The following is a 56,356-nucleotide window of genomic DNA, read 5'->3' on the forward strand; positions in this document are numbered from 1 at the left end:
CCGATGACTGCGGGTTGGGCATCTACGCCTCGAGCAGAAACAACCGCCTGACCTTCCACGCGTGTCACAACACAGGTTCCTTGTGTCTGAGCAACGACAGGGCAGGCCAAGCCGATCCAGAAACAGGCAAGAAGGGCAGCAAGCAAGTTTTTGTGAATCATTGCGGCCTCGCAGAAGAAGGTACGCCCAAGAGTGAAGAGTATGATAGGAGAGGTCAACCAATGGCACCCTCATGTTTCTGGTGCATCGGTGAGAGGTTGCGCAGGGTGAATACCGTTCAGCACAGATAATGCGGTAGGCTTCGGTTTCGAGCACACGCATGTTGACCCGCGCCTGTTGGCCATTCCACGCGATATCCCCAAAGAGCACATACCCAACCCGGAGCGCTTCTCAAATCCCCGTCGACAAAGCCTCGATCGAGGTCCTGACTTTCGACAATATGTAGAGGGGCTCCAGGGGAATGGACGCCCCCGCTCTTTGATCTGACAGATCTTGAGGGTGAAAGTCGTCCGAACCATTCAGTTGGCATTTTTGGCCGTGGCTGCCTGCTGTGGTATGATTTCGGAGCGAGCCAAAGGATTTGGACATGTTCGAAGATTTGAACCCCATAATTATCTTCCGTATGTCCGAACGATTGTTGCTGACCGGAATCGTCATTGTTGTCGCCTTGGTGATACTTGTCGGGTTCTGGAAAACCGTACAGAAAGTGACGATCAAGGATGGCGGCCCATTGGGCATTGCAGGCTCAATGGCCTTGTCGACACCGGTATTCGCACTTGCAACGATCATCTTGTACGCATGGGTCAGCCTCTCTCACCCGATTTCCTATACCGCCGCTTCACCCATGTCGGGGCTTGCGGCCGGTAAGGTCGCAGGCGTTCCAGAAAACCTGTCTGGTCAATTTGTCGGGTCGGTCAGCACACAGACCAGCGCGGTGGGCGCGACCGAAGTCAGCAGCTACGCGCGCCAGCGCATCCGCCACCAGATTTGGACGCTGAATTGCATCGCAGACACAACCACCGTACGGGCACCGGCCCAAAGTGATCTGACGGCAATCAAACTCCGCCTCATGCAAGAGGTGTGGCACAGTGACTGGGGCAACAGGGTTCAATTTGAAAACTGGGCACGCAACCCTTCTGAAGGTGTCACCCCTCCCGCACAGGCACTTGAGTTCTTCAACGGGAGACATACGGGGTGTTGAAATCAGCCGTTGCCCTTTGTTTCTTTTTCGCCTCGGTCGCCACTGCCGAGGTTGTTTATAGCCCAGCAGATTTGCAGCGTGTACGTGACCGGGCGATCCCGACAATCCAGAACGTTATGCGGCAGGATATCGTGCCCCGATTGCCCGATCAGTTTCTTGATCGCGCCAGAAACGTTCAGCTGATTTTTCCCGAACGCGGTCCGGGCCCCATGTCATTTTACGCAGCGCCGAACAGGCAGGAAATCTATATCCCTTTGACGTCGCTGCGATTTTTTGACGATATCTCGACCCTTCACGCATGGTTTGAATCCCGCAATTGCCCGCAGGAATATATCCAGACTTACCTGGCCGCACTCCTTCGGGCTGGTGAGGACCTACCCGCGCCCCTCATTGCGTTTGGTCTGGATCGTGAAAAACTGTTTGCCGACAACTACACATATGACCTCAGCGGCAAAATCTACTCGTCAGGTGTGCAGTTCATTCTGGCACACGAGCTTGGGCACGTATTGCTTGAACACCAACCTGGAACGGGCGGTGCCGAGAGCCGCCGTCAGGAAGCCGAAGCGGATGAGTTTGCGCTGAACCACTTCGCGAGACTGGGCGGCAATCCGATGGGCATTTTCTGGTACTATCAGGCCGCCTGGTGGCACGATCCGGCAAGCGAAAAAGGTCGACGTGAGAACACCCATCCCATTTCGGCCGCCCGCATCCGGGCGATGGCCAATCGATTGATTGAGAACCCGCGCGATTTTGCTCATGGAGAGGCTGATCCCGAGCGTGAAGCCAGTCTTGTCCGGCAACTGGGAATGATGACCGCCGCTTTTGCCGACCTGATTGATGACGACAGTTTTCTGACCTGGATTGCGCCGGCGATGTTCAACGACTTTCCGCTGTCTGACCTGAAACAAGCCTGCCCAACCTAAGTCTTGCAGCCCCAACAAGTCTCCTTGCGCCTTGAATACGGTGCAACGGGTACATGGGAGTCTGCGGGGCCGATATCGGCCGCCGCATGATGGAGCTTTGCGAGTGCGCGTTCCAAATGTGGAGGACGCACTTAGTTATTGGCTGCCGGTTGGCAGCTATGTCGATGGGCGAGAGATATCCGAGCAGCACGATCACCCGGTACCCTATCAAGCGCGGACCTGAACACGTGCGTATTGGTGTGGGCGCAAATCGCCCAACCGTACGAGACGCACTCTCCAGGGCAGCTCGCAGCGCCCTTTATGTCAATGTGTCAGAACCTGTTCGAGGAAGTTCCTTGTCCGCTCACTCTTCGGACTATCAAAGAAACTTTCAGGATCATCTTCTTCGATGATCTCACCGGCATCCATGAAAATGATGCGATCAGCAACTTTCCGGGCAAACCCCATTTCGTGTGTGACGCAAATCATCGTCATGCCTTCGTCAGCCAGACGAACCATGACGTCCAGAACTTCGCCAATCATTTCGGGATCCAGGGCCGAAGTTGGCTCATCGAACAGCAAAATGTCGGGTTTCATGCACAGCGCACGGGCGATGGCGACCCGCTGCTGCTGGCCACCAGACAACTGACCCGGATATTTCGGAGCCTGATTGGCGATCTGGACCTTTTCCAGATACATCATCGCTGTGTCTTCCGCTTCTGATTGCGAGATCTTGCGCGCCAGCATCGGGGCAAGGGTGCAATTCTCCAAAATCGTCATATGCGGGAACAGGTTGAAGTGCTGAAACACCATGCCGACATCCTGCCGCAGCTTGTCGATATTGGGGTCTTCGGCGCTGATCGCGTGACCGTTGATCTCGATCAAACCGGACTGGTGTTCTTCAAGCTGGTTGATCGTGCGGATCATCGTCGACTTGCCAGACCCCGAGGGTCCGCAGACAACGATTTTCTCACCCTTGCTTACGGTCAGATTAACGTTTTTGAGGGCGTGGAACGTCCCGTAGTACTTTTCCACCTTGCTTAGTCTGACGGCCGGTGTCTCGGACATGGGCGATCTCCCGTTCAGGTTTTTATGGCTGCTGTTACGATGATCTCGACTTTCAATACATCCCGGGCCAGCCGGGCTTCGCCGCAGGCGCGGGCGGGCGCATGGCCCTCGGGCACCCAGGCATCCCAGACGGCGTTCATTTCGGCAAAATCCGCCATGTCGCGCAGCCAGACGATGGCCTGCAGGATATGTTCGCGATCCGAGCCCGCCTCCGCCAGCAATGCATCAACGCGGGACAGGCAGTCCCGGGTTTGCTCGGCGACCGTATCCCCCGCTCCGACCTGACCGCACAGATAGGCCACGCCATTGTGCTTGACGATTTTCGACATCCGCGTGCCGGTATGAATGCGTTCGATCATGACAGTAGCCCCCTGCCCTTCAAAGCGTCGGCAATCTCTTCCAGAATGGCGGGATCGTCGATTGCGGCCGGCATCTTGAACTCGGCGCGGTCCGCAATCTTCTGCATCGTGCCGCGCAACACCTTGCCAGAGCGTGTCTTGGGAAGACGCTTGACCGGGATCGCCGTTTTGAACGCGGCAACCGCACCAATCTGTTCCCGCATCAGCAAGACCAGTTCTCTTTCCAGCTCGCTCGCATCACGGTCCGCGCCGTCATTGGTCACATAGAAGCCAAGCGGCATCTGACCTTTCAGCGCATCGGCGGCACCAACCACCGCACATTCGGCAATGTCCGGGTGCGCCCCGATCACCTCTTCCATCGCGCCGGTCGACAGACGGTGGCCTGCAACGTTGATGATGTCATCCGTGCGGGCCATGATGAAGACATAACCGTCTTCATCAATGATCCCCGCATCCGAGGTGGCGTAGTAACCGGGGAACTCTTCCATATACGAGGATAGGAACCGTTCCGGCGCGCGCCAAAGTGTCGGAAAGCCCGATGGCGGAAGCGGCAGCTTGCAGACGATATTGCCCAGCGTGCCGGGCGCAACCGCATGGCCTTCATCGTCCAGAACCTGAATGTCATAACCCGGCATCGGCTTGCCGGGTGAGCCGTATTTGACCGGGAACTGCCCCAGACCCACCGGGTTGCCGGACATGGCCCAGCCTGTTTCCGTCTGCCACCAGTGGTCGATCACTGGGCGATGCAGTTTCTCTTCGGCCCACTGGATCGTCGCCGGGTCCGAGCGCTCACCAGCCAGAAACAGCGTGCGGAATTTGGACAGGTCGTACTGGCCGATCAACTGGCCCTTCGGGTCCTCTTTCTTGATCGCGCGTAAGGCCGTTGGCGCGGTGAACAGCGCCGCAACCTCGTGATCCTGAATGACCCGCCAAAAGGCCCCTGCGTCTGGCGTGCCCACCGGCTTGCCTTCATAAACAACCGTGGCGCATCCGTGCAGCAGCGGACCGTAGCAGATATAGGAATGTCCAACGACCCAGCCAACGTCTGAGGCGGCCCAGAACACCTCGCCGGGGTTGATCCCATAGTGGTGTTCCATCGTCCATTTCAGGGCCACCATATGGCCGCCATTGTCGCGCACCACGCCTTTTGGCTGGCCGGTCGTACCCGACGTATAAAGGATATAAAGCGGATCGGTCGCTTCAAGCGGCACACATTCCGTCATTACCCCGGCATCTTTCGCAGCACCGACCAGTGCGGCATAGTCCAGATCGCGGCCCGGGGTCAGATGCGCCAGTTCCATCTCGCGCTGCAGGATCAGGCAATGCTCGGGCTTGGTGGTTGCCTCTTCAATCGCCGCATCCAGCAGCGGTTTGTAGTGCACGATCCGCCCCGGCTCGATCCCGCAGGAGGCCGAGATGATCATCTTGGGTTCCGCATCATTGATCCGCGTGGCCAGTTCATGGGGCGCAAAACCGCCGAAGACCACCGAATGGATTGCCCCAAGGCGGGCACAGGCCAACATCGCAAACACCGCCTGCGGCACCATCGGCATGTAGATGACAACGCGGTCGTCCTTGCCCACGCCATGATCACGCATGACCGAGGCCAGCGCGCCGACCTCAGCCTGCAATTCGGCAAAGGTAAAGGTCTGAACCGTGTTGGTTACCGGGCTGTCATAGACCAGCGCCTTGCGCGCGCCGTGACCTGCCTCCACATGGCGGTCGACGCAGTTCCAGCAGGTGTTGCAGGTGGCCCCGGCAAACCAGCGCCCATAGACGCCCGTGTCGGGGTCAAAGACCTTTTGGGCAGGCGTGAACCAGTCGATCTGCTCGGCGGCCCTGCCCCAGAACGCCTCCGGATTGGCCTGCCAGCTTGCATAAGCGTCTGCGTAGCTCATGACATCACATAGTTGAGGCCGAGACGGCCACCATCGACGTAAATTGTCTCACCGGTGACATAGCTGGCCTTCTTCGAGCACAGAAACGCCACGACGTCCCCAATTTCGCGCGCTGTACCGGGACGACCCAGCGGGGTGCGCGACATGGCCATTTTAAGAGCCTCGGGATTGGCATTCACGCCCGCCATCATTTCGGTATCGATTGAACCGGGACCCACCGCATTGACGCGGATGTTCTTCGGGGCCAGCGCCAGTGCAGCAACCTTGGTCAACTGCATGATGCCACCCTTGGAGGCGCAATAGGCCGGGATCGCGGGGATCGCGACCTGCGCGTTGATCGACGACATGTTCACAATCGCGCCTTCGATCCCGTTAGCCACCATTGTCGCGGCAACCCGCTGAGTGGCCACAAAAACGCCGCGCAGGTTGATGTCCATCACCCGATCAAATGTGGCCAGGTCATATTCCAGGAAATCACCGGGCATCGCGACGCCCGCATTGTTCACCAGCGCCGAAACCGGGCCATGTTCGGCTTCGATAGTGTCGAACATGGCGCTGATGGCGTCGGCATCCCCCATGTCGCACACCATGCCAACGCCACCCATAGCGGCGGCGGCGCCTTTAACGCTGTCCTGAATATCGACCAGAATGACCTTGTAGCCATCCTCTTTCAGCGCCTCGGCGCAGGCCAGTCCGATACCCTGTGCGGCACCGGTTACAACTGCAATCGGAGTGTCAGCCATCTGCGTTTATCCTTCGAATCCATAATCTTGCTTTGCCTGTTCGGCGGTGATGAACCCAGAGGCCACATCACCGGCCACCGCGTCACGATCCCTCTGTTCCGGCGCGCCGTAACCGCCGCCGCCGGGCAGGCTGAGTTTCAGCCGCTGGCCATTCTTGACCAGTTGCCTACCCTTAGAGCGAAGCTTGGTGCCATCCGCCAGTTCTACCGCGCCCGCAGCACCAGCCAGCCCGCCATTGCGTCCGCGGGCCGGATTTTTCACCCGGTCGAACATGGCGTTAAAGTAGAAATCATATCCCGCGCGCGGTTCGATCTCGATGGTCTGGCCGAGACCGCCGCGCAGGGCACCGGCCCCGCCCGAGCCTTCGCGCAGGTCCTTGCGCCAGACGGTGATCGGGCCTACATGTTCGGTCGCTTCAACACTCATGGTCGACACGCCCGAGGGGAAGGCCGTGGCGCTCAGCCCGTCAAAGGTTGGGCGCGCACCGGTGCCGCCAGAGTTGAACATTAGTATCTCGTGGTTCGGCAAACCGCTGTCTGGATCCGAGGCACGTGTGGAGATCTGAATGTTCCACAACGCGCTTGCGCCCTCCGCCGGAACCGTGTCTGGCAACGCTTTGTGCAGCGCACCCAGCACCACATCGGGCACCAGATGCCCCACGACATGGCGCACCGAGACCGGTGCAGGGCGTCTCGCGGCCAGAATACAGCCCTCGGGTGCGGTGATCCGAAACGGCTCCAGTGACCCCGTGTTGTTGGGTACTTCAGGCGCAATCGCGCATTTCAGCGCGTAGCAGGCATAGGCGCGGGTATAGACCTCGGGGCAGTTCACACCGAACCGGCTCATACCCGATGTGCCCGCGAAATCCGCCAGCAGTTGATCGCCATCGACGCTGAGGGTCACTTCCATTTGGATCGGCGCGTCATAGCCATCGACCTGCATCGTCTCGTGATAAGTGCCCGAGGGCACTTTGGCGATGGCCTCCAGCGTCGCCTTGCGGCTGGTCTCGATCACGAAATCCGACAGGGATTGCAGATCGTCGATATCGAACTCATCCATCATCGCCTGCAGGCGGCGATCGCCCGCCTCGTTACAAGCGGCCAGCGAGTACATATCGCCCACGGTCTGGTCCGGGGTGCGCACATTGGCGCGGATCATCTCGATCAGCAGGGGCTGCACCTGACCGCGTTCGGCGAACTTGGTGATCGGGATCAGCAGACCCTCTTCGAACACTTCGTTACCGTCTGGACCAAAGCCGCGCCCGCCGATGTCGACCACATGCGCGGTGCAGGCGAAATAGCCGATATGCGACCCCTTGCGGAACACAGGGGTCACCACGGTGATGTCATGCAGGTGGCCGGTGCCCAGCCACGGATCGTTGGTGATGAAGACATCACCCTCAAACGTGTTCTGAGGCCCGATTTGGGTGGCAAAATGCGTGACGCTTTCTGCCATTGCGTTGACGTGGCCCGGTGTGCCGGTCACCGCCTGCGCGATCATCCGCCCCTCACGGTCGAACAGACCCGCCGACAGGTCGCCTGCCTCACGGACTGAGGTGGAAAAGGCTGTGCGGATCAGCGTTGTGGCCTGTTCTTCTACAACCGCTATCAGGCGGTTCCACATGATCTGGTGATCGATGTCTGACGCGCCCATGGTTTAAGCCTCCTTCGCCAGCAATAGCAAACTTCCATCGCCCTGTCCCACCGCGCGGTAGCCCGAGGTGACAACGGTGGAGGTTTCGGATTCAACGATGATCGCGGGGCCTTCGACGGCCTTGCCCGGTGTCATGTTCGACCGTTCAATCTCGCGCGCTTCAACCGATTTGCGCAGGGCAGCGTCGAAGAATTCCCGCGTCCGCGCCACATCAGCATCCGAACCACTGTTATGGCCTGCAACCGGGTCAGCATCGGGAAGCACCGTCGAGACGGTCAGAAGCCAGTTGGTAATCTCCACCGCCAGCCCGTCGATGATACGGCCAAAGAGCGTGCGATAGGCATCTTCGAAGGCCTTGAGGATCAGCGACACGTCGCTGTCTTCAAACTGTTTGTGCGGCAGCACCACCGGGATTTCCCAGCCCTGCCCGGAATAGCGCATCTGCGCGGTCAGGCGGATTTCCGTATCGGCCCCTTTTGCCCCCTCGTCCACAAAGGCGCGCGCCTCAGCTTCCATCTCGATCAGGGCCGCGTTCACGGCACCGGCGTCGAAATCGTCCAGACGCTGGAACAGCCCGCGTGTCGCCTCAAAGCTGAAGGGCGCCTTCAGGAAGCCGATGGCCGAACCCACACCAGCGCCCGGCGGGATGATCAGCGCCTTGATCCCCAGCTTTTCACATTGACGGCAGGCATGCAGCGGCGCTCCGCCGCCGAAAGCGATCATGGTGAAATGTTCAATGTCGCGCCCGTTTTCGACCGTGTGAACCCGCGCGGCGTTGGCCATGTTTTCATCCACCAGTTCGGTGATACCAAAGGCGGCATCCCCGGCAGAGAGGTTCAGTTTCGCGGCGGCCTTCTCGGATTCTGCCATGTGCAGCGGGATCGCACCCCCGGCAAAGTTATCCGGGTCCAGACGGCCCAACAGCAGGTTGGCATCGGTCACCGTTGGCTCGGTCCCACCGCGCCCGTAACAGGCCGGTCCGGGTTCCGACGCCGCCGAGCGCGGCCCCACCTGCAGCCGACCCATACTGTCGACCGAGGCAATCGAACCGCCACCGGCCCCGATCTCGACCATTTCCACAACGGGTGTTGAAACAGTCATGCCTGAGCCTTTCTTGAAGCGATAGGTCCGGGCAACTTCGAACGTGTTGGCCGTTTTCGGCGCGCCGTCCTCGATCAGGCAAATCTTGGCCGTGGTCCCGCCCATATCAAAGCTGAGCACCTTATCCAGCCCATACGCCCGCGCAAAATCAGCCGCAAAGATCGCGCCACCCGCAGGGCCGGATTCCAGCAGGCGCACCGGCTGTTCCGCTGCGGTTTCGACCGAAATCAACCCGCCGCCCGAATGCAGCATGAAGACCGGCGCCGTTACGCCGGTGTCGCGCAAACGGGCCACCAGACGACCCAAATAATCGGCGACCTGGGGCTGTACGTAAGCGTTGGCGATCACCGTATTGAACCGGGGCAGTTCGCGCATCTGAGGCGAGATCACCGAAGACAATGAAATCGACAGCTCCGGCAGCGCCTTGCGCAGCGCCTCACCCATAGCGACCTCATGCGCGTCATTGGCATAGGCGTGCATCAGACCGATAGCGACCGCTTCGAACCCGCCCGCTTTGATCGTGTCGACCATCGCATTGACTTCGGACAGGTCCAGCGCCAGCAGAACCTCTCCGTCGGGGCCCATACGTTCGTTCAGGGTGAAGCGGTCCTGACGGGGCACCAGGGGTTTGGGCAGGTTGAGGTTCAGGTCATATTGCTCGAACCGGTTTTCCGAGCGCATCTCGATCACGTCCCGAAACCCTTCGGTGGTGATAAAGGCGGTTTTTGCACCCCGCCGTTCGATCAGCGAGTTGGTTACCAAGGTGGTGCCGTGAATGACCTGTCCGATCTCACCCAGCGCGATATCGGCCTGATCCGCGGCCTTCGCGATCCCGTCCAAAATCGCCTGTTCGGGCTGGCCGTAGTTGGTCAGTACTTTGCAGGTGGACAGACCGCCCGGATGCTGCAGCGCGACATCCGTAAAGGTTCCACCAATGTCGACGCCGACGCGAAAATCAATCTTGCTCATGGGTCTCTAAAGGCTCTTGATGACTTGGTTGGCCGTGAAGGCCGTCTGATACAGGCGGGACATGATCGGGGCCGAGGGAACGGTTGACAATTCGGTCATCGGCAGGGGCAGATCCGCGGGGTCCATGCCCGAAATCAGGTCGGCCATGCACTGTCCGAAGATCGTGCCCGTCGTAATCCCGCGACCGTTATAGCCGATGGGGGTCAACAGGTTGGGGGCCAGTTGGTAGATGCGCGGCAGGTGGTCCGGCGTCATGGCGATCTGGCCGTGCCACGCCTCTTCGAACTCGACCGGGCCCAGTTCGGGATAGAGGCGCGCAAGCTGTTTCTTGGCCCAGCGACGCGACAATCCGCGACCGACCGAGCCGACAACCGTGCCCATCGAGCCGATCACGATCCGGTCATAGGCGTCACGACGAATGCTGAACATGATCTGACCGGTATCCCATATGCCCTGACGGCCCGGCAGAATGTGGGACATATCCGCGGCCAGCGGTTTGGTCGCCAGCTGGAAATAATGGATCATCGTAAAGACGCGTTTCAGATCGGGCCACAAATCATCGCTATAGGCATTTGTGCCCAGGACGACATATTTGGCCCGAACGGTGCCCTGATCGGTTTCGACCAGCCACATCTCGCCATCCCGGCGCAGCTTGGTCGCGCGGACACCGGTGCTGATCCCGGCACCAGCGCCCTTTGCGGCGCGCGCCAGGCCGCGGCAATAGCCCATCGGATTGATCGTGCCCGCCCGGTGATCCAACAAACCGCCATAAAACGCGCGCGTACCGGTCTTCTCAACCATGTCCTCGGCCGACAACAAATCAACCGGCTCGCCCAGCCGCTCCCATTCCGCGTGACGCGCCTGCAGATCCTTGAAGCCCGATGGCGCATGGGCTGCATGAATGGTTCCGGTCTTGGTAACCTCGCAGCGGATCTGATGCTTTTCGATCAGATCGAAGACTTGCGCGGGGCCTTCACCAAAGCGCTTTACGAAGCGCGGCCCGTAAGTGTCCCCCAGCTCTTTCCGCACAGCCGCAGGAGGGTGCCAGACGCCGGCATTTACGAGACCCACATTCCGGCCCGAGCCACCATACCCGATGTGCTTGGCTTCAAGCACCTGAGCACTAACGCCACGTTCAGCACAGTAGAGCGCTGTCGAAAGCCCGGTGAAGCCACCGCCCACGATGGCGACATCCGTCTCGACATCGCCCGCCATCGGGTTTTGAATGTCCGGTTCTTTGGCTGAGATGTCCCAAAGAGAAATCGGGCTGCCTGTTCTCATAGGATGGTCTATTCCTCACAAGTGTGAACGCGCGCGAAGGCTCGCACGATTCATCTATGAGCAGGTTGCAATGAACTTGTCACTGTGTCAATATATGAAAAACATGTTATATATATCGGAACAATGTCATGCCAACTCTCAAAAAAACCGCTGCACAGATGGTGCAGGAGTCTCGCGACCGCATCGAAGAGATCGAAACCGCTGATCTCATCGCGATGCTCGACGACCCGGATGTCGTGATCGTTGACATTCGCGACGTCAGAGAACGTCAGCGGACGGGTTTCATTCCGGGCAGCTTTCATGCCCCGCGCGGCATGATCGAGTTCTGGGTCGACCCCGGCAGCCCCTACCACAAGGATGTCTTTGCGCAGGAAGGCAAGAAATACGTCTTTCACTGCGCGTCCGGATGGCGCTCGGCGATAACCGTTGCCACATTGCAGGATATGGGCTTTGACGCCGCGCATCTCAAAGATGGATTCGGGTCCTGGGAAAAGTCGGGCGGTCCGGTTGAAAAGATCGCCACAAAAGACTGATACAGGCGCTGGGTAATGCTCACCTCACAGTCGGCGCAGCTTCTGTGACACACCTGCGGCGGCGTGCCGAACAAGTGTTCCCAATTGGTCTTCGCCACCATCGACGAGGTTGATATCGGGCAAAGAGATACCCAGCGCTGCAACCGCCTCGCCATCCGGCAACAGGATCGATGCGCCGAAACTCAGGATGCGATCGCGAAACTCACCGCGGTCAAACGCGTAGCCCTGCTTAAGCGTTTCGGCCACATCCTGCTGCAGCTCGTTGAACGTGGTGAGCGTGTTGTCCGTGTAGCGTGCCAGCTTGCCGGTCAGTTTGTCTCGCATCTGTTCAAAGTTGCTGGCCATGATCGCCTTGCCTGTGCCAACGCAATGGATCGGTGCACTCCCACCAACCGGGTTCCATGACCGGATTGGCTTCAGACTGTCGATCTTGTCGATATAGACAACCGTGAGGCCTTCTGGGACAGCCAAATAGATCGCCTCCCCGGTCTCCTGGCTCAAATGCGCCATCTCGGGCGCTGCGACCGCGCGCAGGTTCAGATTCTCGACCGAACTGCGCCCAACCTGCCAAGTCTTGAGTGTCGCGGCATAGCTCTTGTCATCCAGATGCTTCACATAGCCCAGCGTCGTCAGCGTTTGCAAAAGCCGAAATGTGTTTGATTTGGTCAGCTCCAACTCGCGCGACAGTTCCGTGACGCCTTTGCTTTGTTGTGACGCGGCAAGATTCTCCAATATTGCCAATCCTTTGGATAGGGTAGAATCCACCTTTGGTGCTTTTGAATTTTCGCTCACGTGTTTTGGTCTCCTCTCGCCATGTTCTGCATATCAGAACGCGGAGCAGCTTCAAACTCCGGTTGCTCATGTACCGTGACAGGCGGCACTGTTCCGTCAAAGCGTTGTATCTCGACCATCGCGGAGTGCGATGCTGGGCTTTGCGTCAGGCTTGACGTGCGCAAATCGTGGGTCAGGGCGTTTGGATTGCCGTGGCGATCACGCTCTTGCGGCGCGTTGAAATCCGGATCATACCAAGCGCCTGTCCACAAAAAAACGCAGCCTTTTCGGATGTCATCCGTGATGCGCGCGCCGGCCAGGCAGCGCCCCCGCTCATTGAACACTTCAACCACATCGCCTTCGGCAATGCCCCTTTCGCCAGCATCTTCAGGGTGAATCAGGATCGGCTCCCGGCCTTGAACCTTGTGGCTGCGGCTGAAATCCCCATTATCGAGTTGCGAATGCAGTCGGGTCGCTGGCTGTCCCGATATGAGATACAACGGATGCGAACCTGCCACCACATCCCTGGGAACGAACCAGGTCGCGTGGCCCGGACAATCGTTAAGCCCAAAACTTGCTATCCGCTGCGAATAGAGCTCGATTCGCCCGCTTGGGGTCTGCAGCGGGTTGGCTTCTGGATCCTTACGGAATTCAGCCATGAAGACCTGATCAGGCGACGGGTCATTCAACTCGACAATATCGCCCTGAATGAAGCTCTCCCAATCCGGCAGGCTTTCCCCCGCCGCGTCTGCCGCCTGCTGCGTCTCGCTCCAGATACGTTTCAGCCACATGTCCTTGCTCAAACCTTCGGTAAAGGTCTCTGCATCACCCATCCGGCCAGCAAGGTCGGCGAAGATATCAAACTCAACCCGTGCCTCACCCACCGGCGTTGAACTTGCAAGCATAGGCACCAGGGCATTGTCTGATTTGCCGCCACCAAAATCCGTGCGTTCCTGCGCTGCCGCGACCGGCAGCACGATATCCGCGTGCCGCGCCGTCGCTGTCCAGTTCAGTTCATTCACGATTATGGTGTCGGGGCGTTGAAAGGCTCTGTGAAGGCGTCGCAAATCCTGGTGGTGGTGGAACGGATTACCGCCCGCCCACCAGACCATGCGAATATCAGGGAAGGTCCGGTTTTCTCCATTATACTTGTACGATCCACCCGGGTTCAGCAGCATCTCCGAGATCATGGCCACGGGGACGAAATCGTTCACCGGGTTCTTGCCTTGTGGCAAGGCGCCCCAGCGGAACGGACGCTCGATATTCCCGATATTGGCGTTCACGCCAAACCCGACAGTATAGCCACCGCCCGGCAATCCGATCTGACCCAGAATCGCAGCTAAGGTGACGCTGATCCACAAGGGCTGCTCGCCATAGTCGGCCCGTTGCAACGCGGCGGCGCAGGTGACCATTGTGCGCCCTGCCGCCATCTCGCGCGCCAGCGCTACGATGCGGCCTTCGGGCACCCCGGAAACGCCAGCGGCCCACTCGGCTGACTTCACGACCCCATCAACCTCGCCGCGCAGATAGGCGGCGACCTTGTCAAACCCGACCGTATAACGCTCCAGAAAGTCCGGGTCATGCAAGCTTTCGCTCAGCAGCGTATGCGCCAGCCCCATCATCACTGCGGTATCGGTGCCGGGTTTGGGCGGTAGCCATTCCGCCGCTATCTCGTCCGCCGCATCTGTTTTCAGCGGGCTGAGATTCACGAACCTTACACCAGCTTCGGCACAGGCTTTCAGATTATCAACCATCCGGTGTTTGGCCACACCACCGTCGCTGACTTGTGTGTTCCGCTGGGCCATCCCGCCAAACATCACCACCAGATCGGTGTGCTTGGCGATCACCTGCCAGCGCGTGGCTTGGGCGACCTGCATTCTGAATGGGCCGACGATATGCGGCATCAGCACCAAGGCCGCATTGTAGCTGTAATTCCCTTCAGACCGGACAAACCCGCCCTGCCCGTTCAGGAACCGCTTGAGCTGGCTCTGCGCATGATGAAACCGCCCCGCGCTCGACCAACCGTAAGACCCGGCAAAGATCGCTTCGTTGCCATGGGTCTGCCGGACCCGTTTCAATTCCCTCGCAAGCAAATCGAGCACGTCGTCCCAACTTACTTCGACAAAACTATCACGACCGCGCACGCCTTCCCCCGTCAGCCAGCCGCGCCGCACGGCAGGCCGCCGCACGCGCGCGCGCCCATTCAGGCTGGAGGCAATGTTGGTATTTATCTCGGACGGGTTGGGATCGGCGGGATGCGGATGTACGGCCACTAATCGGCCTTCGACAGTCTCGGCAATTCCGGCACCCCAATGGCTTCCAGTCAGAGTCCGGGCAGTTTTTTCAGTCACTCTCATTGTTCCGGTATAAAAAACTGATATTCCAAATATTGACACATCGGAAGGGTGCTGTCATCCTAATGATCGAACTAGAGGGCACAAAAGTGTGGGATACCCCTGTAAATTTATCCGACTGCCTAGTGCAGGACGGACGGCCTGATCGCGTTGAGGGTCGGCATGTCAACATGCCTATCGAGCTGGGCTCGACCATGGTCTTTGACACATTAGCGGAGTTCGAGCGTGCGCGCGACGCCCGCTATGAAAGTGGCACGCTTTATTACGGGCGCTACGGCAACGCCGCAACGTATAAGCTGGAACAGATGCTGGCCAAACTGGAGGGCGCCGAAGCGGTCACGCTCACCTCTTCCGGCGTGGCGGCGGTGTCCACAACATTGATGGCGCTGACCCGCCCCTGCTCTCATCTTTTGGTCGCCGACAATGTTTATGGCAATACGCGCGCGTTTTGTGATGGATTGCTGACTCAGCAGGGCGTTGAGGTCGAGTATTTCGACCCAATGATCGGCGCGGATGTTGCAAAACTGATACGCGAATCCACCGCCGCGATCATGTTCGAAAGCCCTGGATCGGGCACGTTCGAGATGCCCGATATCCACGCCATCGCAAGCGCCGCGCAAAAGGCAAATGTCGCCACAGTGCTCGACAATACCTGGGGTACGCCGGTCTTTAGCCAGCCCCTCGCCTGGGGTGTCGATATCGTGGTGTATTCGGGCAGCAAATACATCTCCGGGCATTCCGACTGTATGCTTGGTATTGCTGCCAGCAACGCGGCTTACGCTGAGGTCATCCGCAAGACGGTCATGCAGATTGGTGACAAGACCGGCGGGCAGGAGATTCTGCTGGCCCTGCGCGGTCTCAGGACCTTGAAGCTTCGCCTGGATCATATCGATCGTGCGGGGCGTGAAATGGCCAACTGGTTTGCGGCGCAATCGCGGGTGAAAACGGTCTTGCACCCCGCGCTGCCCTCCTGCTCCGGGCACGAGAACTGGGCACGGGACTTTACCGGAGCTGCGGGCCTGTTCGGCGTGATCTTTCACACGACCAGCGAAAGCGCCGTGCGCGCTTTCGTCGACGCGCTGCATCATTTCGGCATCGGTGTCAGTTGGGGCGGTTTTGAAAGTCTGGTTCTTCCGGTCACACCTGTGCGAACCGCGACGAACTGGTCCGAACCCGGCCAGCTCGTCCGCTTCAATATCGGGTTGGAGGACCTTGAAAGCCTGAAGGCAGACCTCCTCGTAGCCCTTCCCTTGCTTGACTCGTAAGGATTCAGGATGCTCAACAAAATCGACCATTTTGCTGTCGGGGCGGACACGCTCGCGCAGGGTGTTTCCGCCATGAAAGACGCCCTCGGCGTCGAGGTGCCGCGAGGCTCCAAACATGACGCGATGAGCACGCATAATTGCGTTATGCAGGCGGGCAATGAGAGTTTCTTTGAGTTGATCGCAATTGATCCTGATGCCCCCGATCCGGGGCGCGTTCGCTGGTTCACGCTTGACGACCCCGCCACGCAAGCACGCCTCAAGGAACGGCCCCAAGCGCTGTGCTGGGTGGTCAACACCAGCGACCTCGATGCCGTGATCGCGGCGAGCCCGGTCGATCTGGGCGAGATCGTTAATTTCCAGCGCGGTGACCGCAGCTGGCGCCTGACCGTTCCCAAGGATGGCCATCTGCCCGAAGGCGGCTTGCTGCCTGCCTTCATTGAATGGTCGCCGGGGCCTCACCCCTCGACCGGACAACAGGATCTGGGGGTGAAACTGGACGCGGTGCGGATCAGCACACCTGACACCTCCCGCCTGCAAGGTATTTTTGATGCCCTGGATATCTCACATCTTGCAGAAATATCCGAAGGCCCCTCCGCGCTGTCGTTTGCGCTTCGCAGTCCCAACGGAGAGGTTATACTCGACTAAACCGAGGAGGCCGAACATGACGACCCCGCCCATCGATCTTAATGCGAAACCCGATGTTACCGGGTTCTTTGACGAGCAATCGAACACGATCAGCTATGTTGTGCGCGACCCGGACAGTACCGCCTGCGCCGTCATCGACCCGGTCATGGAGTTCGACCCGGCTGCTGGACGCCTGACATTCGATTGCGCAGACAGGATGATCGCTTTCATCCGCGAACAGGGTCTGACGCTGGAATGGATCATCGAGACCCATGTCCATGCCGATCACCTGTCCGGCGCGCCCTACATCCAGCAAGAGCTGGGCGGCAAGATAGGTATCGGCGAGCATGTGCTGACCGTTCAGGATACCTTCGGTAAGATCTTTAACGAGGGCACCGAGTTTCAGCGTGATGGCTCACAGTTCGACAAGCTCTTCGCTGACAATGATACTTATCAGGTGGACGGGCTGCCCTGCTTTGCGTTGCATACGCCCGGCCATACCCCGGCCTGCATGGTGCATGTGATGGGCGACGCCGCTTTTGCGGGCGACACGCTTTTCATGCCCGATGGCGGCTCAGCCCGCGCCGACTTCCCCGGTGGTGATGCCGGTCAGCTTTATGACTCGATCCAGAGGGTGCTGTCGATGCCCGATGAGGTCCGGCTTTTCATTTGCCACGATTACGGGCCGGGCGGGCGGGCGATATCCTGGGAAACCACGATTGGCGAACAGCGGGCCAACAATATTCATGTCGGCGGCGGCAAGTCGCGCGAAGACTTCATCAAGTTCCGTACCGAACGCGACGCGCAGCTTGCCGTGCCAAAGCTCATCCTGCCCTCGCTTCAGGTGAACATGCGCGGTGGCGAAGTGCCCAAGGACGACGACGGCAACATGATGCTCAAAACCCCCGTCAACAAGCTTTGATGCCGATCCATTATTTGGCTCGCCTCTCAAACTATTGATCCTGCAAAAGCCGCCCGTCGGGAGAAAAACGGGCGGCTTTCTTCGCGATAGTTCTGGTCTGATACTACCGCTCCGCCACTTTCATCCTGCGCTTCAGGTATTCGCCATACTGGCCCAGGCCAAACAGGAAGACCCAGTAGATCAGCGCAACGAAGATCAGCACTTCCAGATAATACGGTGCCCATTCAGGCGTACCGAACGCGGCATTTGCAGAGGCCAGAATGTCGAAAAATCCGATGATGATGACGATGGCCGTTTCCTTGAACGTCACAACAACATTGTTGATGGTCGCAGGCAAAGCGTGACGGAACACTTGCGGAAGAACGATGCGTCCCAGGATTTGCCAATATGTAAGGCCCAGTGCCTTGCCGGCCTCAAACTGGCCCTTCGGGATCGCCTGAAAACCGCCACGCAGCACCTCGGCCTGATAACAGGCAAAGAACAGGCCAAACGCGATGATCACGCGCCAGATTTTGTCCCCTTCCAGCCAGCTCGGAAGCAGGATCGGCATCACGACAGCAGCCGTGAACAGCGTCGTCAGCAGTGGAAGCGACCGTATAAGGTCGATGACCAGTGATGCGAATGTGCGCAAAACGGGCATCTCGGATCGCCGCGCCAGGGCCAGGCCAAGCCCCATCGGCATCCCGATCAGAACAACGCTGGAGAATAGGAACAGGGTCAGGGCCAATCCGCCCCACTGATCTGTGGTGACCTGGGTAAGACCCAGAAGGCCGCCTTCCATCAGCAGGTAGTAGGCTGCAAATCCCACGACCCAAATCACCGACAAGCGCTTTGCGGTCCAGGTCCATGGAAAGCAGGACAGCACAATGGTGCCGACAATCGCCAGACAAGCCAGCGTTGACCGCCAGTGTTCGTCAAACGGATACAGACCAAAGAGGATCAGCCGGTACCGTGCGTCAATGACAGACCAACAGGCGCCTTCTTTGCTGCATTGCTCGACATCCTCAGCGCTCCAGACCGCATTGAAAAGCGCCCAGTTGATCGCCGTCCAGACCAGCCACAAAAGAACGGCATAGACGATGATGGTGATCGCCGAGTTGGCGGGCGTGGAGAACGCCCGCCGCTTGAACTGTTTCCAGTCGAAATTTCCAAGCATTGCGACAGTTGCCATATCAGTGCGCCTTGAGCTTGAGTTTGTCGTTCAGCCAGTTGACAAACTGGGCAATCGAGAAGTTCACCAGTAGGAAACACCCCATCAGGATCGCGATAAGTTCCAACGTCTGACCCGACTGGGTGATCGATGTCGAAACAATGTAGAAGAGATCCGAGAACCCGATGGCGACGCCAATCGTTGTGGCCTTCATGATAAAGATCCATTGATTGCCAAGCGGCGGGATGATCGTTCGCAGCGCCATCGGCATCTTGATTCGGGACCAGATGGCACGTTGGTTGAGGCCCAAAGCCTCACCGGCTTCGATCAATCCCTTGGGAACCTCTGCCAGACCGCCGCGCACGACTTCAGCGATATATGCGGAACCGTAAAGAACGATCGCGATGATCATAACCAAAAGCTCTGGTGAGATCGTCAAACCGCCGACAAACCGCAGCCCTTTCAACTCGGGCCAGGAGAACACGCTCTCTCCGGTTGGCACATAGAGACCCGACGCAACAAGCAGCAGAAGCACCAGCAGGCCAACCCAGGCGATCGCCGACTGAAAGATCCCGATCCGCGCCTTTCGAAGCAAGAATACGGCCGCAATCATGATCAGCACCAAGACCAGCGCCACCACCAGGGGCAAGTTCAGCACCGGAACCATCAGGCCACGATTTGACAGGAACACGCCATCTGAAAGCGACATCGCCTGCCGGGGGCCGGGCAGATGGATCATGATGGCGTACCAGAAGATCCCCTGAAGAATGAGCGGAATGTTTCTGAAAATCTGCGTGTATACCGTCGCTGCGGTTTTCAGCGCTGGGTTTCGCGAGTCGCGGAATGTCCCGATCAGAAACCCGATGATCGTTGACAGGACGATCGTCAGAGCACCAACAAACAAGGTATTGAGAAACCCGATTGTCAGCGTTCGCGCATAACTGTCACTTATGTCCCGGTCGATAAGCGAAAACGAATATGACCAGCCCGTGGATCGCTCTAGAAATCCGAAACCGCTGGTAAGCCCAAGCGCGCTCAGGTTGACCTTCGCGCTTTGAATGGCGCCGTAAACTGCCAGGGCAGTAACGGCTATAATCAGCCCTTGGATGATCAGCTTGCGCCGTTGGGCGCGCGCCTTGAGTTCGGCAACGTCCATGTCTCGAGATCTCTTGTTCAGGGAATTGAGGCGAGGGCCGCCACCGCGTGACGACCCTCAGACATCTTACATTAGTCGAGCTGCGGCGCGTAAAGCACGCCACCATGGCTCCACAGGTTGTTCAGGCCACGCTCCAGCTTGTAGGGGCTGTCGTCACCCAGGTTGCGATGGTAGATTTCGCCATAGTTGCCGACTGCGGCAATCATTTCGCGGGCCCATGTGTCGCGGATGCCTAGGCGCTCGCCCATGCCCGGTTCGGTGCCCAGAAGGCGCGCGATCTTCGGGTTCGGCGGATTGGCTGCCATCTCTTGAACATTTTCCGAGGTGATACCCTCTTCTTCTGCGATCAGAAGCGCGGCCAGCATCCAGTTGGTGAAGTCCACGAACTCCTCATCGCCCTGACGCATCGCCGCCGAGATCGGCTCGTTGGACAATTGGTCATTGAGGATCACATGTGCATCCGGGTTGTCCAGCTCGGTCGCGCGCAGAACCGCCAGGAATGGGCCCCAGGCAACGAAACTGTCGCAGCGATTGGCCAAATAGGCCGCCCGCAGCTCGGACGCTTTCTCATAGCTGACCATCGTGTGTTCGACACCGAGGCTTTGAAGATAGTTTGCCGCGATCCGTTCGATTGTGGTGCCGGCCTCAACGCAGATTGTACCGCCTTCAAGGTCTTTGGCTTCGGTAATACCCAGATCGCCATGTGCCATGAACTGAGCACCGCCGAAGAAGTAGGGTATCGAGAACTGGAGGCCCAGCTCGGTGTCGCGCCCCATGGTCCAACCGGTGGCCTTGATGATGATGTCGACGTCGCCGGATTGAAGTGCCGGGAACCGCTGCGCCCAGCTCAACGGCACGATCTGTGCCTTTTCCGGATCACCCAAAAGCGCCGTCGTCATCGCGCGGCAGAGGTCGATGTCGAGCCCCTTCCACTCGTTCTTGTCGTTCACTTCGACAAACCCGAAGTAGCTGCCGTTATGGCCGGAACAGAGCATTGTTCCCCGCTCTTCAATGGTTTTTATCGTAGGGCTTTCCGCCATCGATGCGGTTGGCAGCGCCAAACCGGCGGCCATGGCAAGTCCTGCCATCACTCCTTTAGAAAACATCGTTTCCTCCATCTGTTGTTCTATATATCGGTACTTTTGTATTATTATATAGAATGATTAATCCGACACGACGAGTCAATACATTCTGCAAAACGTTGTTGCCGGGCCGTTTGCTGCCACATCGCATCGGAGGTGAAATGCCGTTGTTGAACTCAATCCCGAGGCGCGATTCCCCTGAAGATGCAGCGCGAAGGGAGCGCCCGCCGCCCTCCGGTCCTCGCGCAAATGCGCGCGGAAGATCACCCAGACACGACTCCTGCAGTACTGGTCCATCGCCACGCTTTCGGCCTACTGCACAAGCTTGGCGAGGCCGCTCATCGCCCTTGCTTCGCGCGGTGGCTCATCAGCCCTTCAATCATGTGGCCTCGGAACCTGTTCGGCCACCATTCGACCAATCGCAGGCTAACCTTCCATCATGTCTCGCCAACGGTCTTGATGGCTCACAGCCATCTTGAGATTCCCCTCAGGAGTAATCGTAATGTCTAGTTCGACAAACGAACGAACGTTTTTTGGAAGAGATTCGAAGTGGCACCCGATACCCCGTCAGATACGGCTGTTGCCGTGCCCGGTATTTCCGGAAAACGCGTTCTGGTGACAGGGGCGTCCTCAGGTCTTGGCGTACATTTTGCCCGTTTGTTTGCCGAGCATGGCGCCCATGTCACCGCCGCCGAGCGCTGGGTTGGCAATGTCGAAGACCTGTGCACAGAGATTGTGGCCTCTGGCGGGCAGGCACAGGCGCTCCAGCTTAATGTTCCCGATCCGGCTTCTGTGCAGACGGGACTTGAGGCGCAAGGCTTTGAAATCGTGATCAACAATGCCGGGACAAAGGTGTCGACCTCGGCGCTGGATCACACGCAGGGTGATATCGACAATATCATTGACACCAGTCTCAAGGGCGTCTTCCACGTCGCCCAGACCGCCGCACGGCAAATGAAGGATGCCGACCAAAGAGGCAGCATCGTCAATGCGGCTTCAAAAGGCGATGTCCTGCAGCTGACCCGGGCATTGGCGCTGGAATGGGCACGGTATGGTATTCGCGTCAACGTCCTGTGCCTCAGCTATATTGAGACGGAACTAAATCACGTATTCTTTGACTCTGAACCAGGCAAGGCTTTGATCCGGCGCGTGCCGCAACGGCGCCTGGCTCAGCCACAGGATCTGGACGGCGCCATCCTTCTGCTGGCGTCGGATCTGGGTCGCTACATGATCGGTGCGGACATCGCCGTCGACAGCGGCCATCTCGTGTTGTCTCTATAAAGGATAGTCATCATGGACTTTATCATTTCGCCCAGGGTCGAGGATTTGGTATCCGCCTTTCAGATCGTGAGAGCATTCAGATCAAGCTGGGCGATCTGGCCATAGGCATCGAAATCGGGCGCTTGCTGGTGATCAAGGCAGCCTGGGCGCTCGATCAGGGCAAGAGGTCTCGATGGCGAAAATCCATGTCGCGAACCTGCTGCACAAGGCCGCCGATGTGGCGATCCAGATCGATGGTGCACGCGGATACAGCCAGGATACCGTTCTGGAATGGATCTACCGCTATGCCTGTCGGGCCCGTCTGGTCGATGGCGCAGGTGAAGTGCACCAGATGGTTCTGAACCGCCATTTGACCGATCAAAAGCGGGACTTTTTGAAATGGGAATCCGCTGGCTGATCCAGCGACCTGACATTGGGAGGAGAGGACGTGTTTCGCGAGCCACATCTGGCACCGCGACCGGCAAACTTTGGCCCGCTTACGTAGCTGAGTTTTCTGGAACGCGCTTTGGAAGTTCACATAACGTGCCCCGCCGACGCGTGGCGCGGACAAAACTGGAACTACGTTGAATTCGGTGAACTGTTTGCTCGAATGGCCGCATGGCTGCGCAAGCAGGGTGCTGGTCATGAGGGGGACATCTGAAATAAGCTCGGAACTTTTGACACTGGGAATGTTCGGGATTGTGCTATTGGCCATCATCTTGAGGGTCTCCCTCTCTTTCGCGGTGGGCAGCACGGCTGTCATCTTCGACTATCTGATGCTTGGCCCCAACGGCATGTATTCTATCGTTTCCACGATGTTCGGGGGCATTTGGTCAATCTTGATGTCTTCGATCTCGTTCTTTGCCTTCATTGGCGTGGTGTTGGCCAAGTCCAATATCCCCGAAGACCTCTATCACGCTTTCTACCTGTGGTCCGGGCGGATGCCTGGCGGGTTATTGCTGGACACGTCCAGTTTTGCAGCGACGCTGTCGGAGATGACGGGCAGCTATGCGGCCTCCACCATCACGACCGGCACGGTGGGCATCCCGGCCATGGATCGGCGGGGCTATGATCACAACTTCGTTCTGGGCACGATCGGCGCCTCCGGCACCTTTCTACGCGTCGGTCGTGCCTTTCCTTGGCCTGATGCTCACCGCTGGGGTACTGACCTTCCTGTTTCCCGAGATCATCGCTCATTTCATCAACACTGGTTAATTCCAACGCACGTTTTCAGCGGAGGAAAACATGACTGATAAGACCAACAAACTCTCGCGCCGCGGCTTTCTGAGCACATCCGCGATCGCAGCGAACGGGACCGTTCTGGCCGCCCCTCCCGCCATTGCTGCCGGGAACATCACCTGGCGGATGCAAACGCACTGGCCCACCGGCAACTGGTATTATGTAGATGTCTTCGTGAAGTTCTGCGATCGCATCACCGCTGCCACCAATGGCGAACTGACCATCACGCCGGTTCAGAGCAACGGCATCGTGCCCACCGGCGAAGTGCTGAATGCGGTGCGCCGCGGCTTGCTGGAAAGTGCGTTTACCTATCCCGCCTACTAGATCGGACGTATTCCCGTTGCCGGCCACCTGAAGGGCCAAATCGGGGCGTGGTCTTCGCAGGCATGAAAGCATGGGATGCGCTTGGCGACGATCTTAAGGCCGCCGTCAGCGAAATCGTCCGCGCGACATCTGCGGATGCCAGCGCGTATTTCGTCTATCGCGACATGCCCTTAAAGAAGAAGTTCGTGGAGGAAATGGGCGGTGAGTTGACACAACTGGACGCCAACACCATCGCAGACTTGCAGCGCTATTACCTCGAAGTTGTGGATGATTTCTCCGCCAAAGACCCGAAGTACTGCGGTCGCGTTGGTGAAATGTTGCATGAGTACCAGCGCCTGCGCGGATCCTAAGGCCTTTGACGACGTGCCCAGGGTGTTTTTTGCCTTAGGCGCATTGCGTCACGGGAGGCGAAAACACGAGTGCCTAAACGGTGCCTCCGGGATGATCCGCTTGGAAGTAAAAACAAGGCGTTTTCGCATGCGGCGGGGCAGCCGTATTTCAATCCAGACGTCCCGCTTCGTCGGATAACTATATCCAGAACAACTTCATTGCGATTGCCTCGCGGCAAAGCCAATACTTGCGACCTGTTTCTCGCAACGAATTCATCAAGCTGTTAGAGGTCGCCTTCTCGACCCTGTCTCGGTCGCAGGTTTCAAGCGACCAGCGACCAGACCTGACGACCCTGCCACTGCGACGCAAGCTCTCGTCAGCAACTTGGCAATGCAACCCTTGAAACTTAGCTTGGAATAAAACTCCGCCCGACGCGTTGTCGTCCAGACCAAACTAACCTTGGGTAGATATCAAAATGCAAAAGCCAAAGAAATTCACGCTGAGAGTTCTTCTGCTCCTCGGCCTCTGGTTACCGGTTCAATTGGCGATGCCATTCGAATGGCAGGGTTCAACTATCTCAGCGGCCTGGGCGGATGATGACGATGGCGGTGACGACGGCGGCGGTGGCGACGACAATGGCGGTGGCGACGACCGGGATGATGATCGCGACGACGATCGTGATGACGACCGAGACGATGATGATCGGCGAGGTGGTCCCGGCTCACGGATCGAAAGAGGCTACTCGGGCGATAGGACGTCACGCTCCGGCCAACGGCGCCCGACCAATGCCGCGCCACAAGCGACAAGACCGCGTGCGCCGGTTGCCTTTCCGACGCATGCCCCTTCCGAGATTATCGTATCGGATGCCTCCGCTGACGATCTGGCACAGCTTGTATCGGAGGGATTTGTAGTCGAAGCCACCATCTCCCTTGAGAACCTGAACCGGGTCCTGACTCGATTGGCAACGCCGCCGGGACTGACGCTGGAGGCCGCGCGGGATCGGGTCCGTGCTCTGCCCTCCGGGGACTCCGCTGACTTCAATCATTACTACCGGTTTGAACAGAAAGAAGGGCTCGAAGCCTCCTCTCACGCATGTCTGCACGAGAATTGCCCGGCATGGGAGATGATCGAATGGCCTCAGCTGACACAAGCGAGCGGGACATGTTCGGTGCGGGTTCCGGTTGGAATGATCGATACCGGGATAAACGCGGAGCATGAAATCATGGCCGGTGCCCGGCTGGAATTGATTCAGCTTTCGGATACGTCGCTTGCACCCTCAACGGCCATTCATGGAACCGCGGTCGCATCACTTATGACCGGCGATCCCCAAAGCCGGGTTCCGGGCCTGATACATGGGGCCGAGATTGTTGCGGTGGATGCGTTTTCGCGAAATGGCGCAGACGAACGCGCAGACCTGGTTTCGCTGCTGCGAGGGTTCGATGCCTTGCACGCGCGCGGTGTGCGGGTAATCAACCTTTCGCTTGCCGGCCCGGACAACCGCTTGCTCGAACAGGCCGTGGCTCAGTTGGTGCAAGAGGACGGGATCGTCGTCGTGGCAGCAGCGGGCAATGCGGGCCCCAAAGGCGAACCGGCCTACCCGGCGGCATTTGACACTGTGCTTGCGGTGACTGCGGTTGACGCCCGCGCGCGCGTCTATCGCAAGGCGCAGCGGGGGCCGCATATCGATCTGACCGCCCCGGGGGTGAACATGTTGTCGGCCACCTCAATCCGTGGCGCACGGCTGAAATCCGGGACCTCTTTTGCGGTGCCGTTCGTCACCGCCGCCGTGGCAATCATGCTGTCAACTGACGCAACTCTAACACCTGAACAGGTGCGCGCGCGGCTGATAGGTTCGGCTCAGGATTTGGGCGCACCGGGCTTTGACGAGATATTTGGCCATGGCCTGCTGAACACAAAAGGTTTGTGTTAATGGCTCCAGCCGCGCGCAATCAGCGCGGCTTCGTCATCGGGGGCAAGCGCAGCGCCTGCCCCCAGCCGGTCCAGGAACGGCAAGAGCCCCTGCATCTCCGCACCGCTGGCCGTCACGAACCCGTCTTCGGTTCCCGATGATGCAAGCGGTTCAGACAGGGTCACCTCGACCATCCATGTGTCACTTGTTCGGCACGCAATACCCAGATCGATGCGCGCGTCTGCATGGTCAATAACCTCGAACTCGCGGCAAAACCCCTCCGCGATGGGGAGTGTAGCCAGGATCAACAACTCCTGATCCGCGTCCTGTGCCCAGGGGACACCCGAGGGCAGACTATTCAGCGCCTCAGATAGGCTTGATCCGCCCGAGATCGGCCCGACGGCCAGCCTGGGCGGCTGGGCCGGTGTGAAAAAGGACGGCCCTGTGAAAACCGCAAGGGCCAGCGCAGCCGCCAAGGCCGCACCTACCCAGACAGAGGGGCGCATTGGAAATCGCACGATCTCAGCGGTTTGCTTGGCGCCCAGGATCGTGTTTTCGATCGCTTGGGGTGCGGGGTCACCCAGCGGGGCCGCAAATGCCTGCGACAGGGCCTCGTTTGCGGCCATCACGTTGTCGACATAAGCCTGGTCCGGCGGATGATCGGCCAGATGCAAGACAACCTCTGCCGCCTCTTCCGGCGAAAGCTCTCCATCAGCAAACGCGGCCAGACGGGTTTTGTCCATCACGGTTTCTGCAGTCATTGCATCGGTCCTTTCGACATGCCGAGTTGCGGCAGCAAGGCATCTCTGGCCCGCGACAGACGGCTCATAACGGTCCCTACAGGCACCTCCAGAACGTCGGATGCCTCCTTGTAGCTCAACCCTTCGATGGCGACGAGCGACAACACGATACGCTGCTTTTCAGGCAGCGCCCCCATGGCGTCGCGCGCCATATCGAGCATCATCCGATCTTCGGGCAACCGCGCGGCGCGACCTCCATCGTTTAACCCCGCTGCTTCTGGATCAACCTGTGCGCCGCGCGTTTTGCTGCGCCGACGATCGTCGATCCAGAGAGTCTGGATGATGCGGTACATCCAGCTATCCATCCGAGTGCCTTCGCAAAACTGTGCTGCGTTCTTCAGCGCCTTGACGCAGGCGGATTGAACCAAGTCATCCGCGTCGGGCTGGTTGCCCGCCAAAGACAGGGCAAAACGGCGCAGTTTTGGGACAATCGCCACCAAATCTTGCCGAAACCGATCCGTCATCGCGCAACTCCCATCTAGCGTCATCTACCGCAACAACGGGCTACCCGCCGGTTTATTCCAAAATATTGCGCGGGAAAGCAAGCACGCCGAAATCCCAAGCATCAAACTGGACCAGTCATGATGCACTGAGTATCGCACTTCGCTGCGCTTGTACGACTTGATCCACCCGTCGGCCAAAACCCGTCGCTCAAAAAATTTGGAATAGATCCCGCACCGCATCGTTGTCCTCGCAAGACAGCACAAATTGGGAGTTCAAAAATGTTCGATGCAGCTATGGATGTCTTGCCTGTCACCAAACCCATGACAGTCCACAAATTGTCGGTCGCCGTTAAGGGACGGGTCTTATCCGCCGAAATCCGTATACCGAAAGTCACAACCCCCGGCCTGCCCCCTCTTGTTGCCCTGCATGGAATTTCACGTAAGGCAAAAAGCATTGCCGATGCGTTCTCAATCCCTTGCGACGCCAAAGGACAAATCCTGATCACGCCGCACTTCTCGCGCAAGCAATGGCGGCATTTTCAGCAGATCGGAACGTATCGCCCGGATCGCGCAATCCTGACGCTGCTCGATCTGGTGCAGCAAATGGGTTTTGCGTCGACCGAACAGGTTGACATCTTTGGGTATTCCGGCGGCGCACAGCTCGCGCATCGGTTTGCGATGCTCTATCCACAACGGGTTGCCAAACTGCATCTTGCGGCCGCCGGGTGGTACTGCCTGCCAGATCTGAAACAGGCTTTCCCGATGGGTCTTGCGCCTTCGACGAAACGGCTCAGGGCAAATGTACCTGCCCTGGCGCATAATCAACTGCGCAACTATCTGGATCTGAAGCTTCGGGTTTACGTGGGCGCTGAGGATCGCCATCGCGATGACGCGCTGCGCAAGAATCCCGAAGTTGATGACGTACAGGGTCGCCATCGGCTGGCGCGCGCGCGTCACTATTGCGATGCGTTTCGTATCGCAGCCACGGCACGCGGGATCACCCCGGACCTGACGCTCACCGAAATCCCCAATTGCGTACACAGTTTTTCCGATTGCGCGCGCGCAGGTTTGACCACGCTTGTTTGCAATTCATGAAATCCCCTATTCACAGGAGCTTAACGATGGATAGTTTTGACTTCAAAACCGCAAAATGGTGTTTTGCAACGCGTAGGATCGATCCAAACCTTGCCCGGGGTCTATGCCACGACCTGTCGATGACAATGCCGGGCGACCTCATTCTGGGGCGGGTGATGTCCATCGGCAACCACCGGCGCATTCAACTGCCCACTGGACGCCCTTCGATGCTATACGCCGGCGATCTCGTTGTTCTGCCTTGCGGTGCGCGATATGCACCCGACCAGTTCGAAGGCCTGGCGGAGCTAGACACCGCGGGCAGCGATATGCTTGCTGGCGGGGGCTGTATCGGACGCATGGTCCAACGCAACGAGCGCATCAAACCCCCAACCCGCATCCAGCCCTTGGGCCGGATTACATCACAAAACGGCATGGTCTTGAATACCGGCGATTTTGCCCTCTCTGCACATGCGACACCTGCCAAGATCCCTGTCATCTGCGTTGTGGGCACCTCCATGAATTCCGGGAAAACCACCGCCACGGCGGCTCTGGCCCACGGCCTGAAACAAGCTGGCTGGAAAACGGCAGTGCTAAAGGGCACCGGCACCGGCGCCTTTGGTGATTACAATGCCTATGTCGACGCCGGAGCGTCTTATGTGGCTGATTTCACCGATGCGGGTATGGTGACGACCTATCTCGAACCCCTGCCCCGGATCATCGCGGGCATTGATACGCTTCTGGGCGAGGCAGAGACGCGCGGCTGTGATATCGCGGTAATGGAATTGGCGGACGGGGTGTTCCAGCAGGAAACCGCAGCCCTTCTGGCCGACCCAGAGGCGCGGACCCGGTTTAGCAAGTATCTGTTTGCCTGCGCCGATGCCGTGGCTGCGGCCGGGGGCGTGGCAGAACTGGCTCGCAACGGGATCCGCCCGATCGCACTGACGGGAATGTTGTCCTGCTCGCCGATGGCGGTGGACGAGGCACAGGCCGCCACGGGCATTCAGGTCCTGACCAAGGGTCAGTTGCTTGATCCCGCCTATGCGAACACTCTGGCGGCCAGAACCGGGGTACGTCGCGCCCCGCAAGCAGCATGAAACCTCCCCGCCTCTTCGCCGCCCAACGGGGTCGCCTGCTGGGGTGGATCATTTGTTCGACCCTGGTGCAGGCCGCCGCTTTTGCAGTGGTGGCCATCGCAACGCGAAACGTCTTCGTTGCACTCCATGCCGGAACAGGCCTCCCCGTTTTCTCTATTCTGAGCGTAAGCCTCGCAGGGGCTTGTGCAGCTCTGACGCAGGTGATGTTCCGCAACCTCGCCGAGCATCTGGGGCAAGACTATGCCAGGGACGTTCGCCTGAGCCTGTTCGATCACGCCAGCCGCAGCGATCAAAAGGACCTCGACCAGAGGCGCATGGGCTATCATATCCTGCGATTTACCGGAGACCTGACGGCGTTAACGGGCTGGCCCGGCCTCGGTTTGCCGCGCCTCGTGCAGGCCGCCATTCTGTTGCCCGCCTCGACCGCTGTGCTGATCTATCTCGATCCGCAATTCGTCTGGGTGGCGCTCTGCGTGATCCTGCCCTCCGCCCTTTGGGTCGCCCTCACGCAACGCAAACTCCTGCACGCGCATCGCCATCTGCGCAAACATCGCGCCCGGCTTGCTGCGGATGTAACGGAGCGCCTGCCGGTTGCGCCAAAACTCGCGGCGATGGGACGCCGGAAGGTCGAGAGGAACATACTGGAGCGTCGCGCCACAGAGGTGATGCAGGCCGCCCGCTTTTGCCGCCGTCTTTCTGAAACCAGAAAGTCGATCCCAGGTCTTTCAGCGGCTTTCGCGGCCAGCGCAATTATGTTGCTTGGCAGTCTGAACGGGTTTCCAACAAGCACAATCGCAGCCGCGCTTGCCGCGCTTGGCCTGATGATACGCCCCTTGCGCAACCTGACGTCCTCAACCGACCAAGCGGCGAAGTTCCGCGCGGCCCACAGCAACCTCACCCGCGCATTGCAACGCCCGTTGGCCCCAAAGGGCGACAGGAAAGCGCGTCTGCACCAGAAACCGCAATCAGTTGAGCTAACACCCGTCGAGGGTCCTGCTCTGAAATTGGCCGCCGGTGAGTCTGCCGTTGTCCCGGCTTCCCTCATCGATGAGATCGAGAATGTTCTGACAGGAAGTTCTGTCACCAAGGATTTCTCGCTCAAGCTGGGCGGTAAGGATGTTGTGGAGCTGACACCAGGCAGCCTACGCAGATCGGTTGGTATTGTGACCGAAAATCCGCTGATCCTGAAAGGAAGCTTGCGGCGCGCCATCACCTTGGGGCTGCGCCCCAGGCCGTCAGACGCAGCTATCCTGCAAACGGCCGAGAAACTTGGCTTAAAGGACACTCTGTCCGAAATTGGTGGGCTTGACTTCAGGCTGACCGAGCGCGGCACCAATGTGAAAGCAGATCACCGCCTTGCGATCTCAATCCTGCGATTGGCGCTGCAGCAGCCTGGCCTGATCCTCATAAAAGATGCGGCTCTGTTGCGGAGCTTCGAGAGCGCCGAACATTTTCAGCAATCGCTTAGGAGTTAGGCCTCCGTCTACGCAGGCGCGCACCGCGCAGGTGGCGATCCCCCTGCCCTCAAAACTGGCAGACAACCAATAGCCGATATCCGTAGCACCGTTTTCACCGGGAATGTTGCGCAAGTTGCAAAGCCCCGCCAGAGTCCCGTCCTGCAACAGACCGCAATTCAGTTCGCGCGCCTCTGCGATCCCGGCCTGCCGCCTGTCAGTCGAGGTTAGGCTATCCTCGACCGTTTTGGTCATGTCCAGCTAGCCAAGCCACTCGTGCAGATGTGCCCAGTTGGCCTCAATTAGTTGGAAAAGATCTACGGCATCCCCGCGCCCAAGGGGCCGTATGGTGGTCCCCTCTCCAAGATCAAACTTTATGACTATCTCAACCATGTTGCGCGTCCCGACCACAATGGATTGGCGACCGGTCTGTGAGCGGTCGCCAGTATCTTCAACAAAGCACCGATCAGCGCGAGGTGCGGCCTAACGGATCCAGTTCATCGCGCAGCCAGTCCCCCAGCAGATTGAGCCCCAGCACGGTTAGCATGATCGTGACACCAGGGAACACCGTCACCCACCAGGCCGTCTGGATGTAGTTGCGTCCTCGGACAGCATACCGCCTCAGGTTGTGGTCTGAGGATTGGCACCCAGACCGAGGAAGGTCAGGCTGCTTTCCAAAAGGATGTTGTTGGCGACGTTGAGCATCAGCAGAATGATCAGCGGCCCCAGCGCGTTGGCCAGGATATGCCCGAAGATGATCTTGCGATCGCCTAGCCCATAGCTGCGTGCCACCTGAACAAATTCACGCGCGCGTAGCGACAATACGCTGCTACGCACCAGCCGGGCATATTGCACCCACTGCGAAACAATCATCAAAATGATAATCCGGTCAACCCTCGGCCCCACAATGGCGATCACTGTAATTGCCATCAGGATAAATGGCAGCGCCAGCTGAATATCGGCGAAGCGCATGATCAGCGTGTCCCAGAGCCCCGATAGCCCGCCAACAAGCCAATCACCGTACCAAGCAACACCGCACCCGCTGCTGAGAAAATACCAACAGTGAACGACACCCGACCACCCAGTATGACCCGCTCCAACAGCCGTCGAAACGCTCAAGAAGCAGACCAGCTGTGGGCGTGTATTCAACCACCTGGAAGGGGCCGGCGCCGACGGGGTGCATGTCGAAGGTCTCTTCTCCGACCTCTTCGATATCTTGCGGCGGCACAATCATGGCGCCTTAGCCGGACAGTTTTGTAATCAACACCGAATCGGGCTGGTTCATCACGAAATCAACTGTGTAGTCATCGACCACTTCGATCGCCTCGATAGAGGTATAGTTGGCCCGCTGCGGACCGGCGGTTCCGACCTCTCGCAGGAGTCGCTGGAATTTGCAACGCACGGCCTCGGCGTTGAAGGGCTCGCCATTTTGGAACACGACGCATTCGCGTAGATGGAAGCGGATGCGGGTGTCATCGTCCAGAAACTCCCGGCTTGGGGCCAAGCCCGGTGCAAGCTCGAGATCTTCATTGCGCAGCACTAGGCCGTCGAAAATGCTGCTCGCGACCGAGCTACAGGCCACGCGGAAGGTGTCGATCGGGTCAAGGTTCTGCGGATCGCGCGATTGGGTGACGGTCAGAACGGTCTGTGCGTCGGCGTTGCCGGGCGCGACAACCGGCGGGATGGCAAGTGCTGCAACAAGCGGAATGCTGTTCCTGCGGATTCTTCTCAGAAACTTGGCAAGATAAGAGGTCATTCAATCTTTCCTGTTATGTGATTTTTTCGCGGTAACATCTGCGGGATGTCGGATTCCTGTTGGGCCAGTTACAGCCCCTCGAATCCTTCGGTTCCACGGGCCACGAGATGGCCCTTGGCAACTTCTTCCAATATCAGGATCGGAAGTTCATTACCGAAGGCGCTTGTGGCGCTTGGAATCTCGCCCTCGAGCGGCTTGCGGTTGGGCTGGTTGCCGGGATCAAGCACGGGCACCGCCGCTTGTAGGAGTGCCTGGGATTTTCAAGAAATCTGCTTACGGGTGCCGATCTCGACGATTTGGCCCAGATATATGACCGCCACGCGATGGCTGACACGCTCAACCACGGCCATGTCATGAGTGATAAACAGATAGGCCAGGCCCTGATCAGGTGCAATTGCAGAAGCAGATTGACAACCTGAGCCTGCACCGACACATCCAGCGTCGAAACGACCTCATCAGCGATGACAAGGTTGGGTTTGCAGGCCAGCGCCCGGGCGATGCAGATATGTTGGCGCTGCCCGCCTGAAAACTCATGCGGATAACGGTTGGCCCGATTGGCTTTCAGCCCGACCTTTTCCAGCAGATCATAGACATAGTCGCGTACTTCGCTCCCTGTGCCGACGATTTCGTGGAACCGGGAAGCTGGTGTTCTTGATCGGCCCGGAACCGGTCCGCCCGTGCCATCGCCTGAACGACGCGCGGGTCGGCTCTGGCAAATCGAAAACTAGCTTAGGCGGCAAGCTCCGCATCGCTCGCCTTGGTCCATGCGAGTGGGACGGCCATCGGATCGATCGGCGTATTTGCGATGTGATTTGTGTAGTTTGACATCATTTTGTGAGCCCTGCCGAGAATGACTTCGAAAATCTGTTGCTTGGCGAATCCGGCTGCAAGAAACGTTTCGACGTCTGCGTTCGCGACGTTACCGTGCCCACGAAGCATTTTCAGCGTAAAGCTGCGCAGAGCTTCCAGTCGCTCGGTCGGCAAAGAGGTCTCGTCGCGCAACGCGTTGGTAATTTCATCGTCGACTTTGATCATCTTTGCGACAGCGGCATGGCCTGGAACGCAATATGTGCAGTTGTGTTCCACGTTGATCGTTTGCCAGATGACGGTGAGTTCATCCTTGTCGAAGCTGCTTTGCTGAAACAGTTCGCCGACAACCTGATATACCTCAAGCAGTTCCGGCGAGTCGGCCATCACAGCATGCAGGTTCGAAACAAACCCCAGTCTTTCCATGGAACCTGAAAGAGGCGGCTTGCTCGCCTCAGGTGGGTTTGCTTCATCATAATATTTGAATTCAGTCATGATCGCCTCCTTGTCTCGGTTTGCGCAGAAGCTGCGCCATGCATATGTAGAATCTGAGCGATTGCTCGAGACGGTCCTTATGCCGTCGTCGGACAACAAAACCGTTTTCGGCAAGGCGCGTTTCTATTTGGACGCGATCCGACAAGAATTTGCGTACCTCCTGCGCCAAGCGGTGCAAGCTGGCGAGTTGGACGCCGAAATCGATAGCAACAAGCTGGCGATGTGGCTTCAATCTCAAATCAATGCCCTGTGTGTCGAAGCTCAGCGAGACCCCGACGAGCCCAGGCTATCATGGCTCGCGCAAGAGATTATCGACCATCTGGAGTCTTTTCGACCGTAACCTGCCAGCGGGCGGCTGCATCGCAAACGATGTTCTTAACCCGCCGCCACCCAGCCCAAATCTACAACTACGCTCAAACGAATATGCACTGGCGGATTAAACTTGTTGTGAGTCGCGAAGGAAAGGCAAAGGCCCGAATCCGCTGATCCGGGCCTTTCGCTTCGGCTTGAGCGTCGGAAGGCTTACTTCTTGCCCGCCACGATCCGGTCCAGGATCAGCGCACAGAAGAGGATTGCCAGACCCGCGAGGATGCCCTGACCAGCGGCGGCGTATTGCAGCGCCTCAAGCACATCCTCGCCCAGCCCCTTGGCGCCGATCAGCGAGGCGACGACCACCATCGCGAGCGACATCAGGATGGTCTGGTTCACGCCCGCCATGATCGTCTTATGCGCCAGCGGCAAGTCCACGCGCCAGAGCAGGTAGCGGGGGGTGGCGCCAAAGGCCAGCGCCGCCTCGCGCACGGTCTCGGGCACCTGCTGCAGGCCCAGAACCGTGAAGCGGATCACTGGCGGGCTGCCGAAGATCATCGTGGCCACCACGCCTGCGGGCTTGCCCGAACCGATGAAGGCCACAACCGGGATCAGGTAGACGAAGGAGGGCATCGACTGCATGAAATCCAGAATGGGCCGCACGATGGCAAAGGCGCGCGGGCGGCGGGCGCAATAGATGCCCAGCGGAATACCCAGCGTGATCGAGATCAGCGCCGCTGCTCCTAGCAGAGCGATGGTGGTCATCGCCTTTTCCCAGAAATCCAGAAGACCCAGATAGGCCAGCGCCGCGCCGGTAAAGATCGCCACGCGGGCACCCGCCGACAGATAGGCCAGCATGATGATCACCAGCGCCACCACCGGCCAGGGCGTATCAACAAGCAAGACCTCGATCCAGTCGAGCAATGTGCGCATGCCATAGGTCAGCCCATCAAAGAACCCGCGCCCGGCGGTCTTGGTCCATTCGAATACCGCCTGCACCCCATCGCCAACATTCAATCGCCAGTCACGATTGGTGGGAAAGGTTTTGAGAACAGCAACGGCGTCGGGCTGCGCGAATTTGATCGTGGTCAAAACCACAACCGCCGCTGTCAAAACCGATGAGATGATCAGCCGTGGCTGGGACCAGCCATGCGCAACCGAGTGATCGGACCGCCAGCGCGCAAATTGGCCCTCAAGCGTCCAGTTGGCAAGCGAGGCCGCCAGGAACTTCACCGCAAGCAACAACACGACGCCGACGAACAAATAGGTGAACCCGGTTGAGTCGGCACCACGCGCGGCTTCCTGAGCGCCCGCCAGAGCGCCTTCCAAAGATTCCGCAGCGCGCTTCAGCGAGTCAAGCGAGGCTGCTCCCGATTGCTCCGCCGCCGCAATCTGCTGGCGTCGCAGTTCCAGCGTCTGCTCGATCTGCGCAGCGCGTTCTCGGAAGTCACGCCCCAGATCGCCAAAGATGCCCAAACCGATCTGAATATAGGCCAGCGTCTCCAAAAGCAGGAAGCCCAGAAACCAGGACCACAAACCGCGTGCCCCGAACCAGATCGGACCCAGCAGTGCCGCAGCTTTGTTCAGCGTGAAGCGATAACCAGGTGCCTGCATCATATAGGAAAAGGTCTGCTGGTAGTACTCCTTGCCAGTGCCCACAAATTCCCCGATCAGCCCGTTCAGGCGGTCGGCGGTTTCCGGTTTGATCTGTTGTTCGTCAACATGTTGCATGTCCGCCTCCTTATGCCTGGCTGTCCTGAATGGCGCGGATCAGCCCCGCGCGGTTGATCACGCCCACGGTCTTGCCCTCCTGCGTCACGGCGACGACGCCGTGGCCATCGACGCAGAGGTTCATCAGGTCCGACAGGTCCATCTCCGGATGCGCCTCTTTCGCGTCCTCGGGCACCTCGCCGTGATGGGCCTCGAACTCGTCTACCGGTTTCATCACCGAATGGGCGAAGATCATGTTGAGCTTGGAAATCCCGGCCACGAAATCAGACACGTAGTCGTCGGCGGGGTTCAGGATGATCTCTTCGGGCGTGCCGATCTGAACGATGCGGCCATCCTTCATGATCGCAATGCGGTGGCCGATACGGATCGCCTCGTCCAGATCATGGGTGATGAACATGGTGGTCTTGTTGAGCTTGTGGCTGAGCTCCATGAACTGGTCCTGCAACTGCTTGCGGATCAGTGGGTCAAGCGCAGAAAACGGCTCGTCCATCAGCAGAACCTCGGGGTTCGAGGCGATGGCGCGGGCCAAGCCGACGCGCTGCTGCATGCCGCCCGAGAGTTCATGGGCGTATTTGTCTTCCCAGCCATTCAGTTCAACCAGTTCCAGCACCCGATCGGCCTCTTCCCAGCGCCGTGCCTTACCGGTGCCGCGGATTTCCAGCGGCATGGCCACGTTGTCGCGCACGGTGCGGTGCGGCATCAGACCAAAGTTCTGGAACACCATCGCGACGCGACGGTTGCGCAGATCGCGCAGCCCTTCGGCGTTCAACCCCATCACATCATCGCCATCCAAATAGATATGCCCATCCGTCGGCTCAAGCAGGCGGTTCACATGGCGTACGAGGGTGGACTTGCCCGAGCCCGACAGGCCCATGACACAGAACAACTCACCCCGCTCGATCTCGAAGCTGGCATCGGCCACGCCGACGACGCAATTATACCGGTCGAGCACCTCGGCCTTGCTGAGACCCTCGGCGTGAATGGCCTTTAACGCTTCCTGTGCCCGGTCGCCGAACACTTTCCAGACGCCACGCGCGTCGATTGCGATATCCGCTGTCATACTGGCCCCGCTGCTGTTGGTTTGGTTGTGTTGGACCCCGGCGCACCTGCGCCGGGGTCAGTGTCGGCTCAGTTAGTGTTCAGGCCCAGCCAGCCATCCACGATGTCGCCATTGGCGGCGATCCACTCGGCCACAACCTCGTCAATCTCGCGGCCCTTGACTACGACCTCGTAGGTCAGCCCGCTAAGCTGGCCCGCATCCATGTCGATATTGGCCAAGAAAGAGGCCGCCGCCGGGTTGCGCTGTTCCAGCGATTTGGAATGCGCCACCGTCACTGTCTTGACCGGCTCGCCGGTGCTGACATTGGACTTGTTGTACCAGTCGGCGTCCTGATCGGGTTGCACCATCTTGTAGGTGGCCGCGTCATGCTCGGGCTCTTCCAGAATGGTTACGTCATAAAGCGCGTGCACGTAATGCGGCGCATAGCAATAGAAAGCGGCACCCTTGCCCTGATCCACCAGATCCTTGAGCCGCGAGTAAAACACGGTTTCATCCTCGGTGGTCGGGGTCAGGAAGGTCTCGATGCCATAGTCGCGCACTCGCACTTTGAAGGTGTTGGTTGAGGCCCAGCCAGAGGCGCCGACCCAGACCTCGCCCATGCCGTCGCCATCGGAGTCGAACAGCTCCTGCGCTGCGGGGGTGGCCAGATCGTAGATCGATTTGATGTTGTGATCCTCGACCATGTAATTGGGCACGCAGATGCCAGCGCGGCCCTCATAGCTGCCTTCGGACAGAGCCACCGTGCCTTTCTGATCGACATATTCATCGGTGAACGAGGACTGGTTCGGCAGCCAGACATCCGGGTGCACGTCGATGTCACCACGACCGCCATCCATGGCGGCGAAGATCACCGCGTTGGCACCAGGCGCATAGCCCACTTCGCCACCCAGACGCGTCTCGATCACCTGGCCGATCACCCGGCTCATGATCTTCGCGCCGGGCCAGCTGGGCTCGCCCACCATCACCTTGTCCTGCGCCAGAGCGCCAGTAGCGCCAATGGCCAGTGCAAGCGTTGCGGTCAATGTCTTGAAATGTCTCATATACTCTCTCCTGTTAGGGTTTCTATCTGCGCGCTCAGGCGCGGGCCCGCTTGCGTTGCGGGTCTATAAAGGGGATGTCGGTGACCGTTCCTGACAGGCGCTTCATCCGCCCGTCAAGCTGGCCGATCTCCAGTTCCTTGCCTGCTTCTGCATGTTCGACCGACAGCCGCACCATAGCGATGGCGCATTCCAGCATGGGTGAGCGGGTGGCCGAGGTGACGATGCCGATCTGCCGCTCGCCCGCATAGACCGGCGCGCCATGGGCGGGTACATCATCGCAGGCCAGTTTCAGGCCTTTCAGAACCCGGCGCGGGTCGCGTGCGTTGCGTTCCAGGGCGGGTTTGCCAATGAACTCGTCCTTTTTCAGATCGACCGCAAAGCCCAGCCCGGCCTCGAAGGCATCCACATCCGGGGCGAACTCGGCATTGGCGGCGGCAAGCCCGGCCTCGATCCGGATGATGTCGAGCGCGGCGGACCCCATGGGGGTGATCCCGAACTCGGCACCCGCCTCCATCAGCGCGTCCCAGATCGTGAGCGCATCCGCCTTGGCGCAGAAGATCTCGTATCCCAGCTCGCCCGTATATCCGGACCGCGACAACATGAAGGGCGCGCCCTCGCGGTCGTTCAGTCGCGCCACCGTGACGCCGAACCACTTCAGGTGATCGAGAGCGGGCACATGAGGCTGGGTAAAGGCAAGCTTGCGCAGTACCTCGCGCGACTTTGGCCCTTGCAGCGCGAGATTCGGCAACGCGCCGCGCATGGCATGGACGCGCACCTGCAGCCCAAGCGTTTCGGCCAGCGCGTTCAGCACCCGTCCGCTTTCCTCGCTGCCGCAGCACCAGCGAAACAGGTCGGGGGCAAGACGGAACAGAGTGCCGTCATCGATGACAGTGCCACTTTCATCGCAGATCAGCGTATAGGACCCGCGCCAGACCGGCAGTTTTGCCACGTTGCGCGTGGTCGCCAATTGCAGCAGCTTTTCGGCATCCGGCCCGACGATGTCATATTTCCGCAACCCGCTCATATCCTGTAAGGTTACCGCCTCGCGACAGGCCCAGTACTCGCCCAGCGTCCCGTGCGACGGATAGCTGACCGGTGCCCAGAGATCGCGCGCGGGTGCGAAATGCTGGGTCAGCGGCGCGAGACGCTCGTGGAACGCGGATTCCTGACTGATCGACATGGGAGCGTCTTCCTTTTCGCGATAAGCAACTGCGCGGCGAACAGGGGTATCGGGCCGGTAGATGCGCACATGCACATCCGTAGGGTTCCAGCCATTGATCGGATCAATGTCATCGGGGCAGGCCGTCGAGACGCAGACCAGATCTTCGAGCGCACGCATGGCCACATAGTCGCCGGGGCGGGAATGGGATTCCGCCGTCATCAGGTGCTGGGTTGTCGGATCGATCCAGGTGTTCCAGAAGAAGTTGATCGCAGGCCAGGCCGAACGCCGCGCCACACCGTAGGGCGCGAGCGCCACGGACATGTTGTCCGAGCAGTTCACATGACCGGGAAAGCCGCGCTCTTCATAACCGCGCGCGGTGCAGGCCAGCCCGAACGTGTCATGCCGACCGCAAGTGTCCTGAACCACATTCAGGATGGGCCGCATCTCGCGGTCATAGAACTTGTCCAGCAACCCGGGGCCCGGAAAGGCGCGGCGCACCATAGAGCGTGTCGCGGTGGAATCGATCATCCACTCTTCACCCAGGTCGAGCCCGTCGGCGCGGAACGCCATGAAATCAGAACATTGCTGCCCCTCGACATCGATGATCTGAAGGATCTCACCCGCCTTGACCTGATACGCAAAACCGGTGCCACGCGGCACCGTGAATTCGTCGCGAACATCGCCCAGCGGGTCAGGCAGAAGGGCAGCACAGCTAGACGCAGGCCGGTGGGTCACAGAGATACTGCCGCCGCTGCCGCCTTCGATCAGCGTGGTGGCAGCGGCGGGCCGGATCAGCCAAAGACGTATCGGCTGGCTGGCCTTGAGGATGAGGGGAGAGGTGTCATCCGTCAGGTCACAACAGCGAACCGGTCCATCCCGGTAACCGCCATGGGCCGCCAGCCAGCCGATGAACCGCGCGCTGTCAAACGCGTCGGTAGCAAGCTTTTCATTTGCGACAAGACCCAGAGCCGCAAGGGCACAGGAGCCGTCTTTAGTGAAAGCCGCAAGTTTCAAAGGGGTCTGCGCCGATACACCCTCGATCGAAATCAGGTCGCCGCTGGCAAGCTCGATCAAGGCTGCTTCGCGCGCGGCCAGCATCTGCGTCCTGCCAGCCGCCTGCGGCGGGAAGCCTGGAAAGCGACGTCCCGGCCCTTGGAACCCGACGTTTGTGAATTCGTGCAGGACAATTGGGCGTGTCATGGAATCGGGTATTTGCTGGTTTGTAACTAGTTACACAGGTTGATGTAACTAGTTACATGTGTCAAGGTTTTCTTGATTGTGCAAAATAGTGGAAGACCGCACGCCGCATGGCAGGCACTCAGGATAAGAAACGCGCGAATCTGCGCGATGTGGCGAAAGCGGCCGAAGTGTCGGTTGCCACCGTCTCAAGGGTGCTGAATGCCCCGGATGCGGTCAGCCCGAAGACGCGGGAACGGGTCGAAGCGGCAATCCGTACATTGCGCTTTGTTCCAAGTGCTGCGGCGCGGGCGATCAATTCGGGGCGCACGCGCTTTGTTGGCGCGCTGGTACCGACCCTGGACAATGCTATCTTTGCGCGCTTTCTTGCCGCGCTGGAAAAGACGCTGGGCGCGCATCAACTGTCGCTGGTAGTGGCAACGACCGAGACCGCTCCCGGGGTCGAGGCCACCAAGGCAAAAGGGCTGATCGATATCGGGGCCGAGGGGCTGATCGTGACGGGCGTGTCCCACAGCGCGGAGTTTTATGCGCTGATTGAGCGGACCATGCTGCCCACCATCAGCACCTCTTACTACGATGCTGGCAACCAGATGCCCACAATCGGCTATGACAACGCCGCCGCGGCGCAGATTGCGCTGACCCATCTGGCCGAGCTTGGCCATCGCCGGATCACCGTTATCCATGGCAACGCCCGCAGCAATGACCGCACGCAGGCGCGGCTGAGTGGGCTGCGCGCGCTGGACCTTGGGCTGGAGCTGAGCTGTTTTGAGACCGAGATCAGCCTGCGCGGCGGGTCCGCCGTGGTAGAAGATATATATGCGGACAGTCCCCGCCCGGACGCGATCCTGTGCCTGTCGGACGTGGTGGCGCTGGGTGTGCTCTTTGGCCTTCAGGGACGAGGGATTGCGGTACCCGACGACGTATCGCTGATGGGAATCGACGATCTGCCAAGCTCGGCGGTTGCGGTGCCCGCGCTGACCACGGTACATCTGCCGGTCACCCGAATGGGCGAACGCGCGGCGGAGGCGCTGGCGCGATGGGTGGCACATCAAGAGGTGCCGGGGTCCGAACGGCTTCCGGCCTCGCTGGTGAAGCGGGACTCGACCGCAAAACGGGTGGCGCGATAGCCACCCGGCATGAGCTGTTGGGCTCCGGCGAAGTACACGGGAAGGAACTATCTTTGCAACAAAGCCGTTTTCAATGCCAAAGCCGAAACTGGTGACGCGGTTGAAGGCCGACGCGCCACAGTCTGGCTGCCAACCTCATGACCGATACATCAACGCACCGATCACTCCGATAGCGGCAATCGCTAGGAACAGTTCCGCCCCGTGCGAATGCAAGGAGCCATCAGCGTGGGCGAAGACCGGGGTTGCGGCAGCAATAGCTACCAGGGTGGAAAGAGGGGTTTTCATATCTCTATCTCCTGTTTGCGTTGGTGAAGAAAGTCGCGGATATCCAGAACGGATTTTTCATCCATCGAAACATAGACCAGCGACATATTGGTGCGTTCCTGGACCATCTGGCCCGGAAACGGCAGGTAGCTGAGTTCTCGCGAGCCAAAAGACGGTGAGGCCGTGCCAACCTGCCAGTCGGTTTTTAATTCGACATCGATTAGCTTCAACGCCTTGTCGCCATCCTTGGATGGGCGCTCGAACGGGACGCCGGCCAGTTTCAGATAGCTGGTCTTGTCCGAGGCTTGCAGGAACCCGTCGATGAACTGGGTTGCCAGAACCTGCAGATCCGCTGCCTCGTCTTCGTGGTGCATATGGCTGTGCAGATGGTCGCCATGGGCGTGGTTGTGACCGTGGCCGTGATGAGCGTGGTCATGCGGGTGGTGATCATGTGGCATTGGACCACCTCCGCCCTTCGAATTCGCCATGCGGGATGGAAACCGGCTTGTCGATGAACTTCTTGTGGGCGCCCATCTTGCCGTTCGACACCAGCGCGCCCAGCACATCCACGATGACGCGGGTGCCCATCAGGGCGGTGATGTCCGAGGTGTCATAGGGCGGGGAGACCTCGACCAGCTCCATGCCGCAGATACCCTCGGCGGCGATGCCCGAAGCCAGCGCCAGCGCTTCGCGCGGCAGGAACCCGCCCGGTTCGGGCCAGCCGGTGCCCGGCACGAACCCGCAGTCAATCGAGTCAATGTCGAAGGACATATAGACCATGTCGACGCCATCCCAGGCCATCTCCAAAGCCATTTCGATGGTTTTGTCGACGCCCATCTTCTCCATGTCGCCCATTGTGATAATGTTGGTCTCGCGCTCGCGCGCCACTTTCACCGCCTCACGGGGGACCTGCCAGCCCCCGATGCCGATCTGCACGAGGTTCTTGGCCGGAACATTCGGCAGGTTCGTCGAATGGAACCACGGTGTCGTGTGCATCCGCTCGTCCAGGTCCTTTTCCTGAATGTCGGCGTGACGGTCGAAATGTACGATACCGATTTTCTTCGAGGTACACTCGGCTATTCCGCGCACGCAAGGGAAACCGATCGAATGGTCACCGCCGATCATGATCGGCAGCGAGCCCGAGCTGAACACGTGTCTGACCGCGCGGCTGATCTGATCAAAGCTCTTTTCGATATTGGCCGGGATCGTAAAGACGTCCCCCGCATCGCAAAGTGTCATCTGTTCCCGAAGATCGACCCCGATCTCATAGTTGTACGGCGTGTAGAGTGCCGAGATTTTGCGCACGCCCTGCGGGCCGAACCGCGTGCCGGGGCGGTAGGTGGTGCCGCCATCGAAGGGAATGCCCAAAACGGTGGCATCATAATCGGCCACTTCCAGAACATCCTCGGCATAAGGCGCCTTGAGGAAGGTGTTGATCCCCGCGAAATGCGGCAGTTCTCCGCGCGCGAAGGTCGGGATGGACTTGTCATCAATACTGTCGGCACCGGTCAGGCCCATGCGCAGCGCCCAGCGGCGTTCCTCGTCCCAGCGGCCTTCGGGCAGGTCCGCCTCTTTCTGCATGGCCTTCCAGCCCGCCAGTTTGGTTAGGTCGGGGTGGTGCTGGCGCTTTTCGCGCCGTTCCATTGTTTCGCGCAAGTCCATCGGGTGATGTGACCTTTTACGCAATTGATCCGAAAACACAGTTTGTCTCCCAAATCTTTGTCCCACATCTGGCGGGACGCTTCCGAGCTTTGGTGAACGCAGTATGCGGAGCCCGGCGGCGCATACTGCGGAGGGTCATCCCGCCGCAAGGGACGGGTATTGATCCAGAATGTCCTGAAACGGAACGCCATCATTGCTGGCGTCAAAGTCATAGGTGATCGTGGCCCCGAACAGGCCTGGGTCCTGCGGGTCCCATCGGGGTTTGTCGAAAACCAGGACCCGGTCGCCCAGTTTAAATCCCTCCTGCAGGTCATGGGTGACCATGAAAACGGTCATGTTGGTCTCGACCCGCAACTCCATCAGGAAGTCATGCATTTGCACCCGCGTTCCGGGGTCCAGAGCGCCAAAAGGTTCATCCAGCAACAGAATGCGCGGTTTGGCGGTCATGGCTTGCCCGATAGCCAGACGCTGCTGCATCCCGCCGGACAAGGCGGCGGGGTACTGATCGGCCACATGGTTCAGGCCGATGCGTTCCAGCATTCTGTCCGCCCGGTCCGCCGCTTCTTTGCGCGCGACACCCCGCAGACGGCCAAGGGGATTTGCAAAGCTTTCCCCGGCGATCAGATTGTTGCGCACCGTCAGATGGGGGAACACGGAATAGCGCTGAAAGACCACGCCCCGTTCGCGGTTGGGCTCAACCGCCGTTTCGCCGCCATCGATGCTGATCTCGCCCTTAAAGGGGCGTTCTTCGGCCAGCAGCATCCGCAGAAAGGTCGATTTCCCGCATCCCGAGGCCCCGACGATCGAGATGAACTCACCCTCGTCCACCGAGACATTGACCCGCTCCAGGATCGAGCGATCCCCGTAGCGTTGCCATACATTTCTGACACTGACGAAGCTCATAGCCCGGCCTCCATCCATGGAAAGGAGCGGCGGGACAGGGTCTTGAGCAGCCAGTCGATGATAAAGGCCAGCAGCGTGATCCAGATGACATAGGTCAGGATCACATCCATCGCCAGATAGCGGCGCACCAGAAAGATGCGATAGCCCAGCCCGACATTCGAGGCCACCGCCTCGGCCGCGATCAGAAAGAGCCAGGCGGACCCCAGCGACAGGCGGACATTGGAAATCAAGCGAGGCAGGATTTGTGGCAGCGCCACGCGCAGCGCGATCACCGAGCTTGAGGCCCCCAGCGTCTGCGCCTTCACGATCTGCTCTTTCGGGATTTCCATGACCCGCTGCGCCAGATCACGGGTCATGAACGGCGTGATCCCGATGACGATCAGCACGACCTTCGACACCTCGCCTAACCCGAACATGATGAATAGGATCGGCAGCAGGGCCAGCGGCGGCACCATGGACAGCACCGCGATAAAACTCGACAGCGCCGACCGCGCATAAGGCATTAGGCCGATGGCAAGGCCCAGCACCAGCGATAGCAGCGCCGATATGCCCACTCCGCCCAAAAGGCGAGCCAGACTGGCAAGGGTGTCGTTCCACAACAGGATTTCCTTGGACCGTTTGTCGGGCTCCGTGAACAGCCGTTGCGCGGTTTCCAGAATGGTGCCGGGCGCGGGCAGCAGCTTGTCCTGTGGATTGGCCTCCAGCCTCAGATCGGACGCCACGGTATAGGCCACAACAAGCGCGACAAAGGGCAAGGCGGCAAGAATAACCGCGCCCGGACGGCCCGGAATATGGTTGATCAGTCGCATATCGACAAAATCCTCGGTGCGGGGAACGTTATGGCGGGGTGCGGTCTCGCATCCCGCACACGAGATCAGAGCGCACCGTCGGCAGCCATCTGCATATAGGTCGTGTCAAAGCGGAACTTGACGTTGTTTTTGTCCCCCGTGACCGTTCCGTCCGGGTAGGCGACGCCAACGAAATCCGCGCTGGGGGCCCCTTCGCCCAGAATGCCCTTGTCGAACAGGAACTCTGCGACATTGGTCATGCTTTTGGGCAGATCGCCGGCGCTGGCCTGTTCTACCGCCTTGGCCGGGTCAAAGAACATCTCGGTCGCGGCCAGCTGCGCCTTATAGCCTTCGAGGTCGGTGCCCGAGGCTTCGGCCATTGCGGTCAGCACTTCTTCGTCACCGGACGCCATCAGGGCCATGACCTCGTACCATGCGCCGGTCACGGCTTTGCCAAAGGCCGGATTGTCGGCCAGCGTTTCGGTGTTGACCACCATCAGGTCGAGAATTTCGCCGGGGATCTTGGAACTGTCGAACAGGTTCACCGCTTCGCCGTTCGAGCCCAAAATCTCGGACACCAGCGGGTTCCATGTCACGACGGCCTCGACATCTGGTGTCGCAAAGGCCGCGATCATGTCGGCGTCCGAGGTGTTGATGACCGATCCCAGATCGGATTCTTCCAGCCCGACCGTGTCCAACCCGCGCGCCAGCAGATAGTGCGAGACCGACAGTTCCACCAGATTGACCGGCTTGCCCTTCAAGTCCTCAAGGCTGCTGGCGCCTTTCATGATCACCGCGTCGTTGCCGTTGGAGTAATCGCCGATAATCAGAGCCGTGGTGTCAACGCCGCCGCCCGAAGGGATGGAAAGCGTGTCCATATTGGTCGCGGAGACCCCGTCAAAGGCACCGGCAGTGTATTGGTTGATGGATTCGACATAGTCATTAAACTGAACGATCTCGACATCGATGCCGTATTTGTCGGCCCATTTGTCCATGATGCCGCTGTCTTCCAGATAGCCCCAGGGCATCCATCCCACATAGATCGACCAGGCCAGTTTAAATTCGGTTTTCTCTTGCGCGGCGAGCGGCGCGGCGGCGGCGGTCAAAACACCCAGCGAAAGGGCAGTCGCCGACATTATCTTATTCAGGTTCATGTCATTCCCCGTTGTCACGTCCCGCCGAAGTCATGGTCGGTTTCAGGTCCGCTGGCGGAACAATGAGATCGGGCGCGGTTGAAACCAGCGCAGTAACCTCCCGGGATTTTGCCCCGCCGTGTGCCTGGTCGGAATTTGCCGTCCAGGTGGCGCTTCTCGGACCAGACTTGTCGAGGAAAGACAACGGAACCCTAAGCACCCTGCGGGGAAATCACACGCCATGGTGCGCGCGGCGGGCAAGATTGCGGGAGGTATCGGGCGGGCCAGAAGCATCAAATTGACTAAAAATTCGTCAGTTCTTTCGGAGATGCACTATTTCCTTGCTGAGGGAAGCTCTGGTTCGGTGCAAGTTTTGTTTGCCCAAGGCGTCAGCGGGAGTTTGGCGCCTCAACTTGGGAAGTCGATTCTCTTGGGCATTGAAAGCAGGGACGCCCCCGCTGGCCTCGCTATGACGGTTTCGGTTTGCAAAAGATCGACCTGGATTTGGCGAGTACGTTTTCTGGACGTATGGGGCGGATCACACGGGTCACGCTATTCTTGCGGAAGAAACTTAGCCGAGCTTACGTCCTTGAGCTTGCTGCGAAGCTGCCGAGATGCGTGGCGGCAATGAACCGCACAGCGTCAAGATCGTGAGAGCCCCTGCAAGGCAATCGCGATGTTGTCGTTGGCATGCTAAAGCTGCATTCCGGCGACCACGATCACTCCCCCAAAGTCACGATGACCTTGATCAGCCCTCCACGATCAGCAGCCAGAGTCTTCATTTGGCTTGGCAGGTCGCTCAGCGATATCTTGAGCGAACACAGCGCATCCGTGTCGATGTCGCCCGCGCGAATGGCGGACATGACCCGGTCGAAATCCGCCTGCAGGGCGTTACGGCTGCCCATCAGCGTCATTTCGCGCTTGTGAAACTCCGGGTCGCTGAAGGTTACGGTTTCCTTGACGACACTGACCAGCACGTAAGTGCCGCCAAAAGCCACAGCGGCAAAGCCCGCCTCGATGGCGCCGCGATGGCCGGTTGCATCAAATACAACGTCATATCCATCCCCACCGGACATCGCAGCCTCCACCGAGGCATGGCACTGCGCGAACCCGAACAGGTCTTGCGCGGATTTCAGGCGCGCTTCACTCAGGTCCAGCAAAGACACGTCTGCCCCTTTGAGGCGGGCAAATAATGCCGTGCCGATCCCAATGGGACCGACCCCAGTGACCAGAGCACGATCCCCCGGACCGACGCCGGGGCGCTCTACAGCATGCGCGCCGATTGCCAGAAATTCGACCATTGCGGCCTGTTCGGGGCTCAGCCCCTCGGCCCGGATCAGATTGCCAACGGGTACGGCAATTTGTGGTGTCATCCCGCCATCACGATGCACGCCGAGCACTTCTATATTGGCGCAGCAATTCGGCTTGCCTCGCTTGCAGGAATGGCAGGTGCCGCAGGAGAGATAGGGGTTGATGACCACCAGATCACCAGTCGCATACCCGTGCGCATCGGTGGCCACACGGCCGCTCAGTTCATGCCCAATCACGCGCGGGTATTCGAGGAACGGGTGTTTACCCTCGAATATGTGGTAATCGGTGCCGCACAGCCCCACCGAGCAAATATCGATCAGCGCCCAGCCGTCAGGAGCTTCGGTTTGGCGCACGCGGTCTTCGATGATGAAGGTCCCCGGTTCTACAACAACACCGTGCGGCTGCATGGGCGCATTCATGACGTTCCCCCACGAGGTTTCCAGCCATCGGGCAAGGTGCCTTTAACGATGAGACTGAGGATGTCGTCCTTGTTCACTTCCTCGATGCGGAATGCACCGACATTGCGGCCCTTGTTCATGACCATGACACGGTCGCACAGTTCAAACACATCATGCATGTCATGGCTGATCAGAAAGATGCCGATACCATCATTCTTCAGTCGCATGATCAGATCCGCAACCATGGCGGTCTCGGATGGGCCAAGGGCGGCGGTGGGTTCATCCATGATCAGGATCTTGGCCTGAAAATAAATCGCGCGCGCAATCGCGATAACCTGACGTTGGCCGCCAGACAGGCGGGCCACCGGATCACGCAGGTTTTTGAAATTCGGGTTCAACTGGCGCAGGGCGACGGTTGCCTCGGACAGCATGCGCCGTTCATCGAGATTGCCGAAGCGGGTCTTGAGTTCCCGCCCCATAAAAAGGTTGGCCGGTGCGTCCAAATGGTTGGCGAGCGCCAGCGTCTGATAAATCGTTTCGATGCCGAATTCGCGGGCATCTTGCGGGGACTTCATGTCAACAGGCTGCCCATTGACGCGGATTTCGCCTGAGTTGGCGCGCATGGCTCCGGACAGGATGCGCATGAGACAGGATTTACCGGCGCCGTTGTGGCCCAGGACGCCGACAACCTCGCCCGGATAAAGGTCGGCTGATACACCTTCGACAGCATGGATGCCGCCAAAGGTTTTGACGATTTTGTCCATCTGGACCAATGGCTGGCTGGTCTGTACGGAGTCGAGCATCGGGTTCCCTCTGGCGGAAAAGGCTGGGCCAGCGCATAACATGCGCCAGCCCCGAGAAGATATCAGTAGAGAACGTTCCGCGCCTCGTTGGAGTCGATATTGTCCTTTGTCACCATGACAACACCGGTGTCGATGAAGCCTTCGACGCTGTCACCGGCGATGACTGCGGCGACGGCATCGACGCCCAGCTCACCCATCTGGAACGAGCCTTGCACGGCGGTTGCCAGCAGCGTGCCGCTTTTTACCATGTCCTGCAGGTCGGCATTGCCGTCAAAGCCAATCGCGGTGATCTCACCTGCCTTACCGGCCTGTTCCAACGCGCGGCCCATGCCGATCGCTGTGGGCTCATTGGCACCAAAGATGCCGACGAGTTCGTTAGCAGCCAGAACGTCAGTGGTCTGGTTCAACGCGGTGGCCATCTGCGACTGAGAGTAGAGAGGGCCGACGATCTCCAGATCGGAATTCGCGCCGATATAGTCGACAAAGCAACCCACGCGACCGATTTCAGAGCCGACGCCCGCGACATAAGACATAACAGCGACGTTGCCGGAGGTGCCAGCGTTGTCGATCATCATCTTTGCGGCCAGTTCACCGGCAGCGCAGTTGTCCGTGGACAGGAACGCCTGGTAGTACTGCTCGTTTCCTTCGGCGAGACCGCTGTCAATAATGGCGACGGGGATGCCAGCCTCAAATGCGCGCTTGACGACCGGGGCCAGTGCCTCGGGATCGGACGGCGCCAGGACGATACCGGCGACACCGCGGTTGATGGCATTCTCGACGAGGGCCACTTGATCGTTCACGGCGGACTCGGACGCCGGACCGTTGAACGTCATCGTGTGTTCGGGGTGTTCCGCGATTGCTGCAGCCGCGCCTTTGTTGACGTTCTGCCAGAAATTGGAGTTTGTCGTCTTCACGATGACGGCGATCTCTCCGGCCGCAGCGACAGATCCGGTCGCGGCCAGAACGCTCGCGGTAAGTGCGGTTGCAAGTAGTTTCTTCATGGTTTCCTCCCAGATTGAAGACGTCAGTTCTTATTGCGAATTTGGTCGATATAGACCGCTGCGATCACCACGATCCCGATGATGATCATCTGAATGAAGGCCGAGGTTCCGGCCATGTTCAGCCCATTGCGCAGCACGCCGATGATGAACGCACCAATCATGCTGCCGGAAATACTGCCCACGCCGCCCATCAGGGATGCGCCGCCAATGACCGAGGCAGCGATGGCGTCAAGCTCATACATCACGCCTTCGTTTGGCTGGACGGTGACAAGGCGCGACATCAGCACCATGCCCGCGAGTCCAGCCAGTGCGCCGGAAGCGGTGTAAGCCCAGATCTTGGTCCGGTCGACATTTACGCCCGAAAGGCGCGCGGCCTCTTCGTTGGAGCCGACGGAAAAGATGTGCCGCCCGATCTGACGCTTTTGCAGCAGGTACCAACCCAGCACCGCCATCACCAATAGAAGGATTGCCGGGTAAGGGATGCCGGGGAAGATGACTTTCGGAAATCCGTTGGCTTGCATCTCGACAACACGGAACAATGCACCATTGCCCAACACACCAAAGGCATCTCCTAGTCGGCTTATCGGGGCCGCACCTGTCAGTTGCAAGGCGATCCCGCGAGCAATCAGCATCATGCCAAGGGTCGCTACAAAAGGTGTGATGCGCATCTTTGCGATCACCATGCCATTAACGAAACCGCAGGCCGCCCCAGTCAGAACGCCAAGCCCCATGGCGGGCAAAACCGGAAGGCCCATTTTGATCGTCAGGCCAGCAATCACCCCTGCAAGCGCCAGGATCGAGCCCACGCTCAGATCAATGCCACCAGTGATAATGACCATGGTCATGCCGATCGCCAGCAATCCGATCACGGAAGTCTGCAGCAAAATCGTCAGGCCGTTGTTCACGCTTAGGAATGCGGGAGAGGTAAAGGAGAAGGCAATGATAAGCACCACGAGCGTGACAATCGCCGACAGCTTATGCAGCGACGACCCCTCAGGCAGAAAGCGTCGCTGACGCCTCTTTTCTGGCGCGTTGCCTGCCACCTATGTTCCTCCCACGGACTCCAGATTAGTCTTTTATTATTTAATACAATCGCAGTCGCATTGCCGCGGTCAAGTGTTTTTAATTAATCTAGACATGCCGTAAAAACCCGATAAACCGGGAGGCATTAAGTGAGGAAGGACGCGCTTTGGCCCGCACAAATGTCAGATTTGTTCAATCCTTCAACAGAATGCTGAGAACCTGTAAAGATATGGAAGTTGGTCATTCCCTTCCATCCGAGAACGCGATTGCACGGGACCTCCAGGTCAGCCGAACGGTGGTGCGCGGGGTGCTGGATCGCCTGTCGCAATCAGGGATCATCCACCTCAATGGGCGTGAGAAAACCATTCAGAGGGCTGTCAAGACATCCGACTATATGGAAGAGCCATCGACCCTTCTGAGCATAGATGAGTTGGAGAACCGGTTCTTTGACTGGGTGCTGCGTATGGATGTGCCGCCGGGCACAGTCTTGAACGTCGCCCAGATCGCCAAGGATTTTCATGTTGCAACCCACACATTGCAGGAGTTCCTGTCATCGCTCAGCCGATACGGTATCGTCAAACGGCGCCCGCGCGGGGGTTGGCTGTTGGAAGGTTTCACCGAAAGTTTTGCGCTTGAACTGTCAGAGTTCCGCAGCGTTCTTGAACTGAACGCCGTCCGCCATCTGGCAAATCTACCCGCCGATCACGCGGTATGGGGCAAGCTGGCCGCGCTGGAACAGGATCATATGCGGCTGTTGTCACGGATTGAGTCCGACTATCACGATTTCTCAAAGCTGGACGAGACATTTCATTTCACCGTGAACAGCGTGGTGGACAACCGGTTCGTGCGGGAATTCCAAAAGATCATCTCTTTGATTTTCCACTATCATTTTCAATGGAACAAAGAGGATGAACGCACCCGCAACGAGGCGGCGATCCATGAACATCTGGACTATATCGAAGCGCTGCGCAGCAGGGATGTGACGCGCGCCGAGAAGGCTGCGAAGCGACATTTGGGAACGTCAGCCCAGACACTGGTCAGATCGCTCAAGGCGCACGATCATCTGACCTAGGTCGAAACGAAGGCCAGGGCATCCTCTGAAAGATCAAGCGAGGCCGCGTCAAGATTGCGCTGGAGCGAGCTGACCTTGCCCGTACCGATCAGGACTGAACATACTGCTGGATGGCGCATGGCGAATTGGACGGCGGCTTCGGCGTTGCGGTCCATCAGGGTCAGGCGCCGATCCGGGCCTTCGACCATCCGCGCCCATAGTGGGGGGACGTATCGATATAGCGGATGCCCTGCGACCATGCATGATTCAAGACCGCAAACGCGTCGTCATCGCTGATTTCGCGCCCAATATTGCCGATGCTGGACCCGCCAAGCGAAACCGACGTAACCCGAAGATCGGTCGTCCCGACCTGTCAGGTTGCAAATGCCATCAGGTGGTTTCCTGCCAGCGGGCACAAATGTCTCCAAGTATGGGCTTGGGGGAGTGGTCCCCATGGTCCCGAGCGAATTTCAGAAACGCCGCGATGCGCCGGCCGACCTTCATGCGATGGTTTTGAGAGATATCGACGATGGCATGGTCGAGAAACGGATTAGCGAACCGTTCAAGCGTCGTGGCGACATATGCCGCAAAGTCCTCCGCCAGCCCTGCTGCGTCAAAACCGGGGCGAACTTCGGCCATGTAGACAGCCTGCAAATGTTCACGCTCTGCAGGGGTATCCATAAGTTCCCGCACCGTAACCGACATCGCACCCTTCGCAGCCAGCCAGCGATCCGCCAAAACGGTATGGCCGAGATTCAGCACAAACAATTTCAGCGCTTCGATATCAGCCAGCGATGCGACGCCCTGCACAGCGGGATGGACGCAAGGCATAATCAATCTGTCCTGAACCTCGATCGCCCAAAGCGCGTAGGGTTCTGCGACGGCACCAACCGGTTCAAGTGGTTGTGACACGATCCGGTCGACCAGCGAATTGACCCACAGGACGTCGTCCTCAAGATATCTGATGAAAACGGGCGAAGCAGTCTGGGCCAGTTCCATCACCCGGGCCTTCAGGACCTCACCATTGCGCGATACCAGCTCCATCGGCATGATTTGAATCGGTGCTCCGCCCGCCTCAAAACGGGCGCGCAACAGCAGTGTCAATTTGGCCGGGAAAGACATCGCCTGATTAAAAACATCCCCCTCATCTGCGGGCTGTGGCGCAAATCCGGCATCGCCTGTATTGGACAGAACAATCTGCGCCTCATGAACGAAGATGCGCGATATCTCTGCCCAGTTCTCCGCCGTGGACAAACCTTTTGTGATGCTGCTAACCTCTACGTCCTTTTTGAGCGGCATGCCGTTTTCCAGCCCTTCGATCTTGACCTTGAACGGAGTGGCTAGCGCCTGGACACGCTTCGCACGGCTGGCATCCCCGGATGACTGCACGACACAGATTGGCCCCACTGCCTGCCCCTCGGCCCGCGCTTCGGATATGAACAAATCGGCATGGGCCTGCAAAAAACGGCTCGTGCCGAATTGCATGTTCGGGGTCTGGGATTTCACTGCGACCGCACCTTGGCTAGAGTAACTTTGTATAAATTGTTTTTAATAATATTAAACTACAATACAAGAGCTTCATCGGGTCCGCCCGTCAACCTCTATCGACATTTTTGGCCGGTCACGCGCGGCAACTACGCTTGATGGCTTGAGACGATTATCCTTTGCGGCGAATTCGACTGACCTATTTCAGAGTGCCTTTTTTGTTCGGGGTCAACTAACCTGAAACGGCGTCCAGCGCTTTGCTGGCGTCTGCGCTCAGGATGATGGAGAGCATGGTTGAATAGTCAAATCGGCGCGCAACACCCAAAAGGCCGCCTCTTTGTGATCGCGTTGGGCCTGGCGCAGGGTCTTGTCTATAGCGATACAGCCGCTTTCGCCACGGCGCTTACCACGATCGAGCGAGAGTTGGAACTCAGCCATTCGGCAGCGATCTGGATGCTGAATACATTCATCATTGCTTATGGTGCGTTTGTTGGTGTTGCCGCTCGGATGGTGGAGGACACGAGCGCGCAAAGGGTGCTGGGGCTCGGGGTTTGTATATTTGTGTTGGGGTCTGTAGCGGGCGCGGCCCTGCCGGTTGGCTGGGTACCGGCTGAACCTTGGCTCATCGCCTGCCGCGCGCTGCAAGGAATCGGCGGTGCCCTCATCACGCCCTCTGCCATTGTGATGGTGCTGGAGGACGTGCCCGATGATCAACGGGGGCGCATCGTATCGCTCTTCACAGGGAGTGGAGTAACGCTTTTTGCCGCTGCCCCTTTGATCGGCGGTTTTCTGGCACAATTCCTTTCTTGGCGTATGGTCTTTTTATTCACGGCGTTGACCGGCCCACTTACGCTTTTGACGATACGCAGATCGCAGAGTCGAACAGCGACGTCATTTAGTACCGACCTCAGAATGATTTGGCGGCTTTTTGGGATGGGCGCCTGGCTGGCCTTGGGCCTGGGTGGCTTGATCGCATCGCTTGGGTGGCTTGCCCAGCTCGGATCAACACAGCGCGCGCCAGGACACACCCTGCTTTTCTTGGGAGCAACCCTGATCATCCTCGCTTGCGGGCTTTGGCGCGACCAGTGCCTGACAAAACCTGTGCTGCCGCTGTCACTTCTGACCAAACCGACCTTCGTTGTTCGGGCCGGCCTGTTCGCTCTGATCGCCAGCTTCTTGCCTGCAGTGCTGATTTTCGCAGCTCACGCGATGCAGATTTTTCTTGATGTCTCGCCATCCCAGGCAGGTTTCTACATGTTGGTTTTGGTCGCCACCCGGCTTCTGGTCGCCCGGCCGGCTGGGGCGCTTTATGATCGAGTGTCTCACCTGCTGCCCTTTGCTATCGGTGCGCCACTCTACACAATTGGTTTTTTTCTTTTCGCACAGAGTTTGGGGGCAGCCCGCCTCGATCTAGGGCTGGTGGGATTGGCGCTTTGTGGTCTGGGGGTCGGTCTGTCGATGAGCACGAGCTATACCTTCGCGATTACCCTACCACTTGATCTCGCCCAGGAGAGCGTTGTGGGGTTGGTTCAAACGATTAGGCGGATCACGGTTGCGATGCTGATAGTTTTGGTCTCAGCTACGCAATATGGAAGTTCACAAAAGGCCGCGACACTTGAGCAACTGGACTTGTTGGTTTGGTTTGGCGGTGCGACCACAGTCCTCATCTGGCTGTTTTATGCTCAACAAACGCGGATGCGCCCGAGTTCGGCAGGCAGCACCAAGCCGAAACAATAGGATCATCGGATCGGAACTACGGCTCATAGACCGCGGTGGCAACATTCCCCCCTGCCCCGAGCGACATGTGCAGGGCAGGCAGAAACTGAGCCGATGCAGTGCGCGCAGTTGCGATATCCGGCGCGATGGCCTCCAGATCGGCTGCATCCAATCGCCCCTCCGCATGGCAGGCGAGAATGATGGTTTCGAGGACCGAGGCCGCAGCGCGGGTATGCCCCAGATACGGCTTTGGCGCCAGAACCCGCCCGGCATTTGGAACCTTCGCGAAGGCATGCAAGTCTGATGCGTTGCATTGTTGGGTGCCTGTGCCATGCGCGACATAGGTCTGAATCTCTTCCGCCGAAATATCCGCGCGGCGCAGCGCATCTTCGATTGCATGGGCAATCTGAAGGTGCTCCGGGTCGATTGAGATCGGGTGATACCCGTCATTGGCCATAACCGAGCTCCCCACGGTCATATAGCGACTGTCCGCATGGGCCTTGGACAACACCAGAACGCCGCAACCCTCCCCCATAACAAACCCTTGCGAGTCTGGGTTCATGGGTTTGGATGCATCAAGAGCTGGGCGGTCTGACACCAACACGCCCAGTTGCTCCAAACCATCAAAAATTGCATCCGAAGAGCCGATATCGGTGCCGCACACAATCACATCTGTCGCGTCATCGCAGATCAGAAGCCGCTGGGCCGTTGCGAGGGCGAACAGACCCGTAGCACAGGTGCCGTTGACGGTAAAAACCGGCCCATGAAACCCATGGTTTTTTGCGGCAACCGCCATTGGCGTCGAGGCAAGGCAGGAAATATACGTTCGGCGGATGTGCTCTTTGGGGTCTTCCATCAGCGTCATCGTGCCTTGCACATCACCGCGCGCGCTACCCTGGACGATTGCGACGCGTGCACCCGGCGTCCAACCACGTTTGCGCGCATCAGCGATGGCTTCATCAAATGCGGCTTCGAACCCGACCGAAAAGCGCGTCAATTTGTGATCTTCCGGCTCTTCAATCGGCGCGCGCGCGAAGTGTTTTTCATTGTGAATAAACGTCCCGTCGCCCGGTTGTGGCTGAACCGCCGACACACCGGATTTCAACCCTGAGACGAGCGAGGTGATGCCAATCCCGTAACCCGACACCGCACCAATCCCAACAATATTTGCTTTC

General features: G+C 58.9%; 56 protein-coding genes, 2 pseudogenes and 1 riboswitch (2 of these 59 cut by a window edge). Of the genes and pseudogenes, 19 read left to right on the forward strand and 39 right to left on the reverse strand.

All coding sequences use genetic code 11. The annotated features are described in order from the left end of the window. On the reverse strand, positions 1-68 hold the beginning of the coding sequence (locus Q5Y75_RS08590; protein ID WP_306196285.1) for a FecR domain-containing protein. It extends 454 nt beyond the left edge of the window; only the first 68 of its 522 coding nucleotides appear in the window; the start codon lies at positions 66-68; its stop codon lies off the left edge, out of view. A gap of 518 nt (positions 69-586) precedes the next feature. Between Q5Y75_RS08590 and Q5Y75_RS08595 the strand changes: the two genes are divergently transcribed. Both Q5Y75_RS08595 and Q5Y75_RS08600 read left to right on the forward strand, forming a co-directional pair. After that, entirely contained in the window at positions 587-1,201 is a 615-nt protein-coding gene (locus Q5Y75_RS08595; protein WP_306196287.1) for a hypothetical protein, read from the forward strand. Further along, a complete protein-coding gene (locus tag Q5Y75_RS08600; RefSeq protein ID WP_306196289.1) occupies positions 1,195-2,124 on the forward strand; it encodes a phage exclusion protein Lit family protein in 930 nt (309 codons plus the stop codon). Before Q5Y75_RS08595 ends, Q5Y75_RS08600 begins: the two co-directional genes overlap by 7 nt. Positions 2,125-2,427: 303 nt before the next feature. Here the strand turns inward: Q5Y75_RS08600 and Q5Y75_RS08605 are convergent, their stop codons facing one another. The 7 genes from Q5Y75_RS08605 to Q5Y75_RS08635 are packed head-to-tail and all read right to left on the reverse strand — an operon-like array spanning position 2,428 to position 11,175. Continuing rightward, on the reverse strand, positions 2,428-3,171 hold the full coding sequence (locus tag Q5Y75_RS08605) for an amino acid ABC transporter ATP-binding protein (RefSeq protein WP_306196291.1): 744 nt from the start codon (positions 3,169-3,171) through the stop codon (positions 2,428-2,430). Between the two features lie 14 nt (positions 3,172-3,185). After that, positions 3,186-3,530: a RidA family protein gene (locus Q5Y75_RS08610; protein ID WP_306196293.1), complete on the reverse strand. Its 345-nt coding sequence runs from the start codon at positions 3,528-3,530 to the stop codon at positions 3,186-3,188. Next, positions 3,527-5,428: a propionyl-CoA synthetase gene (locus Q5Y75_RS08615; protein ID WP_306196295.1), complete on the reverse strand. Its 1,902-nt coding sequence runs from the start codon at positions 5,426-5,428 to the stop codon at positions 3,527-3,529. Before Q5Y75_RS08615 ends, Q5Y75_RS08610 begins: the two co-directional genes overlap by 4 nt. Then, on the reverse strand, positions 5,425-6,171 hold the full coding sequence (locus Q5Y75_RS08620) for an SDR family NAD(P)-dependent oxidoreductase (protein ID WP_306196297.1): 747 nt from the start codon (positions 6,169-6,171) through the stop codon (positions 5,425-5,427). Before Q5Y75_RS08620 ends, Q5Y75_RS08615 begins: the two co-directional genes overlap by 4 nt. A gap of 6 nt (positions 6,172-6,177) precedes the next feature. Continuing rightward, the gene (locus Q5Y75_RS08625) at positions 6,178-7,824 is read right to left on the reverse strand and encodes a hydantoinase B/oxoprolinase family protein (RefSeq protein ID WP_306196299.1); all 1,647 of its coding nucleotides are present in this window, start codon (positions 7,822-7,824) and stop codon (positions 6,178-6,180) included. 3 nt (positions 7,825-7,827) lie between these two features. Then, positions 7,828-9,894 (reverse strand): hydantoinase/oxoprolinase family protein, encoded by a 2,067-nt coding sequence (locus Q5Y75_RS08630; RefSeq protein ID WP_306196301.1) that lies wholly within the window; start codon positions 9,892-9,894, stop codon positions 7,828-7,830. Between the two features lie 6 nt (positions 9,895-9,900). Continuing rightward, positions 9,901-11,175 carry an NAD(P)/FAD-dependent oxidoreductase gene (locus tag Q5Y75_RS08635; protein ID WP_306196303.1) on the reverse strand — a complete coding sequence of 425 codons (1,275 nt, stop codon included), beginning with the start codon at positions 11,173-11,175 and terminating at the stop codon, positions 9,901-9,903. Positions 11,176-11,303: 128 nt separating this feature from the next. On the opposite strand from Q5Y75_RS08635, the gene Q5Y75_RS08640 reads away from it, so the two are divergent. After that, positions 11,304-11,708 (forward strand): rhodanese-like domain-containing protein, encoded by a 405-nt coding sequence (locus Q5Y75_RS08640; RefSeq protein ID WP_306196305.1) that lies wholly within the window; start codon positions 11,304-11,306, stop codon positions 11,706-11,708. Positions 11,709-11,732: 24 nt separating this feature from the next. Here the strand turns inward: Q5Y75_RS08640 and Q5Y75_RS08645 are convergent, their stop codons facing one another. Continuing rightward, complete coding sequence (locus Q5Y75_RS08645) at positions 11,733-12,500, reverse strand: IclR family transcriptional regulator (RefSeq protein ID WP_306196307.1); 768 nt, start codon at positions 12,498-12,500, stop codon at positions 11,733-11,735. Next, on the reverse strand, positions 12,497-14,830 hold the full coding sequence (locus Q5Y75_RS08650; RefSeq protein WP_306196309.1) for a molybdopterin-dependent oxidoreductase: 2,334 nt from the start codon (positions 14,828-14,830) through the stop codon (positions 12,497-12,499). Before Q5Y75_RS08650 ends, Q5Y75_RS08645 begins: the two co-directional genes overlap by 4 nt. Positions 14,831-14,898: 68 nt before the next feature. Between Q5Y75_RS08650 and metC the strand changes: the two genes are divergently transcribed. Genes metC through Q5Y75_RS08665 form a run of 3 tightly spaced genes read left to right on the forward strand, consistent with a single transcriptional unit; the run spans position 14,899 to position 17,644 of the window. Further along, positions 14,899-16,098 (forward strand): cystathionine beta-lyase, encoded by a 1,200-nt coding sequence (metC, locus tag Q5Y75_RS08655; protein ID WP_306196312.1) that lies wholly within the window; start codon positions 14,899-14,901, stop codon positions 16,096-16,098. Between the two features lie 9 nt (positions 16,099-16,107). Further along, complete coding sequence (locus Q5Y75_RS08660; RefSeq protein WP_306196315.1) at positions 16,108-16,743, forward strand: VOC family protein; 636 nt, start codon at positions 16,108-16,110, stop codon at positions 16,741-16,743. A 16-nt stretch (positions 16,744-16,759) separates the two neighbouring features. Continuing rightward, positions 16,760-17,644 (forward strand): MBL fold metallo-hydrolase, encoded by an 885-nt coding sequence (locus tag Q5Y75_RS08665; RefSeq protein WP_306196317.1) that lies wholly within the window; start codon positions 16,760-16,762, stop codon positions 17,642-17,644. Between the two features lie 103 nt (positions 17,645-17,747). Here Q5Y75_RS08665 and Q5Y75_RS08670 read toward each other — a convergent pair whose 3' ends face one another. The 3 genes from Q5Y75_RS08670 to Q5Y75_RS08680 form a co-directional block, all read right to left on the reverse strand. Continuing rightward, the gene (locus Q5Y75_RS08670) at positions 17,748-18,815 is read right to left on the reverse strand and encodes an amino acid ABC transporter permease (protein ID WP_306196319.1); all 1,068 of its coding nucleotides are present in this window, start codon (positions 18,813-18,815) and stop codon (positions 17,748-17,750) included. A 1-nt stretch (position 18,816) separates the two neighbouring features. Further along, positions 18,817-19,950, reverse strand: coding sequence for an ABC transporter permease subunit (locus tag Q5Y75_RS08675; RefSeq protein WP_306196322.1), 1,134 nt, complete (start codon positions 19,948-19,950; stop codon positions 18,817-18,819). Between the two features lie 71 nt (positions 19,951-20,021). Further along, positions 20,022-21,038 carry an amino acid ABC transporter substrate-binding protein gene (locus Q5Y75_RS08680; protein WP_306196325.1) on the reverse strand — a complete coding sequence of 339 codons (1,017 nt, stop codon included), beginning with the start codon at positions 21,036-21,038 and terminating at the stop codon, positions 20,022-20,024. A 543-nt stretch (positions 21,039-21,581) separates the two neighbouring features. Between Q5Y75_RS08680 and Q5Y75_RS08685 the strand changes: the two genes are divergently transcribed. From Q5Y75_RS08685 to Q5Y75_RS08710, 6 genes and pseudogenes are all read left to right on the forward strand, one after another. Continuing rightward, a complete protein-coding gene (locus tag Q5Y75_RS08685; protein ID WP_306196327.1) occupies positions 21,582-22,313 on the forward strand; it encodes an SDR family oxidoreductase in 732 nt (243 codons plus the stop codon). A gap of 86 nt (positions 22,314-22,399) precedes the next feature. Next, positions 22,400-22,710: pseudogene (locus tag Q5Y75_RS08690) on the forward strand (acyl-CoA dehydrogenase family protein). Between the two features lie 271 nt (positions 22,711-22,981). Further along, positions 22,982-23,545 (forward strand): TRAP transporter large permease subunit, encoded by a 564-nt coding sequence (locus Q5Y75_RS08695; RefSeq protein WP_306196329.1) that lies wholly within the window; start codon positions 22,982-22,984, stop codon positions 23,543-23,545. Continuing rightward, positions 23,538-23,855, forward strand: a complete 318-nt coding sequence (locus Q5Y75_RS08700; protein WP_306196331.1) for a type 2 periplasmic-binding domain-containing protein — start codon at positions 23,538-23,540, stop codon at positions 23,853-23,855. The genes Q5Y75_RS08695 and Q5Y75_RS08700 overlap by 8 nt, the downstream gene beginning before the upstream one ends. Before the next feature lie 47 nt (positions 23,856-23,902). Next, positions 23,903-24,205, forward strand: coding sequence for a type 2 periplasmic-binding domain-containing protein (locus tag Q5Y75_RS08705; protein WP_306196332.1), 303 nt, complete (start codon positions 23,903-23,905; stop codon positions 24,203-24,205). A 455-nt stretch (positions 24,206-24,660) separates the two neighbouring features. Then, positions 24,661-26,115, forward strand: coding sequence for a S8 family serine peptidase (locus Q5Y75_RS08710; RefSeq protein ID WP_306196333.1), 1,455 nt, complete (start codon positions 24,661-24,663; stop codon positions 26,113-26,115). Here Q5Y75_RS08710 and Q5Y75_RS08715 read toward each other — a convergent pair. Together Q5Y75_RS08715 and Q5Y75_RS08720 are read right to left on the reverse strand one after the other, a co-directional pair. Then, positions 26,112-26,855, reverse strand: coding sequence for an anti-sigma factor family protein (locus tag Q5Y75_RS08715; protein ID WP_306196335.1), 744 nt, complete (start codon positions 26,853-26,855; stop codon positions 26,112-26,114). The two genes, Q5Y75_RS08710 and Q5Y75_RS08715, sit on opposite strands and share 4 nt — an antisense overlap. Next, positions 26,852-27,358, reverse strand: coding sequence for an RNA polymerase sigma factor (locus tag Q5Y75_RS08720; RefSeq protein ID WP_306196337.1), 507 nt, complete (start codon positions 27,356-27,358; stop codon positions 26,852-26,854). The genes Q5Y75_RS08715 and Q5Y75_RS08720 overlap by 4 nt, the downstream gene beginning before the upstream one ends. A 258-nt stretch (positions 27,359-27,616) precedes the next feature. Between Q5Y75_RS08720 and Q5Y75_RS08725 the strand changes: the two genes are divergently transcribed. The 3 genes from Q5Y75_RS08725 to Q5Y75_RS08735 are packed head-to-tail and all read left to right on the forward strand — an operon-like array spanning position 27,617 to position 30,980. Continuing rightward, positions 27,617-28,432: an alpha/beta fold hydrolase gene (locus Q5Y75_RS08725; protein ID WP_306196339.1), complete on the forward strand. Its 816-nt coding sequence runs from the start codon at positions 27,617-27,619 to the stop codon at positions 28,430-28,432. A gap of 26 nt (positions 28,433-28,458) precedes the next feature. Next, the gene (locus tag Q5Y75_RS08730; RefSeq protein ID WP_306196341.1) at positions 28,459-29,505 is read left to right on the forward strand and encodes a DUF1611 domain-containing protein; all 1,047 of its coding nucleotides are present in this window, start codon (positions 28,459-28,461) and stop codon (positions 29,503-29,505) included. Then, positions 29,502-30,980 (forward strand): ABC transporter transmembrane domain-containing protein, encoded by a 1,479-nt coding sequence (locus Q5Y75_RS08735; RefSeq protein WP_306196343.1) that lies wholly within the window; start codon positions 29,502-29,504, stop codon positions 30,978-30,980. Before Q5Y75_RS08730 ends, Q5Y75_RS08735 begins: the two co-directional genes overlap by 4 nt. On the opposite strand, the gene Q5Y75_RS28465 is transcribed toward Q5Y75_RS08735, so the two are convergent. From Q5Y75_RS28465 to Q5Y75_RS08760, 6 genes and pseudogenes are all read right to left on the reverse strand, one after another. After that, complete coding sequence (locus tag Q5Y75_RS28465; RefSeq protein WP_371933240.1) at positions 30,870-31,214, reverse strand: GNAT family N-acetyltransferase; 345 nt, start codon at positions 31,212-31,214, stop codon at positions 30,870-30,872. The two genes, Q5Y75_RS08735 and Q5Y75_RS28465, sit on opposite strands and share 111 nt — an antisense overlap. Positions 31,215-31,580: 366 nt before the next feature. Next, complete coding sequence (locus Q5Y75_RS08740) at positions 31,581-32,189, reverse strand: ABC transporter permease (RefSeq protein WP_306196345.1); 609 nt, start codon at positions 32,187-32,189, stop codon at positions 31,581-31,583. A gap of 10 nt (positions 32,190-32,199) precedes the next feature. Beyond that, complete coding sequence (locus tag Q5Y75_RS08745; RefSeq protein WP_306196346.1) at positions 32,200-32,715, reverse strand: ABC transporter substrate-binding protein; 516 nt, start codon at positions 32,713-32,715, stop codon at positions 32,200-32,202. A gap of 68 nt (positions 32,716-32,783) precedes the next feature. After that, positions 32,784-32,942 (reverse strand): hypothetical protein, encoded by a 159-nt coding sequence (locus tag Q5Y75_RS08750; RefSeq protein ID WP_306196348.1) that lies wholly within the window; start codon positions 32,940-32,942, stop codon positions 32,784-32,786. Positions 32,943-33,223: 281 nt separating this feature from the next. After that, a pseudogene (locus tag Q5Y75_RS28470) lies at positions 33,224-33,433 on the reverse strand (hypothetical protein); the annotation flags it as partial. Positions 33,434-33,444: 11 nt separating this feature from the next. Next, positions 33,445-34,017, reverse strand: coding sequence for a carboxymuconolactone decarboxylase family protein (locus Q5Y75_RS08760; protein ID WP_306196350.1), 573 nt, complete (start codon positions 34,015-34,017; stop codon positions 33,445-33,447). On the opposite strand from Q5Y75_RS08760, the gene Q5Y75_RS08765 reads away from it, so the two are divergent. Next, positions 34,016-34,357 (forward strand): hypothetical protein, encoded by a 342-nt coding sequence (locus Q5Y75_RS08765; RefSeq protein ID WP_306196353.1) that lies wholly within the window; start codon positions 34,016-34,018, stop codon positions 34,355-34,357. The two genes, Q5Y75_RS08760 and Q5Y75_RS08765, sit on opposite strands and share 2 nt — an antisense overlap. Before the next feature lie 182 nt (positions 34,358-34,539). Here Q5Y75_RS08765 and Q5Y75_RS08770 read toward each other — a convergent pair whose 3' ends face one another. From Q5Y75_RS08770 to Q5Y75_RS08785, 4 genes are all read right to left on the reverse strand, one after another. Continuing rightward, on the reverse strand, positions 34,540-36,057 hold the full coding sequence (locus tag Q5Y75_RS08770; protein ID WP_306196354.1) for an ABC transporter permease: 1,518 nt from the start codon (positions 36,055-36,057) through the stop codon (positions 34,540-34,542). Positions 36,058-36,067: 10 nt separating this feature from the next. Continuing rightward, on the reverse strand, positions 36,068-37,117 hold the full coding sequence (locus tag Q5Y75_RS08775) for a quaternary amine ABC transporter ATP-binding protein (RefSeq protein WP_306196356.1): 1,050 nt from the start codon (positions 37,115-37,117) through the stop codon (positions 36,068-36,070). A 68-nt stretch (positions 37,118-37,185) separates the two neighbouring features. Further along, positions 37,186-38,157, reverse strand: a complete 972-nt coding sequence (locus Q5Y75_RS08780; RefSeq protein WP_306196357.1) for an ABC transporter substrate-binding protein — start codon at positions 38,155-38,157, stop codon at positions 37,186-37,188. 34 nt (positions 38,158-38,191) lie between these two features. Further along, positions 38,192-40,519: a DUF1989 domain-containing protein gene (locus Q5Y75_RS08785; protein WP_306196359.1), complete on the reverse strand. Its 2,328-nt coding sequence runs from the start codon at positions 40,517-40,519 to the stop codon at positions 38,192-38,194. Between the two features lie 107 nt (positions 40,520-40,626). On the opposite strand from Q5Y75_RS08785, the gene Q5Y75_RS08790 reads away from it, so the two are divergent. After that, complete coding sequence (locus Q5Y75_RS08790) at positions 40,627-41,643, forward strand: LacI family DNA-binding transcriptional regulator (protein WP_306196360.1); 1,017 nt, start codon at positions 40,627-40,629, stop codon at positions 41,641-41,643. Between the two features lie 135 nt (positions 41,644-41,778). Here the strand turns inward: Q5Y75_RS08790 and Q5Y75_RS08795 are convergent, their stop codons facing one another. From Q5Y75_RS08795 to Q5Y75_RS08840, 10 genes are all read right to left on the reverse strand, one after another. Further along, positions 41,779-41,928, reverse strand: a complete 150-nt coding sequence (locus tag Q5Y75_RS08795) for a hypothetical protein (RefSeq protein WP_306196361.1) — start codon at positions 41,926-41,928, stop codon at positions 41,779-41,781. Beyond that, positions 41,925-42,365, reverse strand: coding sequence for a hypothetical protein (locus tag Q5Y75_RS08800; RefSeq protein ID WP_306196363.1), 441 nt, complete (start codon positions 42,363-42,365; stop codon positions 41,925-41,927). Before Q5Y75_RS08800 ends, Q5Y75_RS08795 begins: the two co-directional genes overlap by 4 nt. Further along, complete coding sequence (locus tag Q5Y75_RS08805) at positions 42,355-43,569, reverse strand: agmatinase family protein (RefSeq protein ID WP_306196365.1); 1,215 nt, start codon at positions 43,567-43,569, stop codon at positions 42,355-42,357. The genes Q5Y75_RS08800 and Q5Y75_RS08805 overlap by 11 nt, the downstream gene beginning before the upstream one ends. Positions 43,570-43,704: 135 nt before the next feature. Next, positions 43,705-44,472, reverse strand: a complete 768-nt coding sequence (locus Q5Y75_RS08810) for an ABC transporter ATP-binding protein (protein ID WP_306196367.1) — start codon at positions 44,470-44,472, stop codon at positions 43,705-43,707. Then, positions 44,469-45,281: an ABC transporter permease gene (locus tag Q5Y75_RS08815; RefSeq protein WP_306196369.1), complete on the reverse strand. Its 813-nt coding sequence runs from the start codon at positions 45,279-45,281 to the stop codon at positions 44,469-44,471. Before Q5Y75_RS08815 ends, Q5Y75_RS08810 begins: the two co-directional genes overlap by 4 nt. Before the next feature lie 65 nt (positions 45,282-45,346). After that, complete coding sequence (locus Q5Y75_RS08820) at positions 45,347-46,414, reverse strand: putative urea ABC transporter substrate-binding protein (RefSeq protein ID WP_306196371.1); 1,068 nt, start codon at positions 46,412-46,414, stop codon at positions 45,347-45,349. 95 nt (positions 46,415-46,509) lie between these two features. After that, a riboswitch (guanidine-I (ykkC/yxkD leader) is annotated at positions 46,510-46,620 on the reverse strand. A gap of 492 nt (positions 46,621-47,112) precedes the next feature. Next, positions 47,113-48,123, reverse strand: coding sequence for a zinc-binding alcohol dehydrogenase family protein (locus tag Q5Y75_RS08825; RefSeq protein WP_306196373.1), 1,011 nt, complete (start codon positions 48,121-48,123; stop codon positions 47,113-47,115). Beyond that, positions 48,120-48,905, reverse strand: a complete 786-nt coding sequence (locus Q5Y75_RS08830) for an ATP-binding cassette domain-containing protein (protein ID WP_306196375.1) — start codon at positions 48,903-48,905, stop codon at positions 48,120-48,122. The genes Q5Y75_RS08825 and Q5Y75_RS08830 overlap by 4 nt, the downstream gene beginning before the upstream one ends. Positions 48,906-48,967: 62 nt before the next feature. Beyond that, positions 48,968-49,906 (reverse strand): ABC transporter substrate-binding protein, encoded by a 939-nt coding sequence (locus Q5Y75_RS08835; RefSeq protein ID WP_306196376.1) that lies wholly within the window; start codon positions 49,904-49,906, stop codon positions 48,968-48,970. 23 nt (positions 49,907-49,929) lie between these two features. Then, entirely contained in the window at positions 49,930-50,949 is a 1,020-nt protein-coding gene (locus tag Q5Y75_RS08840) for an ABC transporter permease (protein WP_306196378.1), read from the reverse strand. 209 nt (positions 50,950-51,158) lie between these two features. On the opposite strand from Q5Y75_RS08840, the gene Q5Y75_RS08845 reads away from it, so the two are divergent. Beyond that, positions 51,159-52,001, forward strand: coding sequence for a GntR family transcriptional regulator (locus tag Q5Y75_RS08845; RefSeq protein ID WP_306196381.1), 843 nt, complete (start codon positions 51,159-51,161; stop codon positions 51,999-52,001). On the opposite strand, the gene Q5Y75_RS08850 is transcribed toward Q5Y75_RS08845, so the two are convergent. The 3 genes from Q5Y75_RS08850 to Q5Y75_RS08855 form a co-directional block, all read right to left on the reverse strand. After that, complete coding sequence (locus Q5Y75_RS08850) at positions 51,998-52,189, reverse strand: hypothetical protein (protein ID WP_306196383.1); 192 nt, start codon at positions 52,187-52,189, stop codon at positions 51,998-52,000. The genes Q5Y75_RS08845 and Q5Y75_RS08850 overlap by 4 nt on opposite strands. Next, a complete protein-coding gene (locus Q5Y75_RS28475) occupies positions 52,162-52,299 on the reverse strand; it encodes an aldo/keto reductase (RefSeq protein ID WP_371933242.1) in 138 nt (45 codons plus the stop codon). Before Q5Y75_RS28475 ends, Q5Y75_RS08850 begins: the two co-directional genes overlap by 28 nt. 71 nt (positions 52,300-52,370) lie before the next feature. Beyond that, positions 52,371-53,486 (reverse strand): mannitol dehydrogenase family protein, encoded by a 1,116-nt coding sequence (locus Q5Y75_RS08855; protein ID WP_306196385.1) that lies wholly within the window; start codon positions 53,484-53,486, stop codon positions 52,371-52,373. 273 nt (positions 53,487-53,759) lie between these two features. Here Q5Y75_RS08855 and Q5Y75_RS08860 point away from each other — a divergent pair, with 273 nt between their 5' ends. Then, positions 53,760-55,202 carry an MFS transporter gene (locus Q5Y75_RS08860; RefSeq protein ID WP_306196387.1) on the forward strand — a complete coding sequence of 481 codons (1,443 nt, stop codon included), beginning with the start codon at positions 53,760-53,762 and terminating at the stop codon, positions 55,200-55,202. Between the two features lie 16 nt (positions 55,203-55,218). On the opposite strand, the gene Q5Y75_RS08865 is transcribed toward Q5Y75_RS08860, so the two are convergent. Next, a protein-coding gene (locus tag Q5Y75_RS08865) for a beta-ketoacyl synthase N-terminal-like domain-containing protein (protein ID WP_306196389.1) crosses the window boundary here: on the reverse strand, positions 55,219-56,356 show its 3' portion. The gene runs 8 nt beyond the window's last position; the window shows 1,138 of its 1,146 coding nt (coding positions 9-1,146); its start codon lies off the right edge, out of view; its stop codon occupies positions 55,219-55,221.

The sequence above is a fragment of the Ruegeria discodermiae genome, from assembly GCF_030758345.1.
GTDB lineage: Bacteria > Pseudomonadota > Alphaproteobacteria > Rhodobacterales > Rhodobacteraceae > Ruegeria_C.

Bases quoted from the DNA above. Each gene is read 5' to 3' on its own strand.
- Q5Y75_RS08595 (WP_306196287.1), top strand. From the start codon at position 587: ATGTTCGAAGATTTGAACCCCATAATTATCTTCCGTATGTCCGAACGA.
- Q5Y75_RS08605 (WP_306196291.1), bottom strand. From the start codon at position 3,171: ATGTCCGAGACACCGGCCGTCAGACTAAGCAAGGTGGAAAAGTACTAC.
- Q5Y75_RS08610 (WP_306196293.1), bottom strand. From the start codon at position 3,530: ATGATCGAACGCATTCATACCGGCACGCGGATGTCGAAAATCGTCAAG.
- Q5Y75_RS08615 (WP_306196295.1), bottom strand. From the start codon at position 5,428: ATGAGCTACGCAGACGCTTATGCAAGCTGGCAGGCCAATCCGGAGGCG.
- Q5Y75_RS08620 (WP_306196297.1), bottom strand. From the start codon at position 6,171: ATGGCTGACACTCCGATTGCAGTTGTAACCGGTGCCGCACAGGGTATC.
- Q5Y75_RS08625 (WP_306196299.1), bottom strand. From the start codon at position 7,824: ATGGGCGCGTCAGACATCGATCACCAGATCATGTGGAACCGCCTGATA.
- Q5Y75_RS08630 (WP_306196301.1), bottom strand. From the start codon at position 9,894: ATGAGCAAGATTGATTTTCGCGTCGGCGTCGACATTGGTGGAACCTTT.
- Q5Y75_RS08635 (WP_306196303.1), bottom strand. From the start codon at position 11,175: ATGAGAACAGGCAGCCCGATTTCTCTTTGGGACATCTCAGCCAAAGAA.
- Q5Y75_RS08640 (WP_306196305.1), top strand. From the start codon at position 11,304: ATGCCAACTCTCAAAAAAACCGCTGCACAGATGGTGCAGGAGTCTCGC.
- metC (WP_306196312.1), top strand. From the start codon at position 14,899: ATGATCGAACTAGAGGGCACAAAAGTGTGGGATACCCCTGTAAATTTA.
- Q5Y75_RS08660 (WP_306196315.1), top strand. From the start codon at position 16,108: ATGCTCAACAAAATCGACCATTTTGCTGTCGGGGCGGACACGCTCGCG.
- Q5Y75_RS08665 (WP_306196317.1), top strand. From the start codon at position 16,760: ATGACGACCCCGCCCATCGATCTTAATGCGAAACCCGATGTTACCGGG.
- Q5Y75_RS08670 (WP_306196319.1), bottom strand. From the start codon at position 18,815: ATGGCAACTGTCGCAATGCTTGGAAATTTCGACTGGAAACAGTTCAAG.
- Q5Y75_RS08675 (WP_306196322.1), bottom strand. From the start codon at position 19,950: ATGGACGTTGCCGAACTCAAGGCGCGCGCCCAACGGCGCAAGCTGATC.
- Q5Y75_RS08680 (WP_306196325.1), bottom strand. From the start codon at position 21,038: ATGGCAGGACTTGCCATGGCCGCCGGTTTGGCGCTGCCAACCGCATCG.
- Q5Y75_RS08695 (WP_306196329.1), top strand. From the start codon at position 22,982: ATGTTCGGGATTGTGCTATTGGCCATCATCTTGAGGGTCTCCCTCTCT.
- Q5Y75_RS08700 (WP_306196331.1), top strand. From the start codon at position 23,538: ATGACTGATAAGACCAACAAACTCTCGCGCCGCGGCTTTCTGAGCACA.
- Q5Y75_RS08710 (WP_306196333.1), top strand. From the start codon at position 24,661: ATGCAAAAGCCAAAGAAATTCACGCTGAGAGTTCTTCTGCTCCTCGGC.
- Q5Y75_RS08715 (WP_306196335.1), bottom strand. From the start codon at position 26,855: ATGACTGCAGAAACCGTGATGGACAAAACCCGTCTGGCCGCGTTTGCT.
- Q5Y75_RS08720 (WP_306196337.1), bottom strand. From the start codon at position 27,358: ATGACGGATCGGTTTCGGCAAGATTTGGTGGCGATTGTCCCAAAACTG.
- Q5Y75_RS08725 (WP_306196339.1), top strand. From the start codon at position 27,617: ATGTTCGATGCAGCTATGGATGTCTTGCCTGTCACCAAACCCATGACA.
- Q5Y75_RS08730 (WP_306196341.1), top strand. From the start codon at position 28,459: ATGGATAGTTTTGACTTCAAAACCGCAAAATGGTGTTTTGCAACGCGT.
- Q5Y75_RS08735 (WP_306196343.1), top strand. From the start codon at position 29,502: ATGAAACCTCCCCGCCTCTTCGCCGCCCAACGGGGTCGCCTGCTGGGG.
- Q5Y75_RS28465 (WP_371933240.1), bottom strand. From the start codon at position 31,214: ATGACCAAAACGGTCGAGGATAGCCTAACCTCGACTGACAGGCGGCAG.
- Q5Y75_RS08745 (WP_306196346.1), bottom strand. From the start codon at position 32,715: ATGACCTCTTATCTTGCCAAGTTTCTGAGAAGAATCCGCAGGAACAGC.
- Q5Y75_RS08765 (WP_306196353.1), top strand. From the start codon at position 34,016: ATGATCGCCTCCTTGTCTCGGTTTGCGCAGAAGCTGCGCCATGCATAT.
- Q5Y75_RS08760 (WP_306196350.1), bottom strand. From the start codon at position 34,017: ATGACTGAATTCAAATATTATGATGAAGCAAACCCACCTGAGGCGAGC.
- Q5Y75_RS08770 (WP_306196354.1), bottom strand. From the start codon at position 36,057: ATGCAACATGTTGACGAACAACAGATCAAACCGGAAACCGCCGACCGC.
- Q5Y75_RS08775 (WP_306196356.1), bottom strand. From the start codon at position 37,117: ATGACAGCGGATATCGCAATCGACGCGCGTGGCGTCTGGAAAGTGTTC.
- Q5Y75_RS08780 (WP_306196357.1), bottom strand. From the start codon at position 38,157: ATGAGACATTTCAAGACATTGACCGCAACGCTTGCACTGGCCATTGGC.
- Q5Y75_RS08785 (WP_306196359.1), bottom strand. From the start codon at position 40,519: ATGACACGCCCAATTGTCCTGCACGAATTCACAAACGTCGGGTTCCAA.
- Q5Y75_RS08790 (WP_306196360.1), top strand. From the start codon at position 40,627: ATGGCAGGCACTCAGGATAAGAAACGCGCGAATCTGCGCGATGTGGCG.
- Q5Y75_RS08795 (WP_306196361.1), bottom strand. From the start codon at position 41,928: ATGAAAACCCCTCTTTCCACCCTGGTAGCTATTGCTGCCGCAACCCCG.
- Q5Y75_RS08800 (WP_306196363.1), bottom strand. From the start codon at position 42,365: ATGCCACATGATCACCACCCGCATGACCACGCTCATCACGGCCACGGT.
- Q5Y75_RS08805 (WP_306196365.1), bottom strand. From the start codon at position 43,569: ATGGACTTGCGCGAAACAATGGAACGGCGCGAAAAGCGCCAGCACCAC.
- Q5Y75_RS08810 (WP_306196367.1), bottom strand. From the start codon at position 44,472: ATGAGCTTCGTCAGTGTCAGAAATGTATGGCAACGCTACGGGGATCGC.
- Q5Y75_RS08815 (WP_306196369.1), bottom strand. From the start codon at position 45,281: ATGCGACTGATCAACCATATTCCGGGCCGTCCGGGCGCGGTTATTCTT.
- Q5Y75_RS08820 (WP_306196371.1), bottom strand. From the start codon at position 46,414: ATGAACCTGAATAAGATAATGTCGGCGACTGCCCTTTCGCTGGGTGTT.
- Q5Y75_RS08825 (WP_306196373.1), bottom strand. From the start codon at position 48,123: ATGAATGCGCCCATGCAGCCGCACGGTGTTGTTGTAGAACCGGGGACC.
- Q5Y75_RS08830 (WP_306196375.1), bottom strand. From the start codon at position 48,905: ATGCTCGACTCCGTACAGACCAGCCAGCCATTGGTCCAGATGGACAAA.
- Q5Y75_RS08835 (WP_306196376.1), bottom strand. From the start codon at position 49,906: ATGAAGAAACTACTTGCAACCGCACTTACCGCGAGCGTTCTGGCCGCG.
- Q5Y75_RS08845 (WP_306196381.1), top strand. From the start codon at position 51,159: ATGGAAGTTGGTCATTCCCTTCCATCCGAGAACGCGATTGCACGGGAC.
- Q5Y75_RS08850 (WP_306196383.1), bottom strand. From the start codon at position 52,189: ATGGTCGAAGGCCCGGATCGGCGCCTGACCCTGATGGACCGCAACGCC.